Annotated in this window: 47 protein-coding genes and 1 tRNA gene (1 of these 48 running past the window's edge); 28 read left to right on the top strand and 20 right to left on the bottom strand. The window is 73.1% G+C overall.

The features are described from left to right. Window positions 1-217, bottom strand: partial view of a maleylpyruvate isomerase family mycothiol-dependent enzyme gene (locus CCO02nite_RS14195; protein WP_146843836.1) — the beginning only. It extends 527 nt beyond the left edge of the window; the window shows 217 of its 744 coding nt (coding positions 1-217); it begins with the start codon at window positions 215-217; its stop codon lies off the left edge, out of view. Between the two features lie 99 nt (window positions 218-316). Between CCO02nite_RS14195 and lepA the strand changes: the two genes are divergently transcribed. Together lepA and hemW are read left to right on the top strand one after the other, a co-directional pair. Further along, the gene (gene lepA, locus CCO02nite_RS14190; RefSeq protein WP_146843835.1) at window positions 317-2,209 is read left to right on the top strand and encodes a translation elongation factor 4; all 1,893 of its coding nucleotides are present in this window, start codon (window positions 317-319) and stop codon (window positions 2,207-2,209) included. Window positions 2,210-2,219: 10 nt separating this feature from the next. Continuing rightward, window positions 2,220-3,458, top strand: coding sequence for a radical SAM family heme chaperone HemW (gene hemW / locus CCO02nite_RS14185; protein ID WP_146843834.1), 1,239 nt, complete (start codon window positions 2,220-2,222; stop codon window positions 3,456-3,458). A 32-nt stretch (window positions 3,459-3,490) separates the two neighbouring features. On the opposite strand, the gene CCO02nite_RS14180 is transcribed toward hemW, so the two are convergent. Both CCO02nite_RS14180 and CCO02nite_RS14175 read right to left on the bottom strand, forming a co-directional pair. Beyond that, window positions 3,491-3,907, bottom strand: a complete 417-nt coding sequence (locus CCO02nite_RS14180) for a DUF4870 domain-containing protein (RefSeq protein ID WP_146843833.1) — start codon at window positions 3,905-3,907, stop codon at window positions 3,491-3,493. A 65-nt stretch (window positions 3,908-3,972) separates the two neighbouring features. After that, a complete protein-coding gene (locus tag CCO02nite_RS14175; protein ID WP_186812715.1) occupies window positions 3,973-4,728 on the bottom strand; it encodes a VIT1/CCC1 transporter family protein in 756 nt (251 codons plus the stop codon). Between the two features lie 120 nt (window positions 4,729-4,848). Between CCO02nite_RS14175 and CCO02nite_RS14170 the strand changes: the two genes are divergently transcribed. After that, the gene (locus tag CCO02nite_RS14170; protein ID WP_146843831.1) at window positions 4,849-5,757 is read left to right on the top strand and encodes a DUF7847 domain-containing protein; all 909 of its coding nucleotides are present in this window, start codon (window positions 4,849-4,851) and stop codon (window positions 5,755-5,757) included. Between the two features lie 69 nt (window positions 5,758-5,826). Here the strand turns inward: CCO02nite_RS14170 and CCO02nite_RS14165 are convergent, their stop codons facing one another. Then, window positions 5,827-6,681, bottom strand: a complete 855-nt coding sequence (locus tag CCO02nite_RS14165) for a DUF3097 family protein (protein ID WP_146843830.1) — start codon at window positions 6,679-6,681, stop codon at window positions 5,827-5,829. A 206-nt stretch (window positions 6,682-6,887) separates the two neighbouring features. Between CCO02nite_RS14165 and hrcA the strand changes: the two genes are divergently transcribed. The 3 genes from hrcA to CCO02nite_RS14150 are packed head-to-tail and all read left to right on the top strand — an operon-like array spanning window position 6,888 to window position 9,831. After that, window positions 6,888-7,910, top strand: a complete 1,023-nt coding sequence (gene hrcA / locus CCO02nite_RS14160) for a heat-inducible transcriptional repressor HrcA (protein WP_146843829.1) — start codon at window positions 6,888-6,890, stop codon at window positions 7,908-7,910. 34 nt (window positions 7,911-7,944) lie between these two features. Further along, a complete protein-coding gene (gene dnaJ / locus CCO02nite_RS14155) occupies window positions 7,945-9,072 on the top strand; it encodes a molecular chaperone DnaJ (protein WP_146843828.1) in 1,128 nt (375 codons plus the stop codon). Then, window positions 9,073-9,831: a 16S rRNA (uracil(1498)-N(3))-methyltransferase gene (locus CCO02nite_RS14150; protein ID WP_146843827.1), complete on the top strand. Its 759-nt coding sequence runs from the start codon at window positions 9,073-9,075 to the stop codon at window positions 9,829-9,831. Window positions 9,832-9,926: 95 nt separating this feature from the next. On the opposite strand, the gene ppdK is transcribed toward CCO02nite_RS14150, so the two are convergent. Continuing rightward, complete coding sequence (gene ppdK, locus CCO02nite_RS14145) at window positions 9,927-12,632, bottom strand: pyruvate, phosphate dikinase (RefSeq protein ID WP_146843826.1); 2,706 nt, start codon at window positions 12,630-12,632, stop codon at window positions 9,927-9,929. A gap of 209 nt (window positions 12,633-12,841) precedes the next feature. On the opposite strand from ppdK, the gene CCO02nite_RS14140 reads away from it, so the two are divergent. From CCO02nite_RS14140 to CCO02nite_RS14120, 5 genes are read left to right on the top strand one after another with little or no spacing between them, the layout of a single operon-like run. Then, complete coding sequence (locus CCO02nite_RS14140; RefSeq protein ID WP_146843825.1) at window positions 12,842-13,837, top strand: PhoH family protein; 996 nt, start codon at window positions 12,842-12,844, stop codon at window positions 13,835-13,837. Continuing rightward, window positions 13,834-14,292 (top strand): rRNA maturation RNase YbeY, encoded by a 459-nt coding sequence (ybeY, locus tag CCO02nite_RS14135; protein WP_146843824.1) that lies wholly within the window; start codon window positions 13,834-13,836, stop codon window positions 14,290-14,292. The genes CCO02nite_RS14140 and ybeY overlap by 4 nt, the downstream gene beginning before the upstream one ends. Window positions 14,293-14,302: 10 nt before the next feature. Continuing rightward, complete coding sequence (locus CCO02nite_RS14130; protein ID WP_146843823.1) at window positions 14,303-15,646, top strand: hemolysin family protein; 1,344 nt, start codon at window positions 14,303-14,305, stop codon at window positions 15,644-15,646. Beyond that, on the top strand, window positions 15,643-16,578 hold the full coding sequence (gene era, locus CCO02nite_RS14125) for a GTPase Era (protein ID WP_146843822.1): 936 nt from the start codon (window positions 15,643-15,645) through the stop codon (window positions 16,576-16,578). Before CCO02nite_RS14130 ends, era begins: the two co-directional genes overlap by 4 nt. Before the next feature lie 20 nt (window positions 16,579-16,598). After that, window positions 16,599-18,149 (top strand): alpha/beta hydrolase family protein, encoded by a 1,551-nt coding sequence (locus tag CCO02nite_RS14120; RefSeq protein ID WP_246117569.1) that lies wholly within the window; start codon window positions 16,599-16,601, stop codon window positions 18,147-18,149. On the opposite strand, the gene CCO02nite_RS14115 is transcribed toward CCO02nite_RS14120, so the two are convergent. The 4 genes from CCO02nite_RS14115 to ptsP all read right to left on the bottom strand — a co-directional run bounded on the left by CCO02nite_RS14115 (window position 18,146) and on the right by ptsP (window position 23,528). Next, window positions 18,146-20,410: an MMPL family transporter gene (locus tag CCO02nite_RS14115; RefSeq protein ID WP_246117568.1), complete on the bottom strand. Its 2,265-nt coding sequence runs from the start codon at window positions 20,408-20,410 to the stop codon at window positions 18,146-18,148. The genes CCO02nite_RS14120 and CCO02nite_RS14115 overlap by 4 nt on opposite strands. An 87-nt stretch (window positions 20,411-20,497) precedes the next feature. Then, the gene (locus tag CCO02nite_RS14110) at window positions 20,498-21,367 is read right to left on the bottom strand and encodes an acyl-CoA thioesterase (protein WP_146843820.1); all 870 of its coding nucleotides are present in this window, start codon (window positions 21,365-21,367) and stop codon (window positions 20,498-20,500) included. Between the two features lie 18 nt (window positions 21,368-21,385). Further along, window positions 21,386-21,766, bottom strand: coding sequence for a globin (locus CCO02nite_RS14105; protein ID WP_186812714.1), 381 nt, complete (start codon window positions 21,764-21,766; stop codon window positions 21,386-21,388). 43 nt (window positions 21,767-21,809) lie between these two features. Beyond that, the gene (gene ptsP / locus CCO02nite_RS14100; protein WP_146843818.1) at window positions 21,810-23,528 is read right to left on the bottom strand and encodes a phosphoenolpyruvate--protein phosphotransferase; all 1,719 of its coding nucleotides are present in this window, start codon (window positions 23,526-23,528) and stop codon (window positions 21,810-21,812) included. Between the two features lie 129 nt (window positions 23,529-23,657). On the opposite strand from ptsP, the gene CCO02nite_RS14095 reads away from it, so the two are divergent. After that, window positions 23,658-23,888, top strand: coding sequence for a PTS sugar transporter subunit IIB (locus tag CCO02nite_RS14095; protein ID WP_146843817.1), 231 nt, complete (start codon window positions 23,658-23,660; stop codon window positions 23,886-23,888). Window positions 23,889-23,894: 6 nt separating this feature from the next. On the opposite strand, the gene CCO02nite_RS14090 is transcribed toward CCO02nite_RS14095, so the two are convergent. Both CCO02nite_RS14090 and CCO02nite_RS14085 read right to left on the bottom strand, forming a co-directional pair. Next, window positions 23,895-24,986, bottom strand: coding sequence for a mechanosensitive ion channel family protein (locus CCO02nite_RS14090; protein WP_146843816.1), 1,092 nt, complete (start codon window positions 24,984-24,986; stop codon window positions 23,895-23,897). After that, a complete protein-coding gene (locus CCO02nite_RS14085) occupies window positions 24,983-27,178 on the bottom strand; it encodes a prolyl oligopeptidase family serine peptidase (RefSeq protein ID WP_146843815.1) in 2,196 nt (731 codons plus the stop codon). The genes CCO02nite_RS14090 and CCO02nite_RS14085 overlap by 4 nt, the downstream gene beginning before the upstream one ends. 94 nt (window positions 27,179-27,272) lie before the next feature. Here CCO02nite_RS14085 and malQ point away from each other — a divergent pair, with 94 nt between their 5' ends. Both malQ and CCO02nite_RS14075 read left to right on the top strand, forming a co-directional pair. Then, window positions 27,273-29,417, top strand: coding sequence for a 4-alpha-glucanotransferase (malQ, locus tag CCO02nite_RS14080; protein ID WP_246117567.1), 2,145 nt, complete (start codon window positions 27,273-27,275; stop codon window positions 29,415-29,417). A gap of 14 nt (window positions 29,418-29,431) precedes the next feature. Further along, complete coding sequence (locus tag CCO02nite_RS14075; RefSeq protein WP_146843813.1) at window positions 29,432-30,016, top strand: hypothetical protein; 585 nt, start codon at window positions 29,432-29,434, stop codon at window positions 30,014-30,016. A gap of 103 nt (window positions 30,017-30,119) precedes the next feature. On the opposite strand, the gene pepN is transcribed toward CCO02nite_RS14075, so the two are convergent. After that, a complete protein-coding gene (pepN, locus tag CCO02nite_RS14070) occupies window positions 30,120-32,708 on the bottom strand; it encodes an aminopeptidase N (RefSeq protein WP_146843812.1) in 2,589 nt (862 codons plus the stop codon). Between the two features lie 182 nt (window positions 32,709-32,890). Between pepN and CCO02nite_RS14065 the strand changes: the two genes are divergently transcribed. Together CCO02nite_RS14065 and CCO02nite_RS14060 are read left to right on the top strand one after the other, a co-directional pair. Next, window positions 32,891-33,517 carry a mycothiol-dependent nitroreductase Rv2466c family protein gene (locus CCO02nite_RS14065; protein ID WP_281284612.1) on the top strand — a complete coding sequence of 209 codons (627 nt, stop codon included), beginning with the start codon at window positions 32,891-32,893 and terminating at the stop codon, window positions 33,515-33,517. Between the two features lie 95 nt (window positions 33,518-33,612). After that, a complete protein-coding gene (locus CCO02nite_RS14060) occupies window positions 33,613-34,140 on the top strand; it encodes a hypothetical protein (RefSeq protein WP_146843810.1) in 528 nt (175 codons plus the stop codon). Window positions 34,141-34,180: 40 nt separating this feature from the next. Here the strand turns inward: CCO02nite_RS14060 and CCO02nite_RS14055 are convergent, their stop codons facing one another. Beyond that, window positions 34,181-36,181: a M13 family metallopeptidase gene (locus tag CCO02nite_RS14055; RefSeq protein WP_146843809.1), complete on the bottom strand. Its 2,001-nt coding sequence runs from the start codon at window positions 36,179-36,181 to the stop codon at window positions 34,181-34,183. A gap of 85 nt (window positions 36,182-36,266) precedes the next feature. Between CCO02nite_RS14055 and CCO02nite_RS14050 the strand changes: the two genes are divergently transcribed. Next, a complete protein-coding gene (locus CCO02nite_RS14050) occupies window positions 36,267-36,713 on the top strand; it encodes a ribose-5-phosphate isomerase (RefSeq protein ID WP_146843808.1) in 447 nt (148 codons plus the stop codon). Between the two features lie 21 nt (window positions 36,714-36,734). Here the strand turns inward: CCO02nite_RS14050 and CCO02nite_RS14045 are convergent, their stop codons facing one another. From CCO02nite_RS14045 to CCO02nite_RS14020, 6 genes are all read right to left on the bottom strand, one after another. Next, on the bottom strand, window positions 36,735-37,997 hold the full coding sequence (locus CCO02nite_RS14045; protein ID WP_146843807.1) for a GNAT family N-acetyltransferase: 1,263 nt from the start codon (window positions 37,995-37,997) through the stop codon (window positions 36,735-36,737). 47 nt (window positions 37,998-38,044) lie between these two features. After that, window positions 38,045-38,374, bottom strand: coding sequence for an MGMT family protein (locus CCO02nite_RS14040; RefSeq protein ID WP_146843806.1), 330 nt, complete (start codon window positions 38,372-38,374; stop codon window positions 38,045-38,047). A 5-nt stretch (window positions 38,375-38,379) separates the two neighbouring features. Continuing rightward, a complete protein-coding gene (locus tag CCO02nite_RS14035; protein ID WP_146843805.1) occupies window positions 38,380-39,417 on the bottom strand; it encodes an LLM class F420-dependent oxidoreductase in 1,038 nt (345 codons plus the stop codon). A 133-nt stretch (window positions 39,418-39,550) separates the two neighbouring features. Then, complete coding sequence (gene epsC / locus CCO02nite_RS14030) at window positions 39,551-40,135, bottom strand: serine O-acetyltransferase EpsC (protein ID WP_146843804.1); 585 nt, start codon at window positions 40,133-40,135, stop codon at window positions 39,551-39,553. A gap of 77 nt (window positions 40,136-40,212) precedes the next feature. Continuing rightward, on the bottom strand, window positions 40,213-41,148 hold the full coding sequence (gene cysK, locus CCO02nite_RS14025; RefSeq protein WP_146843803.1) for a cysteine synthase A: 936 nt from the start codon (window positions 41,146-41,148) through the stop codon (window positions 40,213-40,215). Window positions 41,149-41,533: 385 nt separating this feature from the next. Beyond that, entirely contained in the window at window positions 41,534-43,252 is a 1,719-nt protein-coding gene (locus CCO02nite_RS14020; RefSeq protein ID WP_146843802.1) for a bifunctional 3'-5' exonuclease/DNA polymerase, read from the bottom strand. 104 nt (window positions 43,253-43,356) lie between these two features. Between CCO02nite_RS14020 and CCO02nite_RS14015 the strand changes: the two genes are divergently transcribed. Then, window positions 43,357-43,430, top strand: a tRNA-Pro gene (locus tag CCO02nite_RS14015). 51 nt (window positions 43,431-43,481) lie between these two features. Here CCO02nite_RS14015 and CCO02nite_RS14010 read toward each other — a convergent pair. Continuing rightward, on the bottom strand, window positions 43,482-46,382 hold the full coding sequence (locus tag CCO02nite_RS14010; RefSeq protein ID WP_246117566.1) for a helix-turn-helix transcriptional regulator: 2,901 nt from the start codon (window positions 46,380-46,382) through the stop codon (window positions 43,482-43,484). 388 nt (window positions 46,383-46,770) lie between these two features. Here CCO02nite_RS14010 and CCO02nite_RS14000 point away from each other — a divergent pair, with 388 nt between their 5' ends. The 10 genes from CCO02nite_RS14000 to CCO02nite_RS13960 form a co-directional block, all read left to right on the top strand. Continuing rightward, window positions 46,771-50,526, top strand: a complete 3,756-nt coding sequence (locus tag CCO02nite_RS14000) for a nitrate reductase subunit alpha (protein ID WP_146843800.1) — start codon at window positions 46,771-46,773, stop codon at window positions 50,524-50,526. Between the two features lie 13 nt (window positions 50,527-50,539). Next, entirely contained in the window at window positions 50,540-52,225 is a 1,686-nt protein-coding gene (gene narH / locus CCO02nite_RS13995) for a nitrate reductase subunit beta (protein WP_146843799.1), read from the top strand. Continuing rightward, the gene (gene narJ, locus CCO02nite_RS13990; protein ID WP_146843798.1) at window positions 52,222-52,878 is read left to right on the top strand and encodes a nitrate reductase molybdenum cofactor assembly chaperone; all 657 of its coding nucleotides are present in this window, start codon (window positions 52,222-52,224) and stop codon (window positions 52,876-52,878) included. Before narH ends, narJ begins: the two co-directional genes overlap by 4 nt. Beyond that, window positions 52,878-53,636 carry a respiratory nitrate reductase subunit gamma gene (gene narI, locus CCO02nite_RS13985; RefSeq protein WP_146843797.1) on the top strand — a complete coding sequence of 253 codons (759 nt, stop codon included), beginning with the start codon at window positions 52,878-52,880 and terminating at the stop codon, window positions 53,634-53,636. Before narJ ends, narI begins: the two co-directional genes overlap by 1 nt. A 42-nt stretch (window positions 53,637-53,678) precedes the next feature. Further along, on the top strand, window positions 53,679-54,899 hold the full coding sequence (locus CCO02nite_RS13980; protein ID WP_146843796.1) for a nitrate/nitrite transporter: 1,221 nt from the start codon (window positions 53,679-53,681) through the stop codon (window positions 54,897-54,899). A 31-nt stretch (window positions 54,900-54,930) separates the two neighbouring features. After that, window positions 54,931-55,197: a hypothetical protein gene (locus tag CCO02nite_RS13975; protein ID WP_307724055.1), complete on the top strand. Its 267-nt coding sequence runs from the start codon at window positions 54,931-54,933 to the stop codon at window positions 55,195-55,197. A 255-nt stretch (window positions 55,198-55,452) separates the two neighbouring features. Next, on the top strand, window positions 55,453-55,608 hold the full coding sequence (locus CCO02nite_RS15795) for a hypothetical protein (protein ID WP_186812713.1): 156 nt from the start codon (window positions 55,453-55,455) through the stop codon (window positions 55,606-55,608). Between the two features lie 46 nt (window positions 55,609-55,654). Next, window positions 55,655-56,050 (top strand): SCO4402 family protein, encoded by a 396-nt coding sequence (locus tag CCO02nite_RS13970; RefSeq protein ID WP_443092615.1) that lies wholly within the window; start codon window positions 55,655-55,657, stop codon window positions 56,048-56,050. 139 nt (window positions 56,051-56,189) lie between these two features. Further along, window positions 56,190-56,798 (top strand): hypothetical protein, encoded by a 609-nt coding sequence (locus CCO02nite_RS13965; RefSeq protein ID WP_146843794.1) that lies wholly within the window; start codon window positions 56,190-56,192, stop codon window positions 56,796-56,798. Window positions 56,799-57,279: 481 nt separating this feature from the next. Next, the coding region (locus tag CCO02nite_RS13960; RefSeq protein WP_186812712.1) for an Imm8 family immunity protein at window positions 57,280-57,671 on the top strand (392 nt) is incomplete at its 3' end.

The raw sequence follows: 57,671 nt of genomic DNA, 5'->3' as shown, positions 1-57,671 counted from the left end.
GGCCGCGCCCGAGCGGGGTTTCGTGCTGCTTGGCCGCCTGGGCCGCGGCCCAGTGGTGCACCCGGCCCAGGTGCTCGACGAGGTGGCGCACGCGCCAGCGCCCGCACCACGGGATCGGGGTGACGGGGTCGACCTCGCCGATCGACGACAGGAACGTCGCCTGCGTCGAGGTCAGCGCGGCGAGGTGGTCGAGCGCGTGGGGTGCGGCCTGCGTCATGGGACCATGGTGGGGCCGTGCGTCCCGTCAGACGAGGGACCCGGCTGCCGAACCTTGCTCGACATCCCGCCAGACCATCAGAACCGGAGCACCCACCGCGTGTCCCCGATCCCGAGTGCCGCCGCGGCCGCGCGCATCGCGCCCGCCGCCACCGCGCCCGAGCTCCTGCGCAACTTCTGCATCATCGCGCACATCGACCACGGCAAGTCGACGCTGGCCGACCGCATGCTGCAGCTCACGGGCGTCGTCGACGCCAGGGCCATGCGCGCGCAGTACCTGGACCGGATGGACATCGAGCGCGAGCGCGGCATCACGATCAAGTCGCAGGCCGTGCGCATGCCGTGGTCCGTCGTCGGGCCCGAGGGCGAGAGCACGGCGTACGCGCTCAACATGATCGACACCCCGGGCCACGTGGACTTCACGTACGAGGTCTCGCGCTCGCTCGCGGCGTGCGAGGGCGCGGTGCTGCTGGTCGACGCGGCACAGGGCATCGAGGCGCAGACGCTCGCCAACCTCTACCTGGCGCTCGAGAACGACCTGCAGATCATCCCGGTGCTCAACAAGATCGACCTGCCCGCGGCGCAGCCGGAGAAGTACGCGGACGAGATCGCGGGTCTGGTCGGCGGCGACCCGGCCGACGTCATGCGGGTCTCGGGCAAGACGGGCGAGGGCGTCGAGGCGCTGCTGAACCGGATCGTCGAGCTGATCCCGTCGCCGGTCGGCGACGCCGCGGCACCCGCGCGCGCCATGATCTTCGACTCGGTGTACGACACCTACCGCGGCGTCGTCACCTACGTGCGCGTGATCGACGGCAGCCTCAACCCGCGCGAGCGCATCGCGATGATGTCGACGAAGGCGACGCACGAGCTCCTCGAGATCGGCGTCATCAGCCCCGAGCCGATCCCGACGAAGGGGCTCGGCGTCGGCGAGGTGGGCTACCTCATCACGGGCGTGAAGGACGTGCGGCAGTCGAAGGTCGGTGACACCGTCACCAACGCGGCCAAGCCGGCGACCACCGCGCTGGGCGGCTACTCGGACCCCAAGCCGATGGTCTTCTCGGGCCTGTACCCGATCGACGGCTCCGACTACCCGGCGCTGCGGGACGCGCTCGACAAGCTCAAGCTCAACGACGCGGCGCTCAACTACGAGCCCGAGACCTCGGTCGCGCTCGGCTTCGGGTTCCGGGTCGGCTTCCTCGGGCTGCTGCACCTCGAGATCATCCGTGAGCGGCTCGAGCGCGAGTTCGACCTGGACCTCATCTCGACCGCACCGAACGTCGTCTACGACGTCGTGATGGAGGACCGCACCCAGGTGCACGTCACCAACCCGAGCGAGTTCCCGGGCGGCAAGATCCGCGAGGTCCGCGAGCCGGTGGTCAAGGCGACGATCCTCGCGCCGAGCGAGTTCGTCGGCGCGATCATGGAGCTCTGCCAGACCAAGCGCGGCGACCTGCTGGGGATGGACTACCTGTCCGAGGAACGCGTCGAGATGCGCTACACGCTGCCGCTCGCGGAGATCGTGTTCGACTTCTTCGACCAGCTCAAGTCCCGCACGCGCGGCTACGCGAGCCTGGACTACGAGCCCACGGGCGAGCAGACGGCCGATCTCGTCAAGGTCGACATCCTGCTGCAGGGCGAGCAGGTCGACGCCTTCAGCGCGATCGCGCACAAGGACAAGGCGTACGCGTACGGCGTGATGATGACGGCCAAGCTCAAGGAGCTCATCCCGCGTCAGCAGTTCGAGGTGCCGATCCAGGCGGCCATCGGAAGCCGCGTGATCGCGCGCGAGACGATCCGCGCGATCCGCAAGGACGTGCTCGCCAAGTGCTACGGCGGCGACATCACGCGTAAGCGCAAGCTGCTCGAGAAGCAGAAGGAGGGCAAGAAGCGGATGAAGACGATCGGTCGGGTCGACGTCCCGCAGGAGGCCTTCATCGCCGCACTCTCGTCGGACGCCGCCGCGCCCAAGGACAAGGACGCCAAGAAGAAGTGAGCCGCCCCGCGTGAGCCCGGCCCTGCCCGACGGTGACGAGGCGCCCGACGACGGCGCCCTGCCGTCGTCGGTGGTCGCGGGCGCCGACGGTCGTGCGTTCGGCGTCTACCTGCACGTGCCGTTCTGCACCGTGCGCTGCGGGTACTGCGACTTCAACACCTACACGTCCGTCGAGCTCGGCGGCGGCGCGAGCCAGGCGTCGTACGCCTCGACGGCGCGTCGCGAGGTCGACCTCGCGGCCCGCGTCCTGCGCGATGCCGGCCTGCCCGCGCGGCCCGTCTCGACCGTCTTCGTCGGCGGCGGCACCCCCACCGTGCTGCCGGCCGACGACCTCGTCGGGATGCTCGCCGCCGTGCGGGACGCGTGGGGCCTGTCCGACGACGTCGAGGTGACGACCGAGGCGAACCCCGACTCCGTGACGCCGGACTCGCTGGCCGCGCTCGCGGCGGGCGGGTTCACGCGCGTCTCGTTCGGCATGCAGTCCGCCGTGGGGCACGTGCTGCGCACGCTCGAGCGCACGCACGACCCGGCGCGCATCCCCGACGTGGTCCGGTGGGCGCGCGAGGCCGGGCTCGACGTCTCGCTGGACCTGATCTACGGCACGCCGGGGGAGAGCCTGGAGGACTGGCGGAGGTCGCTCGAGGGTGCGCTCGCGACGGGCGTCGACCACGTCTCGGCGTACGCGCTCGTCGTCGAGGCGGGCACCAGGATGGCCGCGCAGGTGCGCCGCGGTGAGCTCGCGCTGCCGGACGGCGACGACCAGGCGGCCAAGTACGAGCTCGCCGACGACCTGCTGACGTCGGCCGGGCTCCACTGGTACGAGGTCTCGAACTGGGCGCGCGGCGCGCAGCACGCATGCCGGCACAACCTCGCCTACTGGCGCGGTGACGACTGGTGGGGGATCGGTCCGGGCGCGCACTCGCACGTCGGCGGCGTGCGCTGGTGGAACGTCAAGCACCCCCGCGCGTACGCGGCACGGCTCGAGCAAGGGCTCAGCCCGGCGGCAGGCCGGGAGGTCCTGGACGACGAGGCGGCCGCGCTCGAGCGGCTCATGCTCCACGTCCGGCTCGCCGGCGGGATGCCGCTGGCGGAGATGACGTCCGACGAGCGCGAGCGCGTCGCGGTGCTCGTCGCGGACGGGCTCGTCGACGGGCGGGTCCTGCTCGCCGAGCGCCGGCTGGTGCTGACCCGGCGGGGGCGGCTGCTGGCCGACCTCGCGGTGCGCACGCTGGCCGGCTTCGGCGGCTGACCAGCCCCGGACCGGTCAGCCGCGGCGCCGGATCACTTGACGAAGCGGATGCTCACCGGGTAGCGGTACCACTCGAACCGGCTCGAGGCGACGGCCGCCACGATCTGGAGGACCAGCGCGGCGATCCCCGCGACGATCAGGATCAGGAAGCCGATGAGCACGATCGTGAGGATCGATCCCACGACGTAGGCGATGAGCAGCGTGAGCTGGAAGTTGAGCGACTCCTTGGACTGGTCCTCCAGGTACTGACCGCGTCCCTTGAACACGAGCCAGATCACCAGCGGCGCGAGGAAGCCGGCGACGAACGGGAGCAGGTGACCGAGGATCGCCCAGGTCTTCTCCTCGTCGGGCCGCAGCGGCGGCGGCGGCGCGAACTGCGGAACGGGCTGGCCCGACGGGCTTCCCGGCGGCTGGCCCCAGGGGGCGTCTGGCGGAGGAGTGTCGCTCATCAGGTCTCCCGGAGCTCGAAGGTCGGCGGGTCCATTGTGCCCGTCCGGTGCCCGTCCGGTGCCGATCAGCTCCCGAGATCGAGGTCGAGATCGACCTCGGCCTCGCTGAGGTCGAGCATCGACCCGGCCGCGATCGTCACGAGCATCGCCGCGACGCCGATCGAGACGGTGCGCAGCACGGCGCGCGCGACCGGCACACGGCCGACGCGAGCGGCGACGGTCGCGCTGACGGCGAGGGCCACGACGACCGCGACGAGCGTGAGAGCGACGCGCAGGGCCGGCGGTGCGATCGCGGCGACGAGCACCGGGACGAGCGCGCCGGCCGCGAACGCCGCACCGGTCCGCAGCGCGGCGTGCCACGGCGGGACCGGCGGTACGAGCGCGTCGAGGCGGTACTCCGCGTCGAGCTGCGCGGCGAGCGCGTCGTGCGCGCTGAGCTGCGCGGCCACCTGGTCCGCGAGCTCGATGTCGAGCCCCTTGGCGCGGTAGATCGCCGCGAGCTCGGCCTGCTCGGCGGTCGGGTCCGCGTCGATCCGGGCGCGTTCGGCGGCCACGATCGCCTCGTGCGCGTCGCGTTCGCCCGACGCCTCGGCGTACCGGATCCCGCCGACCGTGACGAGCCCGACCAGGAGCGTCGCCGCGCCGGCCACGAGGATCACCCCGGCACCCGCATTCGCCTGCGCCACGCCCTCGACCATGCCGGCGGCGGCGATCAGCCCGTCGTTCACGTCGATCAGGAGCGCACGGCGCGCCTCACCTGCGGGGTGCGCGTCGGTGTCGTCCGCGGTCGCGGGAAGGGGCGTGCGCTCGGCGTCGTGCACGATCGCAGGCTAGAGGATCACCCGTTCTGTATTCACGATTCCGCCACATGTCCTTGACACCGGCCACCCGCTTCGGTTCGCTCACCACTGGGCGATCACGCCCCGAACTGGGAGGAACGCATGAGCGAGAACCCGGGCACTACGCCCGCGGGCGAGGGCCAGGACCCGCAGGTCCCACCGACGACCCCCGACCCGACACCGGCCTCGGCCGTCCCGCCCGAGCCCGCGCCGCCGGCCGCGCCCGGCTACCCGCCCGCCGGCTCCTACCCCCCGCCGGGTGACTACCCGCCGCCGGGCGCCCACCCAGCCGGCGCGTACGAGCAGCCAGGCGGCTCGGGCGTGGACGTCATGGCGGCGTTCACCTGGGGCTGGAAGAAGTTCACCGAGAACGCCGGGCCCATCGTGCTCGCCGTGCTCGGCTACGTCGTCGGCCTCGGCGTCATCATCGGCATCTGGTACGCCATCATGGCGGCGGTGCTGCTGGGTGCGTCGGACGACCTCACCATCGACGCGAACGGCAACATCCACGGCGGCGGCCCGAGCATGTTCGCCACGCTGTTCTTCGTCGCCCTGATGGCGCTGGTGGTCACCCTGCTCGTGTCGGTGTTCCAGGCCGGCTTCATCCAGGGCGCCCTGCGTATCAGCCAGGGTGAGAAGCTCACGGTGGACGCGTTCTTCAAGTTCAAGAACCTCTCGGCCGTCATCCTGGCCTCGCTGCTCGTCGGCGTGCTGGCCGCCATCGGCTACGCGCTGTGCTACCTGCCGGGCATCGTGTTCATGTTCTTCGCGATGTTCACGATGTACTACGTCGTCGACCGGGGCCTGGGCGCCGTCGACGCGCTGAAGGCCAGCTTCCAGCTGGTCTCGAAGAACGCGGTCACCGTGCTGCTGCTGTTCCTGGGCATCGCGGTCGTCACGTTCGTCGGCGGACTGGTGTGCTTCGTCGGCACGCTCGTCGCGCTGCCGCTCGCGCTGCTGGCACAGACGTACGTCTACCGCCGGCTCAACAACGAGCCCGTCGTCGACTGACGCCGACGCGATCGCACCACGACGGCCTCCGCGCGCTCGCGCGGGGGCCGTCGTGCGTCGCGGACCCGCTCAGGCGGTGACGAAGTCGATGAGCTCCTCGACGCGGCCCAGGAGCGCCGGCTCGAGGTCGGCGTAGGAGCGCACGGAGCGCAGGATGCGCTGCCACGCGCGCGCGACGTCCGCCTGCTCGTCGGCGGGCCAACCGAGCTCGCGCAGGATCCCGCGCTTCCACTCCGTGCCGCGCTCGATCGTCGGCCACGCCGTCAGGCCCACCCGCTGGGGCCGGACGGCCTGCCAGACGTCGACGTAGGGGTGCCCGAGCACGAGGACGGTGCCGGCGGGTGCGACCCGCAGCGCGTCGGCCGCGATCCGGCTCTCCTTGGAGCCGGGCACCAGGTGGTCGACGAGCACGCCGACGCGGCGGCCCGGCTCCGGGGCGAACGCGCGCAGCTCGTCGACCAGATGGTCGACGCCCTCGAGCAGCTCGACGACGACGCCCTCGACGCGCAGGTCGTCGCCCCAGACCTTCTCGACGAGCTCGGCGTCGTGCTTGCCCTCGACCCAGATGCGGCTGCCGCGCGCGACCCGGGCGCGGGCCCCCGCGACGGCGCGCGAGCCGGATGCGGTGCGCGTGGGGGCCGCCGGCGCCGCGACGACGGGCGCGGTCAGGACGACGGGCTCGCCGTCGACCCAGAACCCGGGACCCAGCGGGAACGTGCGGGTCCGGCCGCGGCGGTCCTCGAGGACCACGACGTGCACGCCGCCCGACTTCTCGACGCGGACCACCGCTCCGACCCATCCGGTGGTGACGTCCTCGACGACCAGGCCGCGTTCGGCCGGTGCGGGCCGCGAGGTGCGGGGCGCCCGGTGGTGCACGCTCGGGCTGCCGGCCAGCACGTCGGGGCCGTAGCGGTCCGTGTCCACCCAGAGCTCCCCGTTCGTCGTGCGGTGCGTCGTGCGCGGGCGCGTCCCGCGTGCGTCACCCTAGGCAGGGGGTCCGACGAGGTCGCCGACGCCACGCCGTCGGCTCGGAGTCCCTCGGGAACGCCGGGTTAGGATTGGCACTCGGACAGTTCGAGTGCTACCCGCGGCGGAGCCGCGTGGACCGAGACGATCGCGAGGAGGGACCGATGAGCGACGACCGCCGGCTCGACGTGCTGCGCGCGATCGTGCAGGACTACGTCGCGACGCGGGAACCCGTCGGCTCGCGCGCACTCGTCGAGCGGCACTCGCTCGGGGTCTCGCCCGCCACGATCCGCAACGACATGGCGGTGCTCGAGGAGGGCGGCTACATCGCGCAGCCGCACACGTCGGCGGGCCGGGTACCCACCGACAAGGGCTACCGCGTCTTCGTCGACCGGCTCACGGACGTCAAGCCGCTGTCCCCGCCCGAGAAGCGCGCCATCGCGGCCTTCCTGGAGGACGCGGTCGACCTCGACGACGTCGTCGACCGCTCGGTGCGGCTGCTCGCGCAGCTCACGCAGCAGGTCGCGGTCGTGCAGTACCCGTCGCTGCGACGCTCGGCGCTGCGGCACATCGAGCTCGTCCCGGTCGGTCTGCGGCACCTGCTCGTCGTGCTCATCACGGACACCGGACGCGTCGAGCAGCGCACGCTCGAGCTCGATCGGGACCTGGACGTCGACGTGGTGCACCGCCTGCGTGCGGTGCTCAACGCAGCCGCGTCGGGCCGCCGGCTGCCGGACCTGGAGCCTGCGCTCAGCGGCCTGGTCGAGGCGTTCGAGCCCACGTACGCGGACCTGGTGCGCGCGGTCGTCGCGGCGGTCGAGGAGACGCTCGCGCAGGAGGCGGAGGAACGCGTCGTGCTCGCGGGCACCGCGAACCTCGCGCGGACCGGCGTCGTCGACTTCGCGCACAGCATCGGCCCGGTGCTGGAGGCGCTCGAGGAGCAGATGGTGCTGCTGCGGCTGCTCGGCGAGATGGCCGAGGACGCCGCGAGCGTCTCGGTGCGCATCGGCCGCGAGAACCAGCACGACGGCCTCGTCGAGACGAGCGTCATCACCAGCGGCTACGGCGACGAGAGCGGCACGGTCGCCCGTGTCGGCGTCGTCGGGCCGCTGCGCATGGACTACCCGGGAACCATGTCGTCGGTGCGCGCCGTCGCCCGGTACATGACCCGGTTCCTGGCCGGATGACGGCCACGACCCCGCCCGCGAGGAGCACCTACCTGTGACGGACTACTACGAGGTCCTCGGCGTCCCGCGCGACGCCAGCCCCGAGCAGATCAAGAAGGCCTACCGCCGCCTGGCGCGCGAGAACCACCCCGACGTGGCCGGCGGCGAGCCCGGGGCCGAGGACCGCTTCAAGGACGTCTCGCGCGCCTACGACGTGCTCGGCAACCCCGACAAGCGGCGCCAGTACGACCTCGGCGGCGACCCGGCCTCGCCCGGTGGCGGCGCGGGCGGCGGGTTCGGCTTCCAGGACATCTTCGAGACGTTCTTCGGTGCCGCCGCGGGCGCCCAGCAGCAGCGCGGGCCGATGCCGCGTGCGCGCCGGGGCCAGGACGCGCTCGTGCGCATCGACCTCGACCTCGCCGACGTCACCTTCGGCACCCACCGCGACGTGCCGGTCGACACCGCGGTCGCGTGCCCGACGTGCGGCGGCACCTGCTGCCGCCCCGGCACCACGCCGCGCACATGCGAGATCTGTCACGGTCGCGGCGTCGTGCAGCGCGTCGCGCGCTCGTTCCTCGGCCAGGTGATGACGACGCAGCCGTGCGCCGCGTGCCACGGCTTCGGGACGACGATCCCCGAACCCTGCCCCGAGTGCTCCGGCGAGGGCCGGGTGCGCTCGCGGCGCACGCTGTCGGTCGACGTGCCGGCGGGCGTCGAGAACGGCAACCGCATCAAGCTCACGGGCCAGGGCGAGGTCGGCCCGGCCGGCGGTCCGGCGGGCGACGTGTACCTCGAGGTGCGCGAGCGCCGGCACGAGACGTTCGTGCGCGAGGGCGACGACCTGCACGTCACGCTCGAGGTGCCGATGACGGCGGCCGCGCTCGGCACCGTGCTCACGCTCGACACGCTCGACGGTCCGCAGGAGGTCGACCTGCGCCCCGGTACCCAGCCCGAGCAGGTCGTCACGGTCAAGGGCCTGGGCGTCGGCCGGCTGCACGTCGGCGGCCGCGGCGACCTGCACGTGCACGTCGACGTCCAGGTGCCCCTCGACCTCGACGACGAGCAGGCAACGCTGCTGCGGCGCCTGGCCGAGCTGCGCGGGGAGGAGCGCCCCGAGGCGCGGCTCGCCGCGCACCACCATGGCGTCTTCGGCAAGCTGCGCGACAAGCTCTCGGGCCGCTGAGTGACCGCCCCGGTGTTCGTGGTCGACGAGGGTCGGCTCGAGGGGCTGCTGCCGGGCGGGACGTTCCTGCTCGACGGCACCGAGGGTCGTCACGCCGGCGTCGTGCAGCGTCGCGGCGTGGGCGAACGGGTCGACGTCGTCGACGGTGCGGGCGTGCGGCTGCACGCGACCGTCGGTGCGGTGGGGGAGCAGGGCGTCACGCTGCACGTGCTCGACGTCGTGCACGAGCCCGCTCCGACGCCCGCGCTGGTGCTCGTGCAGGCGCTCGCCAAGGGTGATCGCGACGAGCAGGCGATCGAGGCTGCCACCGAGGTCGGCGTCGACGCGGTGGTGCCGTGGCAGGCGGAGCGCTCGATCGTCGTGTGGCGGGGCGACCGCGCGGCCCGCAGCCGGGCACGTTGGCTCGCGACCGTGCGCGCCGCCGCGAAGCAGTCGCGTCGCGCGCGGGTGCCCGACGTGGACGTCGCGGTCACGACGAAGGAGCTCGCGGCGCGCACCGCCGCGACGACCGCCGCCGGGGGCGTCGTGATCGTGCTGCACGAGGACGCCGCCGGGCCGCTCGCGCAGGTCGTGCTGCCGGCCGCGGGCGAGGTCCTCGTGGTCGTCGGACCCGAGGGCGGGATCGGCGACGACGAGCTCGCGAGGCTCGTCGAGGCGGGGGCGACGACCGCACGGCTGGGACCCCACGTGCTGCGGACCTCGACCGCCGGGCCGGTCGCGCTCGCGCTGCTGTGCGAGCGCCTCGGCCGCTGGGCCTGAGCACGCCGGAGGCCGCGCACGCCGGAGGCCGCGCACGCCGGAGGCCGCGCACGCGCCCGGGAGGACGGGGCGCGGCCCCTCGCTGCGTCCGGACGTCAGCGGGTGTCGCCGCCGGACTCGACCGCGGCGCGGCCGGCCTCGAGCCGGGCGACCGGGACGCGGAACGGCGAGCAGGACACGTAGTCCAGCCCGGCGGCGTGGAAGAACCGGATCGACTCCGGGTCGCCGCCGTGCTCGCCGCAGACGCCGATCTTGAGGCCGGGCCGGCTCTGGCGGCCCTCCTCGACGGCGATCGTCACGAGGCGACCGACGCCCCGCTCGTCGATCGTCTCGAACGGCGACACCGACAGGACGCCGTTCGCGGCGTACTGCGCGAAGAACGCACCCTCGACGTCGTCACGCGAGAAGCCCCACGTGGTCTGCGTCAGGTCGTTCGTGCCGAAGGAGAAGAACTGCGCCTCCTCGGCGATCCGGCCCGCGGTGAGCGCCGCACGCGGCAGCTCGATCATGACGCCGACCGGCATCGTGAGGTCCTGTCCGGTCTCCTCGGTGACCTCGGCCATGATCCGCAGCGCCTCCTCGCGGACCAGGTGGAGCTCCTGCACCGACCCGACGAGCGGCACCATGATCTCGGGCTTCGGGTCCATGCCGCCCGCGAGCAGGCGCGCGGTGGCCTCGCAGACCGCACGGATCTGCAGCGCGAACAGGCCCGGGATGACCAGTCCGAGCCGCACCCCGCGCAGGCCGAGCATCGGGTTGGCCTCGTGCATGCGCCGGACCGCGCCGAGCAGCCGCACGTCGTGCGGGTCCTCCTCGCCGCGGGCCGCCGCGAGCGCGACGCGCACCGACAGCTCGGTGAGGTCGGGCAGGAACTCGTGCAGCGGCGGGTCGAGCAGCCGGATCGTCGTCGGCAGCCCGTCCATCTCGGTCAGCAGGCCGACGAAGTCCTCGCGCTGGACCGGCAGCAGGGCGTCGAGTGCCGCCTGGCGCTCGGCGTCGTCCACCGCGAGCACGACGTGCTCGACGAGCACGCGCCGTTCGCCGAGGAACATGTGCTCGGTCCGGCACAGGCCGATGCCCTGCGCGCCGAGCTGACGGGCCCGAGCGGCGTCCTCCGGGGTGTCCGCGTTGGCGTGCACCCGCAGCCGACGCGTGACGTCGGCGTGGGTGAGGATCCGGTCGACCGCCTCGACCAGCTCGCGCGTCTCGTCGTCGATCGCCTCCGCGAGCGCTACCTCGAGGCCGTCCTCGAGGTAGCGGCTGACGGGGGAGGCCATCACGGGCACCTCGCCGAGGAAGATCTCGCCCGACGAGCCGTCGATCGCGATGAGGTCGCCCTCGTGCACCGTGTGTCCGGCGACCCGCATCGAGCGCGTCGGCAGGTCGATGTCGAGCGCGTCGGCGCCGCACACGCACGTGCGACCCATGCCGCGCGCGACCACGGCCGCGTGCGAGGTCTTGCCGCCGCGGGCAGTCAGGACGCCGACGGCCGCGATCATGCCGCCGAGGTCGTCGGGGTTGGTCTCGCGCCGCACCAGGATGACGTCCTTGCCGTCCGCCGCCCAGTCCTGCGCGGTCTGTGCGTCGAACACCGCCATGCCGACCGCCGCCCCGGGGGAGGCCGCCATGCCCTTGGCGAGGAACGTGCGGTCGCCGTCGGGCGAGAACTGCGGGAACAGGAGCTGGGAGAGCTGGGCACCCGTGACGCGCGAGAGCGCCTCGTCCATCGTGATGAGGTTCTCGTCGACGAGCTGCACCGCGACGCGGAACGCCGCCGGCGCGGTGCGCTTGCCGACGCGCGTCTGCAGCATCCACAGCTTGCCGCGCTCGACCGTGAACTCGATGTCGCACAGGTCGCGGTAGTGCGTCTCGAGCTGGCGCATGGCCCGCCGCAGGTCCCCGTACGCCTCGGGGTCGAGACGCTCGAGCTCGGTGAGGCCGTGGGTGTTGCGGATGCCGGCCACGACGTCCTCGCCCTGCGCGTTGGACAGGTAGTCGCCGTACACGCCGGACCGGCCGGTCGCGGGGTCGCGCGTGAACGCGACGCCGGTGCCGGAGGTGGCACCGAGGTTGCCGAACACCATCGCGCAGATGTTGACGGCGGTGCCCAGGTCGTCGGAGATGCGCTCCTTGCGGCGGTACAGCCGCGCGCGCTCGGTGTTCCACGAGTCGAACACGGCCGAGATCGCCAGGTCGAGCTGCTCGCGCGGCGACTGCGGGAAGTCGCGACCGGTCTGGTCGCGGACGATCTCCTTGTACGTGTCGACGAGACCGCGCAGGTCGTCGGTGCCGAGCTCGATGTCGCTCGCGACGCCGCGTGCGGCCTTCGCCTTGTCGAGCGCGTCCGCGAACTCCTCGCCCGCGATGCCGAGCACCGTGCGGCCGAACATCTGGACGAGGCGGCGGTAGGAGTCCCACGCGAAGCGCTCGTCGCCCGTGAACTCCGCCAGGCCGTGCACGGTGAGGTCGTTGAGGCCGACGTCGAGAACGGTCTCCATCATGCCGGGCATCGAGAACTTCGCGCCCGAGCGCACCGAGACCAGCAGCGGGTCGGCCGGGTCGCCGAAGTGCCGCGACATCGCGTCCTCGAGGCGGCGCATGGCCATGGTCACCTCGACGCGCAGCTCGGGCGGCACCTCGCCGTCGCGCATGTACTCGCGGCACGCCTGCGTCGTGATCGTGAAGCCGGGCGGCACCGGCAGCCCCAGCCGCGTCATCTCCGCCAGGCCGGCACCCTTGCCGCCCAGCAGGTCCTTGGCATCCTTGTCGCCCTCGGCGAAGTCCCACACGTAGCCAGCCACGCTGCCCACCTCCGTGCCGGGCGTCGTCGTCCGGCTCGATCGAGCGGCCGGGCCCCGTTGCCCGGTCGACACCGTCAGTCTCGCCCCCTATCGAGGCGGCCTCCACAGGACCATGGTCCGGCTCACCTGGCCTCGGACGGACTACCGCGGCCCCGCGAGGCCGCGGGCCGACCCGGGGCCGACCCGGGCAGCGACGTAGACTCATCGGGATGGCCGAGACGAATCCAGCCCCGCGGGCGGCGCATGCCCGCGTCGAGCACCGCATCCTGGTCCCTGCCGACGTCTCGATGGTCGAGCTGCTCGGGCTGCGCGACGAGGTGCTCCTGGCGATCGAGCGCGGTTTCGTCGGCGTCGACGTGCACGTACGGGGCAACCAGGTCACGCTCGTCGGCCCGGCCGGTGACGTCGCGCTCGCGGCGCGCCTGGTCGACGAGCTGGTCGACATGACGGCGGCCGGCACGCCGCTGAGCCCGGACGTCGTGACGCGCTCGATCGCGATGCTGACGGCCGACACGGGCGCACGTCCGGCCGACGTGCTCACGTTCAACATCCTCTCGACGCGCGGGCGCACGATCCGGCCCAAGACCTCGGGGCAGAAGGAGTACGTCGACGCGATCGACCGCAACACCGTCACGTTCGGGATCGGTCCCGCGGGCACGGGCAAGACGTACCTCGCGATGGCCAAGGCGGTCCAGGCGCTGCAGGCGCGCCAGATCAACCGCATCGTGCTCACACGCCCGGCCGTCGAGGCCGGTGAGCGGCTCGGCTTCCTGCCCGGCACGCTGTCCGAGAAGATCGACCCGTACCTGCGACCGCTGTACGACGCACTGCACGACATGGTGGACCCCGAGTCGATCCCGCGGCTGCTCGAGGCGGGCACGATCGAGGTCGCGCCGCTCGCCTACATGCGCGGTCGCACGCTCAACGACTCGTTCATCGTGCTGGACGAGGCGCAGAACACGACCGTCGAGCAGATGAAGATGTTCCTCACGCGCCTCGGCTTCGGCTCGAAGGTCGTCGTGACCGGTGACGTCACGCAGGTCGACCTGCCGGGTGGCACGACGTCGGGGCTGCGCGTCGTCGAGCAGATCCTGGGCGACGTCGACGACGTCGCGTTCTGCCGGCTCACGTCGTCGGACGTGGTGCGGCACCGGCTCGTCGGGGACATCATCGACGCCTACTCGCGATGGGACGGACGGCAGTGAGCATCGAGGTCAACAACGAGTCCGGGTACCAGGTCGACGAGGCCGAGTTCGCGGCGCTCGCGCAGTTCGTGCTCGACCAGATGCACGTGCACCCGCAGACGGACCTGTCGGTCATGCTCGTCGGGACCGACGTGATGACGGACCTGCACGTCAAGTGGATGGACGAGCCGGGCCCCACGGACGTGCTCTCGTTCCCCATGGACGAGCTGCGTCCGGGCCGCGCGGGCGAGGTGACCCCACCGGGCCTGCTCGGCGACGTCGTGCTGTGCCCCGAGGTCGCCGCGCAGCAGGCGGTGGCGGCCGGGCACTCGACCGTCGAGGAGCTGCTCCTGCTGACGACGCACGGCATCCTGCACCTGCTCGGCTTCGACCACGCGGAGCCCGAGGAGGAGAAGGAGATGTTCGCGCTGCAGCGCCGCCTCCTGCTCACGTTCCTCGCCGGGCGCGCGTCCTGAGCGGCGCCGCGTGAACGACGTACCGGTCGCGCTGCTCGTCGCGGTCGCGCTGCTCGGCATCGCCGCAGCCGCGATGTTCTCCGCGGGTGAGGTCGCGGTGCTGCGCGTCCCGCGCGCCGCCGTGACCGAGCTCGTCGCGCAGCGCCACCCGGCCGCGGTGCGCGTGCAGCGGCTCACCGAGCACCCGCAGCGGGTCGCCTCCGCCGCCGCGTTCGCGCGCCTGCTGGCCGAGATGGTCGCGACCGTGTGCCTGACGATCACGGTCGCCGCGACCGACCTGCCGTGGTGGGGCGTGCTGCTCGCCGCGACCGTGCTGTGCGCGCTCGTCGCGTTCCTGCTCGTGCGGCTGAGCCCGCGCACGATCGGCCGCCGGCACCCCGTCGGCACGCTCACGCGGCTGGCCAGGCCGCTGTCGTGGGTCGTCGCGCTCGCGGGGCCGGTCGGGCACGCGACGCCGTCCGCCCGGGGCGTGACCGACGAGGACGAGGACGAGCTGCGGGACATGGTGCAGCGCGTCAGCGAGTCCGAGGCGATCGAGGACGACGAGCGCGAGATGTTCCGCTCGGTGCTCGAGCTGGGCGACACGATCACGCGCGAGGTCATGGTCCCGCGGACCGACATGGTCACGACCCACGAGGACACCCCGCTGCGCAAGGTGCTCTCGCTCCTGCTGCGCTCGGGGTTCTCGCGCGTGCCCGTCGTCGGCGACTCGGTCGACGACGTGCGGGGCGTGCTCTACCTCAAGGACCTGGTCCGCCGGCTGCCCACGGGCGCGTCCGACGACGACGAGGGCGTGCTCGACCTGCCGGCGGTCGCGCTCGTGCGCCCCGCGGTGTTCGTCCCCGAGTCCAAGCCCGTAGACGACCTGCTGCGCGAGCTGCAGGACGGCGCCTCGCACCTCGCGCTCGTCGTGGACGAGTACGGCGGCATCTCGGGTCTGGTGACGATCGAGGACGCGCTCGAGGAGATCGTCGGTGAGCTCACCGACGAGCACGACCCGAGCGCCCCGACGATCGAGGACCTCGGTGACGGCACGTACCGTGTCCCTGCGCGGCTGGGGCGCGACGAGCTCGGCGAGCTGTTCGGGCTCGAGGTCGACGACGAGGACGTCGACAGCGCCGGCGGCCTGCTCGCCAAGGCACTGGGCAAGGTTCCGCTACCCGGTTCGCAGGGCGACATCCACGGTCTGCACCTGCAGGCCGAACGTGTCGAGGGCCGTCGCCGGCGGCTCGCGACCCTGCTGGTCCGCCAGACCACCCCGGCAGAGCACGACGACGAGCACGAAGGCACCCCGCAGTCCGCGGCCGCCGACCGGCACCGCACCCGACGCGACGACCACGGAGCACGCACATGACCCCCACCCCCGCACCCGCCGGCTTCCGGTCGGGCTTCGCGTGCTTCGTCGGCCGGCCGAACGCGGGCAAGTCGACGCTCACGAACGCGCTCGTCGGGCAGAAGGTCGCGATCACGTCGGGCCGCCCGCAGACCACGCGGCACGCGGTGCGGGGCATCGTGCACCGCGCCGACGCGCAGCTCGTGCTCGTCGACACCCCCGGACTGCACCGGCCGCGCACGCTGCTCGGCGAGCGGCTCAACGCGCTGGTCAAGGACACGCTCTCCGAGGTCGACGTCGTCGGGTTCTGCCTGCCCGCGGACCAGAAGGTCGGACCGGGTGACCGGTTCATCGCGGAGCAGCTCACCGAGCTCGCGCGCGGCGGCGTGAGCACGCCGGTCGTCGCGGTCGTGACCAAGGCCGACCTCGTGCCCAAGCAGCGGATGCTCGAGCACCTGCTCACGGTCGAGCAGCTCGGCGGGTGGGCGGACATCGTCCCGGTCTCCGCGCTCGGCGGGTACCAGGTCGACACGCTCGCCGACGTGCTCGTCGGGCACCTGCCGGAGGGTCCCGCGCTGTACCCGGACGGTGAGCTCACGGACGAGCCCGACGAGGTCATGGTCGCCGAGCTCGTGCGCGAGGCCGCGCTCGAGGGCGTGCGCGACGAGCTGCCGCACTCCCTGGCGGTCGTCGTCGACGAGATCGTGCCGCGCGAGCAGACATCGCCCGACTCACCCCCCATGCTGGACGTGCGGGTGCACCTGTTCGTCGAGCGCGACAGCCAGAAGGCGATCGTGATCGGCAAGGGCGGCGCCCGCCTGCGGGACGTCGGCAGCCAGGCGCGCCGCGGCATCGAGGCGCTGCTCGGCTCGCGTGTCTACCTCGACCTGCACGTGAAGGTCGCCAAGGACTGGCAACGTGATCCGAAGCAGCTCGGCCGGCTCGGGTTCTAGGTCAGGTTCTGGGAGGGAACGTGCTCAGGAGGCGTAGCGCGACGCCCGACGGCGTGCTGACGGGCCCGTACCGGGTCGCCGCCGGCGCGGTGCTCGGCGTCGTCCTGCTCGCGATCCTGGGCGCGGTGACCGGGCCGCAGTGGGACCCCGTCCCGCTCACCGACCCGCTCACGGTCGAGACGACCGACACCGCGATCGGCGGCGCACCCGCGCTGCAGGAGTACCCGGTGCGCACGTCGGTGGTCACGGTGCAGCTCGACGGGACCACCGTCCAGGCCCAGGTCAGCGAGCCGGTCGGCGCTCCCTGGCCGCGTCGCGGTGTCGTGTTCCTGCACGGCGCCGGCACCGGGACCTACGAGGAGGGCTTCTACGAGCAGGCTGCCCGGCTCGCGCAGGCCGGTGTCGTCACGATCGTGCCGAACAAGCGGATGGACACCTACGACCTGCGGCACCGGGACTACGTCGCGATGGCCGCGGACTACGCGCGCTCGGTCGACGTGCTGCGGGACTGGCCCGGCGTGGACCCCGACGACATCGGCCTGTACGCCGAGAGCGAGGGCGCGTGGATCGCGCCGGTGATGGCCGCCGCGGACCAGGACCTCTCGTTCGTCGTGCTCGTGTCCGCACCCGTCGTCCCGCCGCGCGAGCAGGCCGCGTTCGCGGCCGACAACTACCTGCGCAACACCCGCGTGCCGCACGGTGTGTTCCGCGCGATCCCGCGCGCGGTCGGGATGTCGCTGCCGGGCGGAGGCGTCGCGTACGCCGACTTCGACGTCACGCCCTACCAGCGCCAGATGACCCAGCCCGTGCTCATGGTCTACGGCACGGGTGACGCCTCCATGCCGATCGTCCAGGCCGCCGAGCTGGTGATCCGCGACACCGCGATCGCCGGCAACGACGACGTCACCGTGCGCTACTACGAGGGCGCCACGCACGGGATCAAGGTCGCCGGCGAGATCGTGCCCGCCTTCCTGCACGACATGACCTCGTGGGTCGTCGGCCTGCCCGCGACCGCGGGTGCGGCGCCGAGGATCGCCGGCGACCAGCCGCAGCAGGCGTTCCTCGCAGCCCCCGTGCCCGAGCCGCGCTGGATGCGCGACGGCGACCTCGTGGCCGGCACCGTCGCCGTCGCATGCGCGCTCGTCGCGCTCGCGGGCGTGCTCATGGTCGGCGCGCGCGGCGTCGAGCTGGTGCGCGTGCGGCCCGGCAGCCGGGCCCCACGGAACCGGTTCGCGCGCGGCGTGCCCGAGTCGCTGGCGGTCGTCGGCATCGGTGCGGTCGGTGTCATCGTGGGGCTGGTCTGGTACATCATCGCGATCGCGCGCCTCGCGCTCGACTACGCGCACAACGACTGGGTGGTCAAGGGCGGCTGGATCGCGGTCCGGCTCGTCGGGATCGTGGCCGTGGTGGCGGTCGTGGTCCTGCTGCGGGCGTCCCGCCGCGCCGGTGCCGAGGGCGTGCCGATCGCGCCCGGCATCGTGCGCAAGGTCGCCTACGGGCTCGTCGTCGTCGCCGCGAGCGTCCTGCTCGTCGTGGCGGCCTACTGGGGCGTCTACCAGCTGGGCATCTAGTCCGAGGTCTGGCGCGAGCCGTGCCGGGGCGGGCTCACGCGCGGGGCGAGGCGGGACGGCCACCAGGTGCGCGCGTCCAGGTCGTGCACCACGGCGGGGACGAGCAGGCTGCGCACGACGAAGGTGTCGAGCAGCACGCCGAACGCCACGATGAACGCGATCTGCACGAGGAACAGCAGCGGGATGACGACGAGTGCGGCGAACGTCGTCGCGAGCACGACGCCCGCGGACGTGATCACCCCGCCGGTGACCGCGAGCCCCGCGACCACGCCGCGTCTCGTCCCGATGCGGGCGGACTCCTCCCGCACGCGCGTCATGAGGAAGATCGAGTAGTCCACCCCGAGCGCGACGAGGAAGACGAAGCCGAACAGCGGCACGGTCGGGTCGGCGCCGGGCAGGCCGAAGGCGTCGAACGCGATCGCCGCGACGCCGATGGTCGCCGCGTACGACAGGACGTTGGCGGCGAGCAGCAGGCCCGCGGCGACGACCGAGCGCAGCAGCAGCATGAGGATCACGACGATCACCGCGAGCACGGTCGGGACGATCACGCGCAGGTCGTGCTGCGCGGCGGCGACCGTGTCGACCTGCTCGGCGGCGGCGCCGCCCACCAGCGCGTCGGGCGCCACGGCGTGCACCTCCTCGCGGATCGCGCGGACGGTGTCCTGCGCCTCGAGCGAGTCCGACGGCGCGCTCGTCGTGACGTCGAGGCGCACCTGACCGTCCACGACGAGCGGCTCGGCCTCCGGGTCGACGGGTGCGCCGGTCGATGCGCCGCCGGCGCTGCCCGTGTACGGCACCACGGCGTCCACTCCCGGGACGGCGGCGGCGGCATCGGCGGCCGCGTCCGCCTGGTCGACCGGCACGACGATCGTCACGGGCTGCACGGCGCCCGCGGGGAAGTGCGCGGCGAGCACCTCCTCGCCGGCGACGGCGTCGACGTCGGTGCGGAAGATCTCCGACTGGCTCGTGCCGGACGCGTCGAACGTCGGCAGGAAGGCCGCGGCGACGAGCAGCAGCGCCGCCGTGGCGATCCAGACCTTCCGGGCGTGCCGTGCGACCCACCGGGCGAGCCGCCACCACGCGCCGGTCTCGTCGGACGTCGGCGCGTGCGCACCCTCGTCGGGATCGGCATCGCGATCGGCCGCGGGTGCGGCGTGCGGCACGCGCGGCCAGAAGTAGAAGCGCGACCACCGCCCGCCGACGAGCAGGAGCGCGGGCAGCAACGTGAGCACCGCGAGGAACGCCGACGCGATCCCGACGGCCGCGACGGGCCCGAGCGCGCGGTTCGAGCCGAGTTCCGACAGCAGCAGGCACAGCACCCCGGCGATCACCGTGCCCGCGGAGGCCCCGATCGGTCCGAGGCACGCCCGCCAGGCGCGCCGCATCGCCTCCGCGGGGTGCGCGTGGTGGCGCAGCTCCTCGCGGTAGCGGGCGACGAGCAGCAACGCGTAGTCCACGCTCGCGCCGACGACGAGGATCGACAGGATGCCCTGTGCCTGGCCGTTGAGGAAGATCACGTCCGCGTCCGCGAGGTGGTAGACCACCAGGCCCGCCAGGCTCAGCGCGAACACCGCGACGAGCAGCACGACGACGGGCAGCAGCGGCGAGCGGTACACGATCACGAGGATGAGCAGCACCGCCACGAGCGCGACCAGCAGCAGCAGACCGTCGATCCCCGCGAACGCCGAGACCAGGTCCGCGACGAACCCGGCGGGCCCGGTGACCCACGCGTGCAGGCCGAGCTCGCCCGTCCCGTCGGCGGTCGCACCCAGGCCTTCGGCGAACGTGGTGCGCACGTCCTCGACGAACAGCACGGTGACCGCGTCCTCGCCGATCCGCTCGTCGGCGCGATCGGCGTCGAGCTGGTAGACGACCATGAGCGCGAGGCCGTCCTCGGAGGGCACGACGACGGGGTCGCCCAGCAGGTAGTCGGCCCACGTCGCGTCCGTGCCCGCGGCCACCCGCGCGGGGACCTGGTGCGCGACCTCGGTCACCGCGGCGGTCTGCTCGGCGGTGACCGGGGAGCCGTCCGCCGTGGTGAGCACGACGAGCGCGGGCAGCGCGGCGTCCTCGACGAACGCGCGGCTCGCCTCGGCGGCGAGCGTCGACTCGGACGACGACGGCAGGAAGGCCGCGGCGTCGTTCGACTGCACGCTCGAGAGCTGGCCCTGCGCCTGGCCGCCGACCGCGCCGATCGCGAGCCACGCGACGAGCGCGACGGCGACGAGGACGGCTCGGACGGTCGTGGCGCGTCGGGGCATGCGGGCCATCATGGACGACGGGTGCACGCCTCGCGCGTCGGGCGGGACGTGTGTCGTCGGGCGTGTGTCGTCGGGCGTGTCGTCGGGTCAGTCCGGGACGCGGACCATCCCCTCCTGCGCGACAGACGCGACGAGCGTGCCGTCCTGGCTGAACACGCGTGCCGCACCGAGGCCGCGACCGCCCTGCGCGCTCGGCGTCGACTGGATGTACAGGAGCCAGTCGTCGACCCGTACATCGCGGTGCCACCACATCCCGTGGTCGAGGCTCGCGATCGACAGGCCGCGCGACACCCACGACGCCCCGGAGCGGCGCAGCACGGGCTCGAGCATGACCTGGTCGCACGCGTAGGCGAGCAGCGCGCGGTGCAGGAGCTGGTCGTCGGGCAGCGGGGCGAGCGCGCGGAACCACACCGCCTGGCGGCCCGAGCGCACGCGCGCGGGTCCCAGGTACAGCGCACCGTCGACGTGCCGGACGTCGAACGCGGCCTCCTGCGTCCAGAACTTCGCGACCGGGTGGTCGATCGGGCCCAGGATGTCGAACGCGCTGCGCAGCTCGTCCGGGCCGGGGATGCCCTCGGGGATCGGGTCGGCGTACTCGATGCCGTCCTGACGCTCCTGGAACGACGTGATCATCGACAGGATCGGCACGCCGTCCTGCAGAGCGTGCGTGCGCCGGGCGGTGAACGAGCGTCCGTCACGCAACCGCTCGACCGCGAACGTGATGGGCTGCTCGATCACCCCCGCGCGCAGGAAGTAGCCGTGCAGCGAGTGCGGGAGCCGGTCCTCGGCGACGGTCGCACCGGCGGCGAGCAGCGCCTGCGCGAGGACCTGGCCGCCGAACACGCGGCCGTTGGGCTGGGGCAGGCTGCGGCCCTGGAACACGTCGGGGGTGGCGGGGTCGTGCTCGAGGCGGAGCACGTCGAGCACCGGAGCCATCCGGTCGGGCTGGTCCGTCATGCGTCCGTGTTCGACATGTCAGTCCTCGAAGGTGTTGAGCATCGAGTGCGCCGCGCGCTCGAGGTAGTCCCACAGCTCGGCACGCTGCAGCGGCGCGAGGTCGACCTCGTCCACCGCGACGCGCATGTGCGCGAGCCAACGGTCCCGGGCGTCGGGGTTGACCTTGTACGGCGCGTGCCGCATGCGCAAGCGCGGGTGGCCGCGCTGGTCGCTGTACGTCGTCGGGCCGCCCCAGTACTGCTCGAGGAACATCGTGAGGCGCTCGGCCGCGGGGGCCAGATCCTCCTCCGGGTACATCTCGCGAAGCACCGGATCCTGGGCGACACCCCGGTAGAACGCGTCGACCAGGGCGACGAAGGTCGCGTGGCCGCCCACGGCGTCGTAGAACGAGTCGGTCACGGCGCCCATCCTCACACGCGCGGCGCCCGGCTCGAGCGGCAGGTCACAGGCCGAGCTCGGCAAGCACCGGCAGGGCCGCACGCACCGTCTCGCGCGCGTCGCGGGCCGACGAGGCCGCGAGCGCGAGTGCCGCGAGCCGGCGGCACTCGTCGAGCGTGGTGCTCGCGAGCACCGCCGCGACGTCCGCGAGCGCGCGGGGCGTCATCGACAACGACGAGACGCCGAGCCCGACGAGCACGACGGCCAGCGCCGGCACCGCGGCGGCCTCGCCGCACACGCCGACCGGACGTCCCTGCTGGGCGCCACCCCGGCACGTCTCGGCGACCAGGCGCAGCACCGCGGGCTGCCACGCGTCGGACAGGCCCGCGACCGAGCCGAGCAGCCGGTCGGCCGCCATCGTGTACTGCGTGAGGTCGTTGGTGCCGATGCTCGCGAACGCGGCGTGCGCGAGCACCCGGTCCGCGAGCAGCGCGGCGCTGGGCACCTCGACCATCACGCCGGCGGTGCTCAGGCCGTGCCGCGCGCAGCGTTCGACGAACTCCTGCGCCTCGTCGACCGTCGAGACCATCGGCGCCATGACCCACACGTCCGCGGACTCCGCCGCCGCGGCCGCCGCGATCGCGCGCAGCTGCGCGTCGAGCACCTCGGGGTGGGCGACCGCGGTGCGCAGCCCGCGCACGCCGAGCGCGGGGTTGGCCTCGGGGGCGCCGGCGAGGAAGGGCAGCGGCTTGTCGGCACCCGCGTCGAGCGTGCGGATGACGACCTTGCGCCCCGGGAACGCGGCGAGCACGGCGCGGTAGTCGGCGACCTGCTCGTCGGGCGTGGGCGCCTCGTCGCGGTCGAGGTACACGAACTCCGTGCGGAACAGCCCGACGCCCTGTGCCCCGGCGGCGGCGGCCTGTGCCGCGTCGCCCGGCGCGCCGATGTTCGCGAGAAGCTCGACCCGGTGCCCGTCGGCCGTGCGGCCGTCGCCGTCGAACGTGCGCACCTGCGACGCGCTCGCGCGCGCCGCCTCGACCGCTGCCGGGTCGGGGTGCACGACGACCGTGCCCGCGCCGCCGTCCAGCAGCACGAGCACGCCCTCGGTGACCAGGGGCTCGAGGCCGTGCGCGGCGACCACGGCCGGGATGCCGCGCGAGCGCGCCAGGATCGCGGTGTGCGCGGTCGGGCCGCCCTCGGCGGTCGCGATCCCCAGGACCGCGGTGGTGTCGAGCGTCGCGACGATTGCCGGGGCCAGGTCGGGCGCGACGAGCACGAACGGCTCGCTGCGCTCGGGCACACCCGGGGCGGGCCGTCCGGTGAGCTCGGCCACGAGCCGGTCGCGCACGTCGGCGATGTCGCGCACGCGTTCGGCGAACACGCCGCCGAGCGCCTCGAACTGGGTCGCGACCTCGGCGGCGGCCTCCCACACGGCGCGTTCGGGGACGAGGCTCTCGTCGTGCACGCGCTGCGTCGCGTCGGCGACGAGCGTCGGGTCCGACGCGATCGCGGCGGTCGCGTGCAGCACGTCGGCGGCGTCGCCCTGTGCGCGGTCGGCCGCGGCGTCGAGCGCGGTCCGGACCCGGCGCGACGCCTCCTCGATGCGCGCCGCGGCGGCGACGTGGTCGGCGCCCGGCGCGAGCCGACGGCCCGACGGGGGTTCGGGCACCGGCGGGGGCATGAGGACCGCGGGGGCGGCGACGCGCCCTGGGCTGACGCCGATGCCGTGCACGAGCGTCGGCGTGTTCGTCGTCGGGGGCTGCGGGGGGACGTGCGAGGACACGGCTGACCTCCTTGTCGCGTGCCCTGAGTCTCCCGCCTGTGCGCGGGGTCCCGCCACCAGAGCACGTGTGATGCGGGTTACCCTTGACGCGTGCGACGACCGGGTCGCGCCCGGCTCGCTGGAGAGTTCATGAGCAAGGCAGAGCAGATCCTCGCCGCCCTGGGAGGCGACACCAACGTTGTCGACCTCGAGCCGTGCATCACGCGGCTGCGCGTCGAGGTGGGCGACGCCCAGCTGGTCGACGAGGCCGCGCTCAAGGCTTCGGGCGCGTTCGGGGTGGTCCGCTCGGGCCGCATCGTGCAGGTGATCGTCGGCCCCGAGGCCGACCACCTCGCCGCGGAGCTCGACTCGCTGCGCTGAACCGGCTCAGCTCTCGTCCGACGCTGCACGCTCGGGCGCCGCGGGCGCAGGCTCCGTCGTGTCGAGCGACAGGGGCGCGGGCGCTGTCGTCTCGGGCGCTGTCGTCTCGGGCGCTGCCGGCTCAGGTGCGCCCGGCTCAGGTGCTGCGGTTCGTCCGAGGTGCGCCGTGAGCGCGTCGCGCTGCCCCGCGAGCGGGATGCCGGCCTCCTCGAGCGCGGTGCGCGCCGCGCTCCGCAGTGCACGCGCCACCTCCCACTGCCGGGCCGGCGTCGAACGCACCCGCACGCGCATCGTCACGCCGTCCGCGGTGAGCTTCTCGATCCCGGTGACGGTCGGCTCGCCGTCGACGGCCGCTCCGGTCGTCGGGTCCGCCGCGACGGCCGCGGCCACCTCCGTCAGCACGCGACGCACCTCGTCGAGGTCCGCGAAGTAGTCGACCTCGAGCTCGACGGTCGCGTACGACCAGCCCTGCGTCTTGTTGCCGACGCGGACCATCGTGCCGTTGGGCACGTGCCACAGCGTGCCCTCGGCGTCGCGGACCTTCGTGACGCGCAGCGTCACCGCCTCGACCGTGCCGACCGCGGGACCGACGTCGACGACGTCGCCCACGCCGTACTGGTCCTCGAGCAGCATGAACGTGCCCGTGAGGAAGTCCTTCACGAGGCTCTGCGCGCCGAAACCGAGCGCGACGCCGACGATGCCGACGGACGCGATGAACGGCGCCAGGTTGATGCCGAGCTGGTCGAGCACGAGGAAGAACGCGATCCCGCCGACGACGATCGACGCGGTCGAACGCAGCACCGACCCGAGCGTGCGGGCCCGCTGCGCGCGGCGCGCGGTCGCGACCGGGTCGGCCTTGATGAGCGCGGCGCCCACCGGGATCTCGCCCAGCTTCTGCACGGTCGAGGTGCCCTCGGCGACGTGGTCGGTGATCCGCCGGATCGCGGTGCGCACCAGAGCGAGCGCGATCGCGCTGATGACGACGATCAGCGCGATCCGCAGCGGCGTCCCGATGAACCACTCCCACCACGAACCGGGGGACGACAGGTCGTCGGGAAGGAGCTCGGGGTCGGTCGGTGTCGGGGAGGGCGCGGTCACGGTGCGAGCCCCGTCCCGTGCGCGACGACCTGGAGCTGCTCGACGGTCAGCCCGATCGAGCGGGTCAGCGAGCGTCCGCCGTGCCCGACGCCCGTCTCGCGGCGGATCAGCACGGGCCGGTCCGACGAGGTCGCGTGCTGCAGCGCCGCGGCGAGCTTGCGCGCGTGCAGCGGGTCGACACGCGTGTCACCCTCGAACACCGTGAACAGCACGGCGGGGTAGGCGGTCCCGTCGACCACGCGGTGGTACGGCGAGTAGCCGAGCAGCCAGTCGAGCTCGGTGGGCACGTCCGCGTCGCCGTACTCCTCGGTCCACGTCACGCCGAGGCCGAAGCGCTGGTAGCGCACCATGTCGAGCAGCGGAGCCGAGCACACCGCGGCCGCGAACAGGTCCGGGCGTTGGGTCACGGCGGCGCCGACGAGCAGCCCGCCGTTCGAGCCGCCCCAGCACGCGAGCCGATCGGGTGTGGTCCAGCCCGCGTCGACGAGGTGCTGCGCGACCGCATGGAAGTCGTCGAACACGTTCTGCTTGTGTGCGCGCATCCCGTCGCGGTGCCACTGCTCGCCCTCCTCGCCGCCGCCGCGCAGGTTCGCGACGACGTACACGCCCCCGGCCTCGACCCACGCGAGCGTCGTCGCGGAGTACGCCGGGTCGAGCGAGATCTGGAAGCCGCCGTAGCCGTACAGGACCGTCGGCGCGGGTGCGGTCGGCCGGCCGTCGTCGTCGAGCGCGTCCGCACGGGCGACGACGAACGCGCGCACCGTCGTGCCGTCGGGGCTGGTGACCTCGATCTGCGCGACGCGCACGTCCGGCACCCGCGCGACCGCACCCGGGGGAGCGGCCCACAGCGTGGTCGTGCCCGTGGCCGCGTCGAAGCGGTGCACCGACGGCACGGTGACGTGGTCGGTGTAGGAGAACCAGACCTCACGCCCGCCCTCGGGGCGCGTGACCAGCCCGGACACGGAGCCCAGTCCGGGCAGTGCCGGCAGCGGCCCCGCGACGGGTGCACCGGTGCGCGGGTCGTGCGCGGTGACCGACGAGACGCTGTGCCGCCGCCACGTCGCGAGCAGCAGCTCCGCCTGCGTGGACGAGCCGTCGTCGAGGATCGCGACGCCCTGCAGCACGGCGTCCTCGTCCTGGGCGACGAGCGTGCGCCAGTGCTCCACGCCGGGTTCGTCGGGCGTGGTCACGCACAGCCGCCCGCGCGGCGCCTCGAGGTCGGTGTGCAGGTAGAGCAGCCCGTCGCGACCGACCCATGCACCCGTCTCGGCGTCGAGCCCGACGACGACCTCGCGCAGCGGCGGGACGCCGTCGACCTCGTCGGCCCCGCGCGGCCCGGCCGCCAGGTCGCCGATCCAGACGTCCGTGCGCGGCGCGGTCCCGGCGGACGCCGACACGAGCAGCCAGCGCCCGTCGCGCGACACCGAGACGCCGTAGTAGTTCGTCGTCTCGAGGCCCGCGCCGAACACCTCGACGTCGGTGGCCGGGTCGGTGCCCACGCGGTGCAGCCAGACGCGCCGGTGGTACTGCGCCTCGTCGTCGGGCACGAGCTCGGGGGCCAGCCGCCGGACGTAGTAGTACGACGCGCCGCCCGGGACCCACGCGACGGGCGAGTAGCGCGCCCGGTCGATCGGGCCGTCGACGACCTCGCCGGTCGCGACGTCGAGCACCCGCAGCACCGACTCCTCGGTGCCGCCGGTGGAGACCTGGTAGGCGAGCAGGTCGCCCTCCTTGGACGGCTGCCACGCGTCCAGCGTCGTGGTGCCGCTCGGGTCGAGCGCCATAGGGTCGATCAGGACCCGCTCGACCTCGCCGTCCGGACCGGGTTCGGCCACGACGACGACCGCGTGCTCCTGGTCGCCGGCGCGCCGGGAGAAGAACCGGCGCTCACCGCGCCACGCGGGGGCCCCGACGAACCCGGCGCCGAGCAGCTCGCGCAGCCGCGCCGTGAGGCGCTCGGTCTCGAACGGCGTGCCGGCGGCGCGTTCGCGGGTCGTCGCGAGGGCCTGGGCGTACAGGTCGTCCTGCGCGGCGGACCAGGCCTGCGTCGCCGGGTCGCTCGCGTCCTCCAGCGTCCGGTACGGGTCGGCGACGATCCGGCCGTGCAGGTCCTCGACGAGCTCGGTGCGGGGCGCCCGCGGGTAGTCGGGCGCGTTCGTCGGCATGGGTGGGTGGGGCGTGGTCGCCGTCATGGTCCGCAAGGCTACGACGAGAGCGGCGCGACTGGCCGCGGCACCCCGGACCGACGTCACAGCTGCGGGGCCTGCGCTCTGGCAGGATCGGACCGTGGTCGACGGCACACCCCTTCCCAGCGACGAGGCACCCTCGGACGCCCTGCTGCGCCTCGCGGCTGCCTACGGCGTCGTTCCCGACCACTGGGGCTTCCATGGCGACCTGCGTCGCGCGAGCGCCTGGACGCTGCGCGCGGTGCTCGCGGCGCTCGGTGTGGACGCGTCCTCGCGCGAGCGGATCGACGTGGCGCTGGCGCACGTCGAGGACTCGCCGTGGCGCCGGGTGCTGCCCCCGGTCGTCGTCGTGCGCGCCGGGCAGGGTGCGCACCTGCCGGTGCACGTCACGCACGGCGACCCGGTCTCCGTGGTGCTCGACCTGGACCCCGAGACGGGCGGCGGGCGACGCGACCTGGCGCAGGCCGACGTGTACGTCGAGCCCCGGACCGTCGACGGCAGGCTCGTCGGGCGCGCGACCTTCTGGCTGCCCGCGGACCTGCCGCTGGGCTGGCACACGGTCGAGGCCGCAGGCCCGAGCGCGAACGGGCGGGCGACGGTCGTGGTGACCCCGGACCGGCTCGAGCTGCCCGAGCGACTGCGCACCGGCCGCGCGTGGGGCTACATGGCGCAGCTCTACTCGGTGCGCTCGCGGCGCTCGTGGGGCATCGGGGACCTCGTCGACCTCGCGGACCTCGGGTGGATGGCCGGTCACGAGACGGGCGCCGACTTCCTGCTCATCAACCCGTTGCACGCGGCCGAGCCCGCCGCGCCGATGACGCCCTCGCCGTACCTGCCGACGACGCGGCGCTTCGTCAACCCCGTCTACGTGCGGCCCGAGGCGGTGCCCGAGGCGGCCTACCTGTCCTCGGCCGACCGCTCGCTGCTCGAGTGGTCCGCCGAGCCCGTCCTCGCGCTCGACCTCGACCCCGGTCCGATCGACCGTGACGCCGCCTGGACGGCCAAGCGCGCCGCGCTCGAGGTCGTGTTCGCGGTGCCGCGGTCCGCGGCACGACAGGCCGCGTTCGAGGCGTTCGTCGAGGAGCAGGGCAGCGGGTTGTCCACGTTCGCGCTGTGGTGCGCGCTCGCCGAGAAGTACGGCGCCGAGACGATCCCGCCCGAGCTGGGCGACCCGGCCTCGGCCGCAGTGGCCGCGGAACGGGTGCTGCTCGCCGACCGCGTCGCGTTCCACACGTGGCTGCAGTGGGTCGCCGACGAGCAGCTCGGCGCCGCGCAGCGCGCCGCGCTCGAGGGCGGCATGGCGCTCGGGATCATGCAGGACCTCGCGGTCGGCGTGCACCCGCTCGGCGCGGACGTGTGGTCGCTGGGCGACGTGCTCGCGCGCGGCGCGACCGTCGGCGCGCCGCCCGACATGTACAACCAGCAGGGCCAGAACTGGTCGCAGCCGCCGTGGCGGCCCGACGAGCTCGCACGCGCCGCGTACAAGCCGTACCGGGACATGCTGCGCACGGTGCTGCGGCACGCAGGCGCGATCCGCATCGACCACGTCATCGGGCTGTTCCGGCTGTGGTGGATCCCGGAGGGCGTGGACTCCGACCAGGGCGCCTACGTGCGCTACGACCACGAGGCGCTCGTCGGGATCCTCGCGCTCGAGGCGCACCGCGCCGGCGCCGTGGTGATCGGCGAGGACCTCGGCACCGTCGAGCCGTGGGTGCGCGACTACCTGTCGTCGCGCGGCATCCTGGGCACGTCCGTGCTGTGGTTCGAGCAGGACCACACGGGCGCACCGCTGGCGCCCGAGCACTACCGCCACCTCGTGCTCGCGACCGTGACGACGCACGACCTGCCGCCCACCGCGGGCTACCTCGCGGGAGAGCACGTCGCGATCCGGGAACGGCTGGGGCTGCTCACCGACCCGGTGGCGGTCGTGCGCCGGGAGGCCGACGCCGAACGCGACCGGATGCTCGCCGCGCTGCGCTCGCGCGGTCTGCTGCCCGACGACCCCACGGAGCGGGAGGTCGTCGAGGCGCTGCACCGCTACGTCATGGCCACGCCCGCCGCGCTGATCGCCGTCGCGCTGGTCGACGCCGTGGGGGAGCGCCGCGCGCAGAACCAGCCGGGCACCGACCAGGAGTACCCCAACTGGAAGGTGCCGCTCGGCGACTCGACCGGCCAGGTCGTGCTCGTCGACGACCTGTTCGGCAACGCCCGGCTGCGCAGCCTCGCCGCCGTGCTCGACTCCTGACCCGCGTCGCGCCCGTGACCGCCACGCCGGTCCTCGTCGCCGCCGTCGCGCCCGACGAGCTGGCCCGCCCGCTGCCGCCGTCGACGAGCGCGCTCGTCGCGACGTTCCCGGCCGCGACGCTCGAGGCGGCCCGGCCCGGGCGGCTCGCGGTCGCCGTCGCCCGTCGACGGGTGGCGGCGCTCGTGGTGGTGCTCGTCGGGTTCGCGGTGCTCGTCGCGCTCGCCGCGCTGCTCGCGCCGGGCGGCTGGCGCGTGGTCGCGATCGTCGTCGTCGCGGTGACCGCCCTGGGCGGGTTGCGCGCGCTGCAGGCGGTGCGGGCGCGGGTCACGGCCTGGCCGCGCCTCGAGGCGCTCGGCGCCGCGCACGTCGCGGTCCCGGCGCGCGTCACCGACGTCTCGAGCGCGCAGCGGCAGCGCCGTGCGCGTCCCGGCGACCATGCGTGGGTCGAGGTGACCACGCGCGACGGCCGCCGCTGGGCCGGTCGGGTGACGCTGACCCGCCGCCTCCTGCCGGAGCAGGGCGACCCGGCCGTCGTCTGGCACCACCAGCAAGACCCCGCCGCAGCGGTCGTCCTCCTGGCCGACGCCTCCCAACCCTGACCCGCATCCACCCACCGCCCTGACCAGCGATCGTGCGAAGGATCGGCCAGGAATCGTGGCCATTCCCTCGCACGATCGCGATGTCGGCGAAGGGGCGCGTGGGTCAGCGGGAGCGGTCGGTCTGCTGGGCCGTGAGCGCGCGCTCGACGCCGTCGAGCGACTCGACGACCAGGCGTCGCAGCGCCGCGGGCGCGTCCTCGTGCGCGGTGAGCCAGGCCCGCGTCGCGGCGACGACGTCGGCGTGCTCGTCGTCCGCGAGCAGCGTGGGGTATGTGCCGACGACGACGTTCTGCGCGATCTCGCTCGTCCGGTCCGCCCAGACCCGCTCGATGCAGGCGAAGTAGCGCTCGACGAACGGGCGCAGCAGCGCGCGGTCGTGCACGCGGCCGAACCCGGCGATCGTGGCGGTCTGGATGGCGTTGGGCAGGTCGCCCTCGACCGCGACGGTCCAGGCGGCGTCCTTGGCCTCGGCGGTCGGGACCGCGGCGCGAGCCTGCGCCGCGGCGCGCTCGCCCGTGGCCGTCGCGTCGGCCGCGAGCTGGGCGGCGATCTGGTCGATGCCGCTGCGACCGCCCGCGACGAGCGAGGTCAGCAGCTCCCATCGCAGGTCGGTGTCGATGCTCAGGCCCTCGAGCATGGCGCGCCCGTCCAGCAGGTCGGCCACCGCGTCGAGCTGCGCGGGCGTGGCGGCGCGGGCCGCGAACGCCTTGACGAGCTGGAGCTGGGAGTCGGAACCCGCCGGGACCGTCCGCGCGAGCTCGAGCAGCCGGTCGGCGGCGGCGCTCGCCGTCGCGGCGCGGTGCTCGGGTGCGACGTACAGGTCGAGCGTCGTCGCGAGCTGGCGCAGCAGCACCAGGACGACTGTGGAGTCGGTCTCGTGCGCGATGTTGTGCAGCACGAGGTCGACGAAGTCGCGTCCCGGGGTCTCGCCGTCGCGGGTCGCGTCCCAGGCGGCCGCCCAGATCAGCGTCCGCGGCAGGGACTCGTCGAACGCCGAGAGGTGCTCGATCGCCGCGGCCATCGACTCCTCGTCGAGCCGGACCTTGGCGTAGGCCAGGTCGTCGTCGTTCACGAGCAGCAGCAGCGGGCGTCGCACGCCGACCAGCTCGGGGACGTCGGTCACCTCACCGTCCACGTCGAGCTCGACGTGCACGGTGCGCACGAGGCGACCGTCCGCCACGTCGTACCCGCCGATCGCGAGGCGGTGCGGCCGGAGCACCGGGTAGGCGTCAGGCGCCTCCTGGTGCACGGTGAGCCCGGTGATGACGCCGTCCTCGTCGACCTCGAGCTGCGGGCGCAGCAGCGTGACACCGGCCTGCTCGAGCCACAGCGCGGACCACGGCGCGAGCTCGCGACCCGAGGTCGCCTCGAGCTCGACGAGCAGGTCCCGCAGCTCGGTGTTGTCCCATGCGTGCTTCGCGAAGTACGCGCGCACGCCGGCGAAGAACTCGTCCTGGCCGACCCACGCGACGAGCTGCTTGAGCACGCTCGCGCCCTTGGCGTACGTGATGCCGTCGAAGTTGACCGCGACGTCCTCGAGGTCGCGCATGTCCGCGACGATCGGGTGCGTCGAGGGGAGCTGGTCCTGGCGGTAGGCCCACGACTTCTCGAGCGAGGAGAACGTGGTCCACGCGCTCGTCCAGCGCGTCGCCTGGGCGGTCGCGAGCGTGGAGGCGTACTCCGCGAACGACTCGTTGAGCCACAGGTCGTCCCACCAGCGCATCGTCACGAGGTCGCCGAACCACATGTGGGCGAGCTCGTGCAGGATCGTCACCGCACGGCGCTCGACGGTCGCCTCGGGGACCTTGGAGCGGAAGACGTAGGACTCGAGGTAGGTCACCGCGCCGGCGTTCTCCATCGCGCCCGCGTTGAACTCGGGGACGAAGAGCTGGTCGTACTTGGCGAACGGGTACGGGTGGTCGAACTTCTCCTCGTAGAACGCGAAGCCGCGGCGCGTGACGTCGAGGATCTCGTCGGTGTCGAGGTACTCGGCGAGCGAACCTCGGCAGTACACGCCCAGCGGGATCTCGCGACCGTCCGAGCTCGTCAGCGCGGAGTGCTCGTGGTGGTACGGCCCGGCCACGACGGCGGTGACGTACGACGCGAGGCGCGGCGTCGTCTCGAACGTCCACGTCGCGGTGCCCTCGTCACGGCCGCCGTTGCGGTTGACGCCGCCGGGCACCGGGACCGGGTCGCCCGACTGCGGGTAGTTCGAGACGACGACCCAGTGCGCCGGCGCGGTCACCGTGAACGTGAAGGTCGCCTTGAGGTCGGGCTGCTCGAACACCGCGAACATGCGGCGCGAGTCCGCGACCTCGAACTGCGAGTACAGGTAGACCTCGTCGTCCACCGGGTCGACGAACCGGTGCAGGCCCTCGCCCGTGTTCATGTAGGCGCAGTCGGCCACCACGACGAGCTCGTTGTCCGCGGCCAGGTCCGTGAGCGCGATGCGCGACTCCGCGAACGCCGTCGCCGGGTCGATCGCGCGGCCGTTCAGCGTGATCTCGTGCACCGTCGGGGCGATGAGATCGACGAACGTGCTCGCACCGGGCGTCGCCGAGAACGTCGCCACGGTGCGCGACGTGAACGTCGTCGGACCCGTCGTCAGGTCGAGCGTGACGTCGTACGCGTGCGTCGCGACGGTCGCGGCGCGCTCGCGCGCCTCGGCTCGGGTGAGGTTCTCGGCGGGCACGACCACTCCTTCGACTCAGGTCGGCACCCGGGTCGCGGATGCCCGCCCGATCATCGCACGCGGGCCCGTGCCGATCCGTCCGCATATCGGACGGGCGGGAATGCCGCGGCGCCGACCGCGATTGCGTCCGCATGACAGTCGGCCCCGACGAGGGGGCGTACGCCAGCCGGACGGAGACACCTGTGACCACGACGAGCACGCCCGCCCCCACCGTCGTCGACTTCTGGTTCGACCCCGCCTGCCCCTGGGCGTGGATGACGTCGCGCTGGATCGACGAGGTGGCCGCGCACCGCGATCTCGACGTGCGGTGGCACGTGATGAGCCTGTCGGTGCTCAACGAGGGCCGTGACGACCTGCCGGAGCGCTACCAGCGGCTGATGAGCGAGGGCTGGGCGCCCGTGCGCGTGCTGGTCGCGGCGGCCCGCGACCACGGGGACAAGGTCCTCAAGCCGCTCTACGACGCGATGGGCACGCGTCGGCACCCCGGCGGCCGCAGCGACACGGACGCGATCATCGCCGAGTCGCTCGCCGACGTCGGCCTGCCGCCCGAGCTCGCCGCCGTGGGCGGGACCGACGAGGTCGACGACCTGCTGCGCGCGTCGCACGGCGAGGCGATCGCGCTCGTCGGCGCCGAGGTGGGCACGCCCGTCGTCGCGATCGACGGCGTCGGCTACTTCGGGCCCGTCGTGACGCCCGCTCCGACCGGCCAGGCGGCGCTCGACCTGTTCGACGGGCTCGTGGCGATGACGCGCGTGCCGGGCTTCTACGAGCTCAAGCGCACGCGCACCGCCGGACCGTCGTTCGCCTGACCTCGCCGGGTGGATCGTCCGGTTCCTCCCGTGTGATGCTGTTCCGGGCCGGCGCACCGACCGGCCCGGCAGGTGAGCACGAGAAGGACGACGAGATGGCATCGACGCGCACGATCCGGGGTTGGTTCGCCGCCGACGCCGTGCTCGTCGCCACCTTCGTCGTGCTGCTGGCCGCACGGGTGCTGTCCGGGGGTGGCGGGGCGGCGCCGGAGGGCGTGCCCTCGGTCGCCGGTCCGCTGGCCCCGAGCTCCACGGCCGGGGCGACCGCGCCCTCGACGAAGCCGATCTCGTTCCGGCTGCCCAGCGGCAACATCGCGTGCATCATGGCGCGCTCGGGCGTGACCTGCACGATCGCAAGCATCACGTACGCGGAGCCCGTCGTCGCCGGCTGCGCGGGGGAGACCGGCCACGTGCTCGTGCTCAACAAGCGAGGGTTCGAGTTCGACTGCGTGAACGGCCCCGGGCCGGCCGTCGCGGGCGACGACGTCGCGGTGCTCGAGTACGGCTCCGCCGCGACGATCGGCCGCTACACGTGCACGAGCGCGACGGACGGCGTGACCTGCACCAGCAAGGACGGCGTCGGCTTCCAGCTCGCGAGGGCCGCCTGGCGCGAGCTGCCCTGACCGGGCTGCTGACTGGGCCGCCCTGATCGGGCGTCGGGCGTCACCAGATGCGGACCCGGTCCGCCGGGGCCAGGTAGAGCGCGTCGCCCGGCTGCACGTCGTAGGCGGCGTAGAACTCGTCGACGTTGCGGACGACGCCGTTGCAGCGGAACTCGTCGGGCGCGTGCGGGTCGGTCGCGAGCCGGCGGATCACCTCGGCGTCGCGGCCCTTGGTCCGCCACGCGAACGCCCAGCCGAGCAGCGCGCGCTGCACACCCGTGAGGCCGTCGATCACGGGTGCCTCCGTGAGCGGGCGGCGCAGGGCGATCCGGTAGGCCCGCAGCGCGATCGAGAGCCCCCCGAGGTCGCCGATGTTCTCGCCGATCGTCAGCGCACCGTTGACGTGGTGCGACCCGTCGAGCTGCGCGGGGGAGTACGCGTCGTACTGCGCGATGAGCGCGCCCGTGCGGCGCTCGAACTCCGCGCGGTCGTCGGCCGTCCACCAGTCCTCGAGGCGGCCCGTCCCGTCGTACTTGCTGCCCTGGTCGTCGAAGCCGTGCCCGATCTCGTGACCGATGACCGCGCCGATCGCGCCGTAGTTGACCGCGTCGTCGGCGTCCGCGTCGAAGAACGGCGGCTGGAGGATCGCCGCCGGGAAGACGATCTCGTTCATCCCCGGGTTGTAGTACGCGTTGACCGTCTGCGGGGTCAGGAACCACTCGTCGCGGTCGATGGGCCGACCGATCTTGCCGAGCTCGCGGTCGAGCTCGAACGCCGAGGCGCGACGGACGTTCCCGACGAGGTCGGCGGCGTCGACCTCGAGCGCCGTGTAGTCGCGCCAGCGCACGGGGTAGCCGATCTTGGTGGTGAACGCGTCGAGCTTCGCGAGCGCCTTGACGCGCGTCTCGTCGCCCATCCAGTCCAGGCCGGTGATCGACTCGCGGTAGGCCTCGACGAGGTTCCCGACGAGCTCGTCCATGCGCGCCTTGTGCTCGGGCGGGAAGTGCCGCTCGACGTAGACCTCGCCGACCGCCTCGCCGAGCACGCCCTGCACGAGCGAGACGCCGCGCTTCCAGCGCTCGCGCAGCTCCTGCGCGCCGGTCAGGGTGCGGCCGTAGAAGTCGAAGTTCGCCTCGACCAGCTCGTCGGTGAGGTACGGCGCCCGGTCGGTGACCACGTGGTAGGTCAGCCAGGCCCGCCAGTCGGCGAGCGGCGCGTCCTGCCACAGCGCGGCGAACCCGACCGCGAACTCCGGTTCGCGCACGACGAGCTGGTCGAGCGCCCCCGCCGGCGCGCCGAGCGCGAGCGCCCAGGCCCGCCAGTCGAAGCCCGGCGCCCGGTCCGCGAGCTCGGTGAGCGTCATCGGGTTGTACGTCAGGTCCGCGTCGCGATCCTTGACGACGTCCCAGTGGTGGGACGCGAGTCGCGTCTCGAGGTCGACGACGCTCGCCGCGAGCGCGTCCGCCGCGGCCTCGTCGCTCGCCGCCCCGGCGAGCAGGAGCATCCGGGCGACGTGCGGCCGGTACGCGGCGAGCACGGGCGCGTACTGCTCGTCGCGGTAGTACGCCTCGTCGGGCAGACCCAGCCCGGCCTGGTGCAGGTAGACGACGTACCGCTCGGGGTCGTCGGCGTCGTTGTCGACCCACAGCCCGACGGCCCCGCCGGCGCCCGTGCGCTGCAGCGCGCCGAGCGCACCGGTGAGCTCGGCCTGGCTGGTCGCGGCAGCGATCAGGCCCAGGTCGGCGCGCAGGGGTTCGATCCCGAGCGCGGCGATCCGGTCCGTGTCCAGGAAGCCGGCGTAGACCGCGCCGATCTTGGCCTCGACGCCGCCCGGCGCGACCGCGCCCGTCTCGACCGCGTGACCCAGGTCGGTGATGATCTCGCGCACGTGGATCTCGGCCTGGTCGTGCAGCGCCCGGAACGAGCCGTCCATGGCCCGGTCCGCGGGGATCTCGTGCGCGGCCACCCACCGGCCGTTCGCGTGCCGGAACAGGTCGTCGGCGGGCCGGACGGCCGGGTCGAGGGAGTCGAGGTCGATGCCGCTGCGGGCGTGGGGAGCCATGCGCCCAGCCTAGGCACGACGACCGACACAGGACGGACGCCGGACGCGTCGGCGACCCCGCGACGGGTGCGGCAGGATGGGCGCCATGCGGATTCACATCGGCTCCGACCACGCCGGGTACGAGCTCAAGGTCGCCCTCGTCGATCACCTGCGGACCGCCGGCCACGACGTCGTGGACCACGGGGCGCACACCTACGACGCGCAGGACGACTACCCGCCGTTCTGCTTCGAGGCCGGCGAGGCCGTCGTGGCCGAGCCCGGCTCGCTGGGCGTCGTGATCGGCGGCTCGGGCAACGGCGAGCAGATCGCGGCCAACAAGGTCACCGGGGTGCGGGCGGCGCTCGCCTGGAACCTCGAGACCGCGCGCCTGGGACGGCAGCACAACGACGCGAACGTCGTCGCGATCGGCGCCCGCCAGCACACGCTGGACGAGGCCGTCGCGCTCGTCGACGCGTTCGTCGCGGAGCCGTTCAGCGGCGACCCGCGTCACCAGCGCCGGATCGACCTGCTCGCGGCGTACGAGACGCGCTGAGCACCGGCCCTCGGAACAGCCTCAGAACACCCAGCTGCACACGGGTGCGACGGGCCACGCGAACGCGGACGCCGCGGCCCGGACGCTGCCCGGGGTGCGCTCCGTGACGAGGCCGGCCCGGGCGTACCCGTCGAGCGAGCGACCGCCGAGGTAGGCCGCACCGAGCTCGCGCACGTCGAGGTGCAGGTCGACGTCGTCGGTCGTGCGCGTCGCCGTGAGCGGGTAGCCCTGCGTGTCGGGGCCGCCCGTCCGCAGGCGCCAGCGGCCCGCGTTCGTCGCCACGCGCGTGTCGGTGACGTCCACGACGACGTCGAGCGGGGCCGAGTACCGGCGTGCGCCCAGCGCGACGGGCAGGTCGAGCAGGCGCACCCAGATGTTGTCGCCGAAGGCCGGGGTGGCGCCGCGCGGGTCGACGAGCAGCGCGAGCAGCGGGTCGTCGGCTGCGAGCATCCGCACGCTGACGTCGCTGGTCAGGTCCAGGTCGAGCACGAACGACCACAGCCGGTGCGCGCCGGCGGCGTCCAGTGCGACGGCCTCACGCACGCTGACGGGGTAGCGCGGCCCGGCGTCGACCCAGGTCTCCTTGCGCCGCAGCAGGGCGTACGCGCGCGGCTCGCCGGCCGGGTCGTGCACGGTCACGATCCGCATGGGCTCGCCGCCGTCGCGCCATGCAGGCGGGTCGACGACGCGGCCGGCGCGCAGCGCGTCGGAACTGCGCGTGACCCATCCCGGGCGGCCCGCGCCGGCGGCGACGTGCAGGCGGTGCACGAGGTCCGCGTGCTCGTCGCCGAGCGTCTCGAACCGCACCGTGAGGTCCCCGCTCCCGACGACGTCGCGCAACGCGGCCCCGCGCGGCAGCTTGAGCCGGACGTCGTCGGCCGCGCACCCGTAGCCGAACCGTCCGTAGATCGCGGGTTCGGCCGCGAAGAGCGCCGAGACGGCCTCGCCGCGTGCGAGCGACCGCGTGAAGTGGGTGTCGATCATCGCCGTGAGCAGCCCCCTGCGCCGCTCGTCGGGACGGACACCGACCCAGGTCAACCCCGAGCACGCGAGCTCGCCGCCCGGAACAGGCAGGTCGAAGTCGTACGACGCGTGCACCGCGGCGAGCGTGCCATCGGGTCGTTCGACCGCCATCGTGCGGTCCCACTCGAGCTGGTCGGGCACGATCTCGCTGGTCTTCTCGTCCGGCTCGAACGCGAAGGCGAGGTGGTCGACGCCGTGGAACTCCGGCTTGCGATCACGCGGGACGGCGACGACGCGGTATCCCTCGGGGAGTGTGGTCATGTGGTCAGTCTGGCGAGCGGGCGGCCCGCGTGCCCAGCGAATTGCCGTCAGTCGTCGGGGTACCAGCCGGCTCGGCGCAGCGCGACGCGGGAGCCGTCGGCGACGAGCGGGGTGCCCTCGGCCCGCAGCTCGGCCAGTGCGCGCACCCGGTGCCGCTCGGGTGGGCGGCCTGCCGCGTTCACGACGCGCCACCACGGCACGCCCGAGCCCGCGTGGGCCATCACCTGCCCGACCTGACGGGGGCCGCCGCGCGCCCGCCCGCCTGCGGCGACGAACCGGTCCGCGACGGCCTCGGCGAGCGCGCCGTAGGTCATCACCCGTCCCGGCGGAATCTGCTCGACGAGGTCGAGGACGGCCTCGAGGTAGTCGTCGTCCACCCTGGTCAGGCTCCCGCGAGCAGCCCGGCGACGGCGGGCAGCGTGCGCGGGTCCGCCTGCACCAGCAACGTCGTGATCGCGGTGCCGCGCCACGCCGTCAGCTGCGCGCGCACGTCGTCGGGTGTGCCGACGAGGCCCACGTCGAGCACCAGCTCGGTCGGGACGGCCGCGACCGCACGCGCCTTGTCGCCGGCCAGGTAGTGCGCCTGGATCTCGTCGCACACCTCGGCCCAGCCGAGCCGGTCGAGCACGTTGCGGTGGAAGTTGGCGCCCTTGGCGCCCATCCCGCCCGCGTACAGCGCGACGAACGGGCGGACCTGGTCCGCGGCGGCCTCGACGCTGTCCGCCAGCACCACCGGCACGGGCGCGACGACCTCGAAGTCGGCCGGGTCGCGCCCGTCGGTGCGCGCCGCGAAGCCCTCGCCCAGCAGCGCGCGGTACGCGTCGTCCATGCGGGGCGAGTAGAACATCGGCAACCAGCCGTCCGCGATCTCGGCGGCGAGCGCGATGTTGCGCGGGCCCTCCGCGGCGAGGTGGATCGGCAGGTCGGCGCGCAGCGGGTGGACCGTGGAGCGCAGCGCCTTGCCGAGGCCCGCACCCTCGTCGGACGGCAACGGGAGGCGGTAGAACTCGCCGTCGGCCGTGACCGGCGCCTCGCGCGCGAGCACCTGACGGACCACGGCGACGTACTCGCGCGTGCGCGCCAGCGGCCGCGGGTAGGGCTGGCCGTACCAGCCCTCGACGACCTGCGGACCTGAGGCGCCGAGCCCGAGCACGAACCGGCCGCCGCTGAGGTGGTCGAGCGTGAGCGCGGCCATCGCCGCGGCCGTCGGGGTGCGCGCGGAGAGCTGGGCGATCGCGGTGCCCAGGCGGACGCGGGACGTGCGCGAGCCGTACCAGGCGAGCGGGGTCAGCGCGTCGGAGCCGTAGGCCTCGGAGGTCCAGACCGAGTCGGCCCCGAGCGACTCGGCCGCAAGGACCGTCTCGAGCGCATGCGTGGGCGGTTGTGCGGACCAGTACCCCAGCGAGTAGCCCCAGCGCATGCGCACCCCTTCTGCGTCGTCGTCGACCCGTCCTGGCCGGGTCAGGCTACCCGCGCAGGGTTACCGGTGGGTACGACGTCAGCGACGTGCACCGAGCGCGCGGAGCAGACCCGCGGAGTTGCGCGCGGCCGGCTCAGATGTAGATCGCGGGGTCGTCGACCTCGATGTCGAACGCCGCAGCCGCCGGCCGCAGCCGGATCTTCGCGGGCACGCCGACCGCGATCGCGCCCGCGGGCACGTCGTGGATGACGACCGCGTTGGCGCCCACCTGGACGCCGTCGCCGATCCAGACCGGACCCAGGATCTTGGCGCCCGCACCGACCACGACGTGGTCGCCGAGCGTGGGGTGGCGCTTGCCCTTGCGCATAGACTTGCCGCCGAGCGTCGAGCCGTGGAACAGCACGACGTCGTCGCCGACCTCGGCGGTCTCGCCGATGACCACACCCATGCCGTGGTCGATGAACAGGCGCCGGCCGAGCCGGGCGCCGGGGTGGATCTCGATCCCGGTCAGCGCGCGCACGAATTGGGACAGGAGCCGGGCCGGCAGTCGCAGCGACGGCTCGTGCCACATCAGGTGGGCGAGCCGGTACGTCCAGATCGCGTGCACGCCGGGGTAGGCAAGAGCGACCTCGAGCAGCGAACGCGCCGCGGGGTCGCGGTCGCGAGCGGCCTGCAGGTCCTCACGGAGCGTGGCGACGAGCTGCTGGAACGGTGACACGTGGGGTCCTGTCGGTCCGGAGGGGTGGGGCCGCCGGACCGGGCCGCGCGTGGCGCGGGCCCGGTCCGGCGGACGTGTCAGTCGAGCAGGTCCTGGTAGAGGATCGTCGACAGGTAGCGCTCGCCGAACGACGGGATGATCGCGACGATGAGCTTGCCGGCGTTCTCCGGGCGCTGCGCGAGCTGCGTGGCGGCCGCCAGCGCGGCACCCGACGAGATCCCGACGAGCAGGCCCTCCTCGGCCGCGGCCCGGCGCGCGTACGTCACGGCCGTCTCCGCGTCGATGTCGATGACCTCGTCGTAGACGGTCGTGTCGAGGATCTCGGGCACGAAGTTCGCGCCGAGGCCCTGGATCTTGTGCGGGCCGGGGGCCCCGCCGTTGAGGATCGGCGACTCGGCCGGCTCGACCGCGACGATCTGCACGCCCGGCTTGCGCTCCTTGAGCACCTGGCCGACGCCCGTGATCGTGCCACCGGTGCCGATGCCCGCGACGAGGATGTCGATCTCGCCGTCGGTGTCGGCCCAGATCTCCTCGGCCGTGGTCTTGCGGTGGATCGCGGGGTTGGCCGCGTTCGCGAACTGACGGGCCAGGATCGCGCCCGGGCGCTCGGCGACGATCTCGTCGGCGCGGTTCACGGCGCCCTTCATGCCCTCGCCGGCCGGCGTGAGGATGAGCTCGGCGCCGAACGCGCGCAGCAGCGCCCGCCGCTCCTTGGACATCGACTCCGGCATCGTCAGCACGACGTCGTAGCCGCGCGCGGCGCCGACGAACGCGAGCGCGATGCCGGTGTTGCCGGAGGTCGCCTCGACGATCGTGCCGCCGGGCTTGAGGTCACCCGACTCCTCGGCGGCGTCGATGATCGCGACACCGATGCGGTCCTTGACCGAGTTGGCCGGGTTGTAGAACTCGAGCTTGCCGACGACGGTCGCGGGGGCGCCGTCGGTGATCTTGTTGATGCGGACGAGCGGGGTGTTGCCGATGAGCGCCGTCGCGTCGTCGTAGATGCGTGCCATGGTTCCTCTTCGGTCGAGCCGCCGCGGGAGCGACGGCGGGCGGGACGGGTGGTGCAAGAACGGGGGAGGACCGACCGGACGTGCCGGTGCGGGTCGTGCCGGTGCGGGACGTGCCCGCCGGGGCGAGCACTGGCGCACACAGGGACGCCGCCCGTCAGGGCCGGGTCGTGGCGTGCGGGAGCCAGCGCTCTACCGACAGCGACAACACCGTGCCGCGAGGGCACGGGAGAAGGAGGCGGGGGCGGACGTCCGCTCGCTCATCGCTCTCCTCAGGTGCTGCACGTGCGGGGTGCACGACCGCAGTCGCGCCGACGCTAGCGTCAACACCCACCGCGGCGCAAAGGTTCCCGCCGACCTTCCCACGGGTCGGACGCCCGGCGCCGGCTCACCCCGGTGCCTGCCAGGGCAGCCGCGCCGCGTCCTTGGCCGCCGCATAGGACCGGGCCACGCCGACCGACACCGGGAACTGCGCGGGCTGGTCGCCGAACAGAAGCCGACCGGCCGCCGCCGCGGCGTCTGCGACGTGCTCGGCGACCTCGCCCGCGAGGCTCGTCGGGGTGTGCACGACGATCTCGTCGTGCAGGAAGTAGACGAGGTGCGGCCGTCCGACGAACGGCGCGGGCACGGCCCCGGGTGCGTCCTCGTCGGAGCCGAGCGACCACAGCCGCCGACGCAGCTCCGCGATCCAGCACAGCGCCCACTCCGCGGCCGTGCCCTGCACGACGAAGTTGCGGGTGAACCGCCCCCACGCGCGCGCCTGCGACCGGGCGAGGGACGCCTCGTCGTCGCCCGCGTCCGGGTCGAGCGCACCCGCCTGCGTGCGGGCCCACGCGTCGCCGGGCGGCGGTGAGGTGCGGCCGAGCAGCGTGCGTACGCGCTCGCCGCGTTCGCCTGCACGCGCGGCGGCCTCGACGAACCCGGTCGCGTCGGGATAGGCCTGCAGCAGCCGGGGGAGCACCGCGGCGCTCGCGCCCGTGGTGCCGCCGTACAGCGCGCCCAGCATGCCGATCTTCGCCTGGTCGCGTTCGGCGACCACCCCGGCGTCGACCATGCCCTGGTACAGGTCCCGGCCGGCGCCGGCTTCGGTCATCCGGGCGTCGCGCGACATGCCCGCCAGCACGCGCGGCTCGAGCTGCGCGGCGTCGGCCACGACGAGCGACCACCCAGGGTCCGCCCGCACCGCCTCGCGCAGCTGACGAGGCAGCTGCAGCGCGCCGCTTCCGACACTGCTCCACCGTCCCGTGACGACCCCGCCGACGACGTAGTCCGGCCGAAACCGCCCGTCGTGCACCCGCGTGTCCAGCCAGGCCCAGCCGTTGGCGCTGTGCAGCCGTGACAGCTTCTTGTACGCGAGGAGCGGCGCGACGGCGGGGTGGTCGATCGTGCTCAGCTCCCACGAGCGGGTCGAGGTCGCGGGCAACCCGGCCCTGCGCAACGCACGGAGCACGTGCGGCAGCGAGTCCGGGTTGAGTGCCGGCGCATCGAGCGCGTCGCGGATCTGCGCAGCCAGCCGAGCCAGGGCCGCCGGACGCTCGCCCCGCGGCGGGCGGGGGCCGAGCAGGTCACTCAGGACGCGATCGTGCACCGCGGCATCCCACGGCAGCCCGGTGTGGTTCATCTCGGCGGCGGCGAGCGCGCCCGCGGACTCGCCCGCGAGCAGGAGCCGCAGCCGTCCCGGCTCGTCGGCGCCCGCCACCGCGTCGTCCTGTGCGGCGACCTCCCGCGCGCACGCCTCCATCGCGGGGCCGGTGGGGACCGCCTCGGCCGGCGGCGTGGACGCGTCGTCGTCGTCGAACAGCGTGCGCGCCTCGTCCGGGACCGCGACGGGCGAGGGCGGTGCGTCGTCGAACGGCCCCGCCGTCGCCTGCCACGCAGGCGTCGCAAAGCGCAGGATCCGGTGCGACAGCCGCAGGTCGAGGCAGCGTTCGACCCGCACCCCGTCGGTCAGCAGGTGCGGGTACCACCCCGACGTGTCCGCCCACACCCAGCGCGCGGCCCGCTCCGGACCGAGCACGGCGCCCGGCCGCAGACCTTCGCCACCCTCGACGCGCGCCGCGGCGACCCCCGGCGCGCCGGGTTCGGGAGGTGCGAGCAGGACGAGCACCCCCCGATCGTCGCGCACCCCGCCCACACGGCTGCGCGGTCGTCGGCGATCCACCCGCCCGGCGGTCCCCTACGCTGGGCCTGCGCGCGGCACGCCGCGTGCGACGGGGTGTGGCGCAGGTTGGTAGCGCGTCCGCTTTGGGAGCGGAAGGTCGCCGGTTCGAATCCGACCACCCCGACCGAGGGGCCCCTGGCGTGGCGCGCGGCCCGTCAGGGCGTGCCGGGGCTCGTCAGGGCGTGTCGGCGGTGTCGATGAGGCCGCGCCGCGCGCCGATGGCGACCGCCTCGGCGCGGCCGGAGGCGCCGAGCTTGGCGAGCACGCGCGACATGTGCACGGAGACGGTCTTGCCGGAGATGAACATCGCGCGGCCGATCTGGTTGTTCGACATCCCGCGCGCGGCGAGCCCGAGCACCTCCGCCTCGCGGGCGGTGAGCACGTCCGCGCGGTCCGCCTCGCCGCCCGGCACGGCAAGTCGACCGCGTCGAGCCAGGTCACGGACCGCGGCGGCCAGCGGGCGGGCGCCCATCTCGTCGGACTCGCCGAGCACGACCGCGGCCTCCCGGGCGGCCGCGTCACGCTCGCCCCGTGCGAGGAGCGCCTCGGCGAGTCGGAACCGCGAGCGCGCCGCCTCGTAGCGGTGGCCGTAGCCGAACGCCTCGACCACGGCCCGCCAGGTCGCCGGGTCGTCGACCGACGGTCCTGCCAGGCGTGCCGCCTCGGCCCGCGCGCGCGCCGTCCAGGCCAGGCCCTCCGGCCCGACCCGACGGCCCGGCGGCAGCGGCCGGCCGGCCGTGCGCTCGACGCGATCGCGCCACACCGCACCTGCCGCGACGAGGTCCGCCGGGTCGCGGCCGTGCACGCGCGCGTCGGCTGCCGCATCCGCGAGTGCCGACAGAGCGAGCGCGGACAGCCACAACCCCCCGAAGAACTCCGGGAGCCAGCGTTGCTCGAGCTCGGCGACCACGCGCCCGGCGTAGGCCACGGCCTCGTCGGTGCGGCCCTGCCAGGCGAACGTGTCGACCGCGCAGCCGCCCGCGATGAGCGCGATCATGCCGTCGCGTCCCCACAAGGGCTCGAGCGCCAGGCAGCGCTCGAGCACGTCCTCGTCGCCTCGCGCGGCCGCTCGGTACAGCACGACGAGATCGAGCAGGCCGCCGTCCTCGTCGGGCGCGCGCGTCGGCACGCTCACCGGGCGCAGGTCGCCCTGCACGTAGCCGGCCAGCACGGCGTAGCCCGCCAGCTCGCGTCCGTAGGGCGACCCGGCGAGTCCGGCGCGCTCGGCCCGCTGCGCACCGGCCGTCGCGACCGCGAGCGTGCCGACGAGATCCGCCGACTCGTACCGGTTGGCGGCCATGTTCGTCAGGATGCGCAGCTCGGTCATCGCGTCCTGACCCGACCGCGCGCGCTCGAGCGCCTCCTCGAGCAGCGCGTCGGCGCGCGCCGCGTCGTCGTCGGCCACCAGGAGCGCGAACGACGTCAGTGCGTCGGACTCCGCGTCGAGCGCCGAGACCGTCCGCGCGACCGCGAGCGCCTCCTGCGTGGCCTCGAACGCCTCGACCGCGCGCTCCAGGTACACGAGCGAGCGGGCGTGCGTCGCCAGGGTGTGGGCGCGTTCGGTCGTCGCGGTGGGCGGCAGCGCGGTCAGGGCGAGCGTGGTCTGTTCGAGCGCCTCCTCGAGGCGGCCCACACCCAACAGGTGGCGGGCGAGCGCGGTGCGCAGCCGCGGCTCGTCGTCGCCCGACGTCTCGGCGAGGGCGGTGCGCGCGTGCTGGACCGCGCGGTCGCCGCGTCCGGCCGCCGCTGCGGCGGCCGCAGCCCGCACGAGGACGTCGACACGGTCGCCGGGCTCGGGCACGGCGTCCCAGACACGCAGCGCGACCTCGAGGTGACGCAGCTCCTCCTGCGGGGCGAGCAGCGCGTGCGCGGCGTCGGCGGCCTCGAGCGAGGCGGTGAGCACCGTCGGCAGGTCCGGGACCAGGAGCGCGTGCGCGGCGATCTCGGCCGGGCTGCCGAGCTCCGGGCGGTCGCGCATGACGCGCACGTACGCGCGGTGCAGCGCGGCCAGCTCGCCGGGCAGCAGGTCGCCCAGCACCGCCTCGCCGAGCAGCGCGTGCCGGAACGCGAGCTGACCGTCCTCGACCGCGAGCACGTGGTGCCCGACGGCGTCGCGCAGCGTCGCGTCGAACACGGTCGGCGCGCCGAGCGACGGGTCGTACGCACCGGCCACGACGCGTAGCAGCGGCTCGGCCACGCGGCGACCCGCCACCGACGCCGCGCGCGCGAGCTGCACGACCGCGGGGTCGAGCTGTTCGAGCCGGGCCCGCAGGACGTCGGCCAACGAGCCGGGCAGCTCGTCGTCGTCGGACTCGAGCAGCTCCTGCGCGTAGTAGGCGTTGCCGCCCGAGCGCTCGGTGACCCGGCGCAGCGTCGTCGCGGGCGGTTCGGCACCCGTGAGCGCGACCGCGAACGCGCGCAGCTCGTCGTCGTCGAACGGGGGCAGGTCCACCCGCTGCACGCGTGGGTGGCGCGCGAGCTCGGCTGCTACCGGCCGCCACGGGTGGCGCCGGTGCAGGTCGTCCGTGCGGTAGGTGACGACGAGCACGACGTGCTCGGCCAGCAGCCGCGAGACCAGGAAGCGCAGCACGTCACGGCTGGACGCGTCCGCCCAGTGCGCGTCCTCGACCACCAGCAGCAGCGGCCGGTCCGGGCGCCCGACGGCCCCCAGCAACGCGGCGAGCGCGTCGAAGACCTGCAGCCGGTCCCCGTCGGCGCCACCCGGCGGCTGCGGGCGCGCGCCGGGCAGCAACAGCCCGAGCGCGGGCCGCTCGCGCCCGACGTCGGCGACGACCTCGGGTGCGAGCTCGCGCAGCCGTGCGACCGCCTCCGCGAACGGCAGGTACGGCAGGCCGATCTCGCCCAGGTCGACGCAGTGCGCGACGACGACGAGCGCGCCGCGCGCGCCTGCGAGCCCGGCGAGGTGGCGGACCAGCGCGGACTTGCCGACCCCCGCGTCCCCGGCCAGCAGCACCGCACCGGGCGCGCCGCGGCCCGCCCGGTCCAGGGCGTCCAGCAGGACGGTGACCTGGTCCGAGCGGGCGACGAACGGGGTGCTCATCGGGCCGTGGACCATGCCCCCGATCCTGGCAGCGACCACCCACGCGGCGCAGCCCGGCCGGACCGACGCAGACCCCGACGGGAACGTGCACCGCTGCGGTGCGCGCCGACCGCCCGCACGGCGGCGGCCTCCGCCTGGACCTGCTCGCGGCGGTAGCGCAGCTCGGCGTCGACCGCCGGGCCGAAGATCTCGAACATCTCGTCCCCCTCCTTCGGTGGTGCCGACCGCCGGCACCGGACTGCTTCGAGCCTCGTCGTGAGGTGCGGGGGTGCGGATCGGGCAGGTGCCTCGACCTGCGGGCCACGCGGCGACCGAGGAGCACTGAGGCACCTCAGGAGAACAGCGCGGGTTTTTCACGGTGTGCCGGGTGGCGTGGCTCACGTTCGCTACTAGGGTCGGACGAGTGGTGGACCCCCAGCTGCCAGGACTCGACGGACCCGCCTCCGACGTGCTGCTTCGCGCCGGACGCTTCTTCACGCGGTGGGACGAGACCGCCGACGGCCGCGCGGTGTTCCGCGAGGGCGGCCGCCGCGGCGACGTCTTCTACCGGGACCGATGGCGCCACGACAAGGTGGTGCGCTCGACCCACGGCGTGAACTGCACGGGCTCGTGCTCGTGGAAGGTCTACGTCAAGGACGGGATCATCACGTGGGAGGCCCAGCAGACGGACTACCCGTCGCCCGGGCCGGACCGCCCCGACTACGAGCCGCGCGGCTGTCCGCGCGGCGCCGCGTTCTCCTGGTACACGTACTCGCCGACGAGGGTGCGCTACCCGTACGCGCGCGGCGTCCTCGTCGAGATGTACCGCGAGGCCAAGGCCCGGCTCAAGGACCCGGTGCTGGCGTGGGCGGACATCGTGGGCGACCCCGTGCGCCGCCGCCGCTACCAGCAGGCGCGCGGCAAGGGCGGGCTGATCCGCGTGCCGTGGGACGAGGCCGTCGAGATGGTGGCCGCCGCGCACGTGCACACCATCAAGACCTACGGCCCGGACCGCTGTGCCGGCTTCTCGCCGATCCCGGCGATGTCGATGGTGTCGCACGCGGTGGGCACGCGGTTCGTGCAGCTCATCGGCGGCGTGATGACCAGCTTCTACGACTGGTACGCGGACCTTCCGGTCGCGAGCCCGCAGATGTTCGGCGACCAGACCGACGTCCCGGAGTCCGGCGACTGGTGGGACGCCACCTACCTGATGATGTGGGGCTCCAACGTCCCCGTCACGCGCACGCCCGACGCGCACTGGATGGCGGAGGTCCGCTACCGCGGCACCAAGGTCGTGTCGGTCTCCCCGGACTACGCGGACAACACCAAGTTCGCCGACGAGTGGCTGCCCGCGGCGGCAGGCACGGACGGCGCGCTCGCGATGGGCATGGGGCACGTGGTGCTCAAGGAGTACCTCGTCGAGCGCGAGGTGCCGTTCTTCCGCGACTACGTCCGCACGTACACGGACCTGCCGTTCCTCGTGACGCTCGAGGAGCGCGACGGCGCGTACGTGGCCGGCCGGTTCCTGCGCGCCGAGGACCTCGCGGGCGCGTCCGACGAGACCGCGCCGGACCCCGTGACGGCCCCGGAGTCCGAGGGCGCGCAGTGGAAGACCGTGCTGCTCGACTCCGCCACGGGTCTGCCCGTGGTGCCCAACGGATCGCTCGGCTTCCGCTACACCGACTCGGGCGAGGGCCGCTGGAACCTCGACCTGGAGGGGGTCGTCCCCGCGCTCGGCATCCGCGACGTCGCAGCCTCGTCGGGCCGCTCGTCGCAGGAGGCCGTCGAGGTGCTCATGCCGACGTTCGACCAGCCCGGCGGGGTGGGCGGCGTGCAGCGCCGCGGCGTGCCGGTGATGCGCGTCGACGGGCACCTGGTGACCACGGTGTTCGACCTCACGCTCGCGAACTACGGCGTGGGCCGCGCGGGACTGCCCGGCGAGTGGCCCACGGGCTACGACGACCCGACGCGGGGCTGCACGCCCGCGTGGCAGGAGCAGCACACGTCCGTCCCGGCGGCGGCGTGCACGCGCATCGCGCGCGAGTTCGCGACGAACGCGGAGAAGTCCCGCGGCCGCTCGATGATCATCATGGGCGCCGGCATCTGCCAGTGGTTCCACGGTGATGCGACGTACCGCGCGATCCTGGCGCTGCTCGCGTTCACGGGCTGCTTCGGGCGCAACGGCGGCGGCTGGGCGCACTACGTGGGCCAGGAGAAGTGCCGTCCGCTGACGGGCTGGATCTCGCTCGCGAACGCGCTCGACTGGTCGCGTCCGCCGCGCACGATGACGGGCACGTCGTACTGGTACATGCACACCGACCAGTGGCGGTTCGACGGCTACCAGGCCGACGAGCTGGCGTGGCCCGGTGCCGAGGGCCACCTGGCCGGCAAGCACACCGCGGACACGATCGCGGCGTCGGCGCGCGCGGGGTGGATGCCGTTCTACCCGCAGTTCGACCGCAACCCGCTGGACCTGGCCGACGAGGCGCGGGCGGCGGCGCAGGCCGGCACCGCGCCCGACGAGGCGTCGCACGTCGCGGGTCGGCTCAAGGACGGCTCGCTGCGGTTCGCGGTCGAGGACGTCGACGCGCCCGAGAACTGGCCGCGCACGCTCGTGCTGTGGCGGTCCAACCTGCTCGGCTCGAGCGCCAAGGGCGACGAGTACTTCCTCAAGTACCTGCTCGGGACGCACTCGAACGTGCAGGCGCCGGAGCCCACCGCGCGGCCCAGTGACGTGACGTGGCGTGACGACATCCCGGAGGGCAAGCTCGACCTGCTGGTCAGCGCCGACTTCCGGATGACGTCGACGACCATGCTCTCGGACGTGGTGCTGCCGGCGGCGACCTGGTACGAGAAGCACGACCTGTCCTCCACGGACATGCACCCGTTCGTGCACGCGTTCTCGCCGGCCATCGACCCGCCGTGGGAGGCGCGCACCGACTTCGACGCGTTCCACCTCGTCGCGCGCAGGTTCTCCGACCTGGCACGCACGCACCTGGGCGTGCGGCACGACCTCGTCAGCGTGCCGATGCAGCACGACACGCCGGGCGAGACCCCGCGCGACGGCGGCGTGGGCGGCGACTGGCGCCGCGGCGACGCACCCGCGGTGCCGGGTGTGACGATGCCGCTGCTGCAGGTCGTCGAACGCGACTACACGGCGATCGCCGACAAGCTCGGGAGCCTGGGGCCGCTGGCCAGCACGCTCGGGTTCACGGTGAAGAACGTGACGTACCGGCTCGAGCACGAGGTCGACCGCCTGGCGCGGACCAACGGCGTGATGCTCGGCGGCGCGGGTGACGGGCGGCCTGCCCTGGACACCGACGTCAAGCTCGCCGAGGCGATCCTCGCGCTGTCCGGCACGACGAACGGCGAGCTCGCGACGCAGGGCTTCCGCTCGCTCGAGGCGCGCGTCGGCAAGAAGCTGCACGACCTCGCCGAGGGCTCCGAGGAGAAGCGGATCACGTTCCCCGACACGCAGGCGCGGCCGGTGCCGGTCATCACGTCGCCGGAGTGGTCCGGGTCGGAGACGGGCGGGCGGCGGTACGCGCCGTTCACCGTCAACGTCGAACGGCTCAAGCCGTGGCACACCCTCACCGGGCGGATGCACCTGTTCCTGGACCACGGCTGGATGAAGGACCTGGGGGAGGCGCTGCCGATCTACCGGCCGCCGCTGGACCTGCATCGCCTCCTGGGCGAGCCCGAGCTCGGCCCGGACGGCGCCAAGCAGGTCACGGTCCGCTATCTGACACCGCACAGCAAGTGGTCCATCCACTCGGAGTACCAGGACAACCTCCTGATGCTGTCCCTGTCCCGCGGCGGCCCGACCTGCTGGATGAGCCCCGCGGACGCCGACGCGATCGGCGCCAAGGACAACGAGTGGATCGAGTGCAGCAACGCCAACGGCATCTTCATCGCACGCGCGATCGTCTCCCACCGCATGCCCGAGGGAGTCGTGTTCGTGCACCACGCGCAGGAGCGCACGATCGACGTCCCCAAGACGGAGCGGACGCGCCGACGGGGCGGGATCCACAACTCCGTGACCCGGCTGCTGGTCAAGCCGACGCACCTCATCGGCGGGTACGCGCAGCTCTCGTACGCGTTCAACTACCTCGGACCCACGGGCAACCAGCGCGACATCGTCGCGACGATCCGCCGTCGGTCGCAGGACGTCGAGTACTGAGGGGGTGGGGACGATGCGTGTGATGGCCCAGGTCGCCATGGTGATGAACCTCGACAAGTGCATCGGGTGCCACACGTGCTCGGTGACGTGCAAGCAGGCGTGGACGAACCGCGCGGGCGTCGAGTACGTGTGGTTCAACAACGTCGAGACACGGCCCGGCCAGGGCTACCCACGCCGGTACGAGGACCAGGAGCAGTGGCGCGGCGGCTGGACGCTGAACCGCCGCGGCCGGCTCGCGCTGCGCACCGGCGGACGGGCCAAGCGCCTGCTGTCGATCTTCGCGAGCCCCGTGCAGCCCGAGCTCGAGGACTACTACGAGCCGTGGACGTACGACTACGAGACGCTCGTGGACGCGCCGCTCGGCGACGACTTCCCGGTGGCCCGGCCCAAGTCGCTCATCACGGGCAAGGACACCAAGGTCACGTGGTCGGCCAACTGGGACGACAACCTGGGCGGCACGAGCGAGCTGGGTCACCTCGACCCGATCGTCGAGAAGGTCCGTCGCGAGTCCGAGGACAAGATCAAGTTCGAGCTCGAGAAGACCTTCATGTTCTACCTGCCGCGGATCTGCGAGCACTGCCTCAACCCGTCGTGCATGGCGTCGTGCCCGTCGGGGGCGATCTACAAGCGCGCGGAGGACGGCATCGTCCTGGTGGACCAGGACCGCTGCCGCGGCTGGCGGCAGTGCATCACGGGGTGCCCGTACAAGAAGATCTACTTCAACCACAAGACCGGCAAGGCCGAGAAGTGCACGTTCTGCTACCCGCGCCTCGAGGTCGGACTGCCGACGGTCTGCGCGGAGACGTGCGTGGGTCGCCTGCGCTACATCGGGGTGTTCCTCTACGACGCGGACCGCGTCACCGAGGCCGCGTCCGTGCCCGACGAGAAGGACCTCTACGAGGCGCAGCTCGACCTCATGCTCGACCCGGAGGACCCGGCCGTCATCGCCGCCGCGCGTGAGCAGGGCATCCCGGCGGACTGGCTCGACGCCGCGCGGCGCAGCCCGGTGTACGCGCTGGCCAAGAAGTACCGCGTCGCGCTGCCGCTGCACCCCGAGTACCGCACGATGCCGATGGTCTGGTACGTCCCGCCGCTGTCCCCGGTGGTCGACCTGCTGCGCGACCAGGGCCACGACGCCGAGGACCCCGGCACGCTGTTCGGCGCGATCGAGGCGCTGCGCATCCCGATCGAGTACCTCGCCGAGCTGTTCACCGCCGGCGACACCGAGGTCGTCTCGGGCGTGCTGCACCGGCTCGCGGCCATGCGCTCGTACCTGCGCGGCATCACGCTCGACGAGGGTGCCGACGAGTCGATCCCGGCGGCCGTGGGAATGACCGGACAGGCCATGTACGCGATGTACCGACTGCTCGCGATCGCCAAGTACGACGAGCGCTACGTCATCCCCAAGGCGCACGAGGAGCGCGGTCACGAGCTCGAGGAGCTGGGGTGCTCGCTCGACTACGACGAGGGACCGGGCATGTACGAGTCCGCGGCCTTCGGTGAGGCGTCGGGTCGGCCGGTACCGGTAGCGGTCGAGACGTTCCACGCGCTGCGGCAGCGGCAGACGTCGGAGGGCATCTCGCCGGCCGAGGAGATGCGCGGCCGGGTCAACCTCCTGAACTGGGACGGCGTCGGCACCCCGCCGGGGCTGTTCCCGCACCACGACGCGCCCGCGGGCGACGAGGGGGGCGAGCGGTGAGGCGCGGACCCGCATCGGCGCGCGTCGTGCACCAGGTGGCGTCGTGGTGCCTGGGCTATCCCGACGAGGCACTCGTCGAACGCCTCCCGCTGCTCGCGGCCGCGACCGACGAGCTGGCGGCCGGTCGCGCACGTGAGGGCCTGCGACGTTTCCTCGACCACGCGGCGGCCATCCCGCTCGCCGACCTGCAGACCGACTACGTGCGGATCTTCGACCTGTCACGCAAGCAGGCGCTGTACTTGTCGTACTGGACCGACGGCGACACGCGCCGACGCGGTGAGGTGCTCGCCGCGTTCAAGGAGCGCTACCGGGCGAGCGGGTTCCTCGTCGACACGCACGGCGAGCTGCCCGACCACCTGCCGCTCGTGCTCGAGTACGCGGCGCTCGCGGACCCGACCGACGGTGCCGCGCTGCTCCAGGAGTACCGGGCGAGCCTCGAGCTGACGCGCTTCGCGCTCATCGAGTCCTCGCCGCCGTACGCGGGCCTGCTCGAGGCGGTCTGCGCCACGCTGCCGGGTGAGTCGCCCGCCGACAGCGCGGCCGTGCACCGCATGGCCGCGGCGGGACCGCCGAGCGAGTCGGTCGGTCTGGACTTCGCCGACCCGCGGCTGCTGCCGCTCGCGGGCTACGGCGTGGGCGAGGGGAGAGGCTGATGGACGTCGTCCTGTGGGGGGTGCTGCCCTACCTCGTCGTCGTGACGTTCGTCGGCGGGCTCGTCTGGCGCTACCGGTACGACCAGTTCGGCTGGACCACGCGTTCGTCGCAGCTCTACGAGTCGCGGCTGCTGAGGATCGGCTCGCCGCTGTTCCACTTCGGCCTGCTGTTCGTCATCGTCGGGCACGTCGTCGGTCTGCTCATCCCCGAGGAGTGGACCGACGCCGTCGGCGTGACCGAGGAGATGTACCACGCCGGTGCGCTGGGCATCGGCACGATCGCGGGCGTCGCGACGCTCAGCGGGATCGTCATCCTCATCGTCCGCCGGCGGCGCACCGGACCCGTGTTCATGGCGACGACGAAGAACGACAAGCTGATGTACGCGGTGCTGACCTCGGCGATCGTCGCCGGTCTGGCGACCACGGTCGTCGCGTTCTCGCAGGGCTCGGACGCGCACAACTACCGCGAGTCCGTCTCGGTGTGGTTCCGCTCGCTGTTCATCCTGCGGCCCGACGTGGAGGCCATGGCGTCGGCCCCGGTGCAGTTCCACCTGCACGTGCTGATCGGCCTCGCGCTGTTCGCGCTGTTCCCGTTCTCGCGGCTCGTGCACGCGTTCACGGCCCCGCTGCACTACCTGTTCCGCCCGTACGTCGTGTACCGCAGCCGGGACCGCCGACCGACCCCGGGTGCGAGCGCGCCCCGGCGCGGCTGGGACCCCGTCGGCACGCGTGACAGGGACCCCTCGACGCGCCGCTGACCGACCGGCCGTACCCACCTTCTTCATCCTGGAGACGAACAGATGAGCTCGACGACGAGCGCTGCTGCCCCGACCCGCGGCACCGGACCCGGCGTGAACCTCGCGCTCGCGGCGTGGGTGTTCGCGATCACCTTCTGGGCCTGGAACATCATCGGCCCGCTCGCGGTGCGGTACACCGAGGACCTGGGCCTGTCGGCGACCCAGAAGTCACTGCTCATCGCCACACCGGTGCTCGTCGGTGCGGTCGGCCGCGTCCCGGTGGGCGCGCTGACCGACCGGTTCGGCGGGCGCAGGATGCTCTCGCTGCTGTGCTTCGCGTCCGTGGTGCCCGTGCTGCTCGTCGCGTGGGCCGGGACGATGCAGTCGTACCCGCTGCTGCTGGTCTTCGGCTTCTTCCTCGGCATCGCAGGGACGTCCTTCGCCTCGGGCATCCCGTTCGTCAACGCGTGGTACGAGCCCTCCCGACGAGGCTTCGCTACCGGCCTGTTCGGCGTCGGCATGGGTGGGACCGCGCTGTCGTCGTTCTTCACGCCGCGCTTCGTCGGATGGTTCGGCTACGTGCCCGCGCACCTGATCGTCGCCGCCGCGCTCGCGGTCACGGGTGGCCTCGTGCTGCTGCTCGCGCGCAACGCGCCCGCCTGGCGGCCCTCGACCGAGTCGGTGCTGCCCAAGCTGCGGGCGGCGGCCAAGCTCCCCGTGACGTGGCAGATGTCGTTCCTGTACGCGGTGACGTTCGGCGGGTTCGTCGCGTTCTCGACCTACCTGCCCACCTACCTCAAGGACGTGTACGACTTCGACCTGGCGGGTGCCGGCACCCGCACCGCGGGCTTCGCGGTCGCTGCGGTCATCGCCCGACCCATCGGCGGCGTGCTGTCCGACCGGTCGCACCCCAAGATCGTCGTGCTCGTCTCGCTCGCGGGTGCCGCGGTCTCGGCCGTCCTCATGGCGCTCAAGCCGCAGCCCGAGATCCCCGCCGGGATCGTGTTCGTGACCATGGCGTTCTTCCTCGGGCTCGGTGCGGGCGGTGTGTTCGCCTGGGTCGCGCGCCGCACGCCCGCGGCCCGGGTCGGCTCCGTGGCCGGCATCGTCGGCGCGGCCGGCGGTCTCGGCGGCTACTTCCCGGCGCTCGTCATGGGAGCGACCTACGACGAGGCGTCGCACTCCTACACGCTCGGGCTCATGCTCCTCATGGTCACCGCGCTCGTCGCGTTCGTCTACGCGCTGACCCGGCTGCCGCGCAAGGACCTCGCGCAGACGTCCTGACGCAGGTCTACCGGCCGCGGTGTTCGTGACGATGGCACTCTTCCCGGGCCTCGGTGTGGGCGGTGTGTTCGCGTGGGTGGCCCGGCGCGCGCCCGCGGACCGCGTCGGTGCGGTGACCGGCGTCGTCGGTGCCGCCGGTGGCCTCGGCGGCTACTTCCCGCCGCTGGTCATGGGCGCGATGTACGACGAGGAGGCGCACTCCTGCACCGTCGGCCTGGTGCTGCTCGTCGTGACCGCGTTGGGTGCGCTCGTCCTCACCGCGACCCGCTCGACGACCGGCGAGCGCCGCGCATCCTGACCACCCGACTCGTGCGGCTCGATGTCGCCGATGCGCAGATGGGCCGATGGGGTGAAGTCGACGCCGTTGGGTCATAGCACCCGTGCAAGTGGTCGAAGTGCTGGTGTCAAGGGCGGTCCACGTTCGTTGCGGCGTGGCCAGGATCAACCAGAACCCGCAGGCGTACACACCGCGCTCGCACTGGCTCAAGTGGAGAAGCTAAAACATTCCATGACTGGACAGGTGACCTACCCAGACGCTCGCCAGAATGTCTTGATGGCGATCGAGGCACTGAGTGACTCGCGCAGGCAAGAGAGATGGGGGCGCGTCGAGCCAGGCGTAAACTGGTTCGAGGACCTGACGCTCGACATCCACACTCTTTACGACGACTCGTCATGCGTCGGTGCGACGGAGCTGAATCGCCATGACTGACCGCTGCGCACCGTGACAGGCAACTCCCCCTGAGCGATTGGCCAAAGTGATCAAAGTGGTACAGCCCCGAGTGGAGAGAGTCAACTATCCGAGATACCGGCAGGCGGTGTACGACGCTGTGCGGGGGCTCGCCAGTCGAGAGTATCGCGACAGCAAGTGGCGTCGGGTCATCGACGACTCGTACGAGGACTTCATGAGTGCGATTGACGAGCTTTACGACGGCACTGCAGTCTTCCCCAATCCTTCGACGGCGGTAGGATCGGCGATATTCGCCAACGAGATCGCGCCATTTCTCGATATGTATACGAGTGTTGAGGCGATGCTGAGTGACCTTGGCGAAGGTCCCTGGGATTATGACGTCGATGTGTCGAGATGGCATGAGGTTGAACGAACTGCGGGTGTGGTGGCGCGACTCATGGCGCGGAATGGCGGACTCGACTAACCGAAGTCTTCCACCGGGCTGGGGCGAGAGGTTCGGACGCGCACCGTCGGTCGTCATCCGCAAGTGCACCGATCAGTTAGGGGGCATCCGTTGGCACCAAGCGCGCCCGGTCCGTCAATCCACCCGCTAGGATCGGACCGTGACTGATGCCGCCATCTGGGATTGCCCAAACCGCGTACATCTAGACTTCCCGTCGTCTGGAGTCGAGCAGCTCATCGCTAGTGCTCGACTACGATTCTGGCGAGTCGTCGAGTTGAGCCTAGGAAGCGTCCCGACCGCGCGCGAGCTCGGCGGTGTTCTTGCAGACGAATTTGACTATCCACGGGACTACGCAACACTCGACAGCGCAATCGACATGATTCCAGACTTCGACGTCAATAGCGGCAACGACCCCTCGCCCGCGGGTTTGCTGGTGGTGATTGGTGACCCCGGACCGCCGGCGGTTGCCGAGTGCATCTTCAAGATTGCCCCCTACATTCTCGACCGCGTTCGCTCGCGAGGGCGTCTGGCCGCGTTTGTGTTCCTCGCAGGGGGTCCCTCGGCGCGCGAATGGCTTGAATCGTCCAATCGTCGTCTGGAAGAGGCGGGTGCGGTCGAGTGGGCAGTCGGGCACACTGGTCGAGTTGGCGTGGTCGAGCATCGAGGCCAGGGTGGAAGATCCATGAGAGGTACACCAGACGGTTTGACGGTTGCACAGGAGGGCGACAGCCCGACCGGCTCGACTTCCTGGGACACGCGCCATGAGTGAGAACGAAATCGACGGAGTGCTGACCACGCCCGAACGGGTGCTCGGGCAGCGGTTCCCATGGCCACCCGGGGTGATTGGTTCATGCTATGCGCTACGCGCAAGTCGCCCAGCAGCCTTCGTCTTTGGCGTGCCGGGGATCTTGCTGAGTATGAGTTCGTTCCCCTTGGCTCTCGACGCTCACCTCCCGCGTGGCGCCGGTTGGCCAACTCGCGTTCGGGCCGGAGATAGCGGCACTCGGCTACCAGTACACGCGAACGGCATCGGCTGATGTTCGGCTGGACTGGGTCGAGGTTCCTGCGGTGCTTCGAATCATCTCGAATGGCACCTGGCTGAGTCGCATGGAGATCAATGGACGAGTGGTGTTCGTACAGCGCAAGTGCGCGAGCGCACTCCTGCACCTCTGGGGGGCCAGGACTTGACTTCGCTCCGCGAGCAGTTCCGAGAGGAAATGTACAACCGGAGGACACCTGGTGGTCGAGTCATGAGTGGTTTGCGTGCGGAGATCGTCTCGTTCTGGAGCCCTGACGTGGATGATTTGGCGAGTTGGGTTCCGCCTGCTGCGGAGTTTCAGTTCTATCTGCAGTTCACCCTGCGAGAGCCGGGAGTGCTCGGAGAGGACACGTTCGGCGTAACCGTACGTTCGTCGGCGCAGTTGCTTGCTGGCCTCTCGGCAAACTCGCCGATGATCGGCGATCGTTCGATCATTGTTGCGGACTACGACTGGAGTGCTATTCGGGACTGCGTCCGGTCATCCATTGAGTTGCTCGCCTCACGGACGGATAGCTGGACGGGGCTGATTTTCGACGCGTCGCTCCTCTTTGATTGGGAGGGTTCCGGTCAGTTGCGGCAATGGTTTGTCGGTCACAGTCCGGG

It is taken from the genome of Cellulomonas composti (assembly GCF_007990245.1).
Classification (GTDB): Bacteria; Actinomycetota; Actinomycetes; order Actinomycetales; family Cellulomonadaceae; genus Cellulomonas; species Cellulomonas composti.
This window is presented reverse-complemented; position numbering and strand designations above follow the sequence as displayed.

Coding starts and splice junctions, on each gene's coding strand:
- CCO02nite_RS14095 (WP_146843817.1), top strand. CDS start 23,658: ATGAGCAAGGCAGAGCAGATCCTCGCCGCCCTGGGAGGCGACACCAAC.
- CCO02nite_RS13980 (WP_146843796.1), top strand. CDS start 53,679: ATGAGCTCGACGACGAGCGCTGCTGCCCCGACCCGCGGCACCGGACCC.
- CCO02nite_RS14035 (WP_146843805.1), bottom strand. CDS start 39,417: ATGCGCTGGGGCTACTCGCTGGGGTACTGGTCCGCACAACCGCCCACG.
- CCO02nite_RS14085 (WP_146843815.1), bottom strand. CDS start 27,178: ATGACGGCGACCACGCCCCACCCACCCATGCCGACGAACGCGCCCGAC.
- CCO02nite_RS14170 (WP_146843831.1), top strand. CDS start 4,849: ATGAGCGAGAACCCGGGCACTACGCCCGCGGGCGAGGGCCAGGACCCG.
- CCO02nite_RS14110 (WP_146843820.1), bottom strand. CDS start 21,367: ATGACGGACCAGCCCGACCGGATGGCTCCGGTGCTCGACGTGCTCCGC.
- narH (WP_146843799.1), top strand. CDS start 50,540: ATGCGTGTGATGGCCCAGGTCGCCATGGTGATGAACCTCGACAAGTGC.
- era (WP_146843822.1), top strand. CDS start 15,643: ATGACCCCCACCCCCGCACCCGCCGGCTTCCGGTCGGGCTTCGCGTGC.
- CCO02nite_RS13975 (WP_307724055.1), top strand. CDS start 54,931: ATGGCACTCTTCCCGGGCCTCGGTGTGGGCGGTGTGTTCGCGTGGGTG.
- cysK (WP_146843803.1), bottom strand. CDS start 41,148: ATGGCACGCATCTACGACGACGCGACGGCGCTCATCGGCAACACCCCG.
- CCO02nite_RS14115 (WP_246117568.1), bottom strand. CDS start 20,410: ATGCCCCGACGCGCCACGACCGTCCGAGCCGTCCTCGTCGCCGTCGCG.
- CCO02nite_RS14050 (WP_146843808.1), top strand. CDS start 36,267: ATGCGGATTCACATCGGCTCCGACCACGCCGGGTACGAGCTCAAGGTC.
- hrcA (WP_146843829.1), top strand. CDS start 6,888: ATGAGCGACGACCGCCGGCTCGACGTGCTGCGCGCGATCGTGCAGGAC.
- CCO02nite_RS14180 (WP_146843833.1), bottom strand. CDS start 3,907: ATGAGCGACACTCCTCCGCCAGACGCCCCCTGGGGCCAGCCGCCGGGA.
- CCO02nite_RS14010 (WP_246117566.1), bottom strand. CDS start 46,382: ATGGTCCACGGCCCGATGAGCACCCCGTTCGTCGCCCGCTCGGACCAG.
- CCO02nite_RS15795 (WP_186812713.1), top strand. CDS start 55,453: ATGGCGATCGAGGCACTGAGTGACTCGCGCAGGCAAGAGAGATGGGGG.
- CCO02nite_RS14055 (WP_146843809.1), bottom strand. CDS start 36,181: ATGGCTCCCCACGCCCGCAGCGGCATCGACCTCGACTCCCTCGACCCG.
- CCO02nite_RS14140 (WP_146843825.1), top strand. CDS start 12,842: ATGGCCGAGACGAATCCAGCCCCGCGGGCGGCGCATGCCCGCGTCGAG.
- CCO02nite_RS14060 (WP_146843810.1), top strand. CDS start 33,613: ATGGCATCGACGCGCACGATCCGGGGTTGGTTCGCCGCCGACGCCGTG.
- CCO02nite_RS14045 (WP_146843807.1), bottom strand. CDS start 37,997: ATGACCACACTCCCCGAGGGATACCGCGTCGTCGCCGTCCCGCGTGAT.
- narI (WP_146843797.1), top strand. CDS start 52,878: ATGGACGTCGTCCTGTGGGGGGTGCTGCCCTACCTCGTCGTCGTGACG.